Genomic DNA, 54,170 nt, shown 5'->3' on the forward strand with positions numbered 1-54,170 from the left:
ACTCTTCGTTGATCGCCATGTTCAGTGGCCTTCCTTGTGTAGTGCGCGTTGGTAGGCGGCCGTTTCGACCAGGAACCCCGCAACCCGCAAACGCCGGTCACGACGCAACATCAACAAACGACGAACGACCGAGAACATCGCTCAGCCCGCCAAAGGCCAGTCGGTGACGTACGAACCAGAGCTCGTGAGCCGCATCGTGAACCGGTAAGAGGTATGGGTGGTGCGCTGACGCAACGCCTCCCAACCCGAACGGTGGACCAGCGTCACATCACCGTCCTTCGAGTGAGCAGCCACCACGGCCAGGCACTTCTTGCAGCCAGGCCAATCGACCTGAGCCGCCTTGTCGATATCGGCCGCAGTGAGCGTCTTCCGCCTGCCGCAGTTGGCGCGGACCTCCACGCCCTGCTCGACCGACCGCCTCACGTCATCCGACAGATAGATGTGCAGACGCTTACCCATGTCGTGCTCCTTATGTCTCCTGTGCCATATTTCGGCGAGGGTTCGGGTAACCCCATGCACCCGAACCCCCACCCACGCACGCAGCCCCACACCACGCGCAACCCCACAACCACCCCAACGGTGCAGGGAAAACCAAGTGCCCCACCCGTGCACGACCACGGCGCCGGCCAAACCGACCATGAGGCTCCCCGGGCCGTTCCTAACGAATCGCAGACACACCTCTATGCGCCTCATCGCCGTGTGCCGACTCGGGATTTCATGCATGCTCGACAACGCCGCCAACCGTTCCACCAATAGGTATTGGCCGCGGAGTACTCATGGCCTCTAGGGCAGTGCGTCTTCCGCTTGTTCACCGCAGTGCGGCCTTCGCCACGGAGCACGTTCACGGCGTTCGTCACTGCCTCTAGGTGGTCCGGGTTGACGCACGCACGATTGCGGCACGTGTGGTCTACGAAGCGACCATCTAGAGGTTCTTTGAAGTGCTCGTACGATAGCCGATGACCGTAGTGCGTCCGCCCCGCGACGGACATCGTGCCGTACCCGTCGGGCGTCTTGCCCGCGGTCCATGCCCAACAACCGCTCGCCAAAGGGATGTACTTGCTTTTGAATCGGTCCAGCACAGAGTCGTCCATGTGAACTCCTTTCCGTGGGCGCCGGGGACTCGAACCCCGGTGTATGCCGTCCACCCGCCAGGCGCTCCATCTCCCCGCATATGCACCAGCCGAAGCGCACGAGAAGTTCTAGACCGGTAACCGCCGCCCCGAACGGGGAAGCCTGGACTCGTTAGATCACCGGCCCGTGAGAGCCTTGAATTACTCCACACCCCGCCCTCACGAGACGGAGCCGCCACCCCAACCAAGGAATGGACCTCACACCATCCGCGGAACCACCCCTTGGTGGCCGGCCATCGGCTTGACGCTTACCTCTATGTAGTTCGCCCGATCTCCCCTTAGCCGGTCGGTGTAACGCGGGATGGGGGCGGGATTTAGTTGTGCGTGCCCCTGTTTTCGGGTGCACTCGTCCGCCCCTCCCCGCGACAGGGAGGTGCGGGAACCAGTTCTCGGTGGTCAGCCGGCGCCTCAGTGGGGCGCTTTGTTGGGCCTTTCGCGAAGCCACCGCTCAAGCTCGTCGTGAAGAATCACGGGCTTGGAGTCGATGAACGATGGGACAAGCTCGCCCCGTGTGATGTGTTCCCGCAGCTTCGTAACCCCGATCCGGGCAACGCCAGCCGCCTCCGGGATGGTGTACGCAACCTGCTTCTGCTGCATCAATAGATCGCGAATCTCGCGCAGGAGCTTCACAACGCTCTTCATGACACTCCCTCGAACAGGGCCTCCGGCCGAACGCCAAAAAGGCCGCTCAGGTTGCACACGTCCACGAACGTCAGTTCTTCAGAACCTTCGATCTTGGACCGAGCAACCCGAGCGGCCTCGGATACAGCTTCAACGGCGAAACCAGAGTCGGCAGCCATCGCGCGCACGTTGGCGGCGATGGTCTGGGCGGGGCTTCTTCTTTCCATATGGACAAGGTAACACCCGTATGGAGAGAGTGCAAGCGAAAAGTGTCCATACGGGCTGAAAAGTTCTCGCACGGCGCATATGCTGGACGGATGGATACCAAAGACTCGATCTTGAACCGTGCCATGGGCGCTCAGATCGCCGCAGAGAAGGCCGCTTTGCGGCCCAAGAAGTCGGTGCGAGAGCTGATCGTTGAGACGGGCCTCAGCGAGTCGACGATCAATCGAATTCTCAGCGAGGCCCCTAGGGATATCCATGTCACCGCGATCGCCAGGTTCGCGAGGGTCTTCGGAATAACTCCGCAGGAGCTTGTCCGGCGAGCCGTTGAGCGGGCGGAGGGCTTCGGAGGGTGGTGGTCCGACGGGCCGACTCTCAACCCCGAAGCGCCCGTGTCCCCGGCCCCGGCTAGCATCGCCGATCAACGACAGAAGAAGAACCCGGCTGAGATGACCGACGACGAACTGGAAGCGATCCAGAAGAAGGCAGCGATCAATGACGAGCACATGGACCAGGACGAGTCAGACCTTCCCTAGGGGCCGTGCGTACGACCCATGGGAGCACGCCGCCTCGCTAGGTCTCGAAGTCGTGACGAGACCGCTGCGGACCGGGCATGAGCTGTGGCTGCCTGAGTACAACACGCTTATCGTGAACTCGCGAATTCGTGCGGTCCATCAACGTTCTGCCCTTGCGCATGGCGTGGGACACGCAGCCCATGGCCATGAAGACGATCGTCCAAAGCACGAAAAACAAGCCGACAAGTTCGCCGCGCAGAATCTGATCGATCCCGACGAACTTGCCGACTTGTACAAGTGGTGCCCGGATGAACAACGGGTTATCCACGAGCTTGGTGTTACGACCCGCCTGTTTCGAGCGTACGTGCTGGCCCATCCGCCGGCGGCGTGACGAGCTCGCCGAAGCTGCTCATAGCGATGCGCAGGCGGTCGATGTTGCCGCGAGTCTTGTATGCGCGGGTCATCGTGCGCGTCGAGTGCCCGACGATCTCAATCATCAGGTCCTCGGGGACGCCTGCCTCGTAGAGCATGTCCACGGCGGTATGGCGCAAATCGTGCAACCGGACGTTGCGCCCGGGAAAGATGTCTTCCACGAATCGGTTCCAGGCTTTGGTGTCGCGGTCTGGGTCCCTGGGCCGTCCGTCTTCGGTGAACACGAGGCCCCAAGGATTCTCGGGTTCTGATTCGAGGTGTTCTAGGAGATAGGTTCGCAGTGGTTCGACGAGGGGGATGATGCGCCATCCTGCCTTTGACTTCGGACGGGTCCAGTACAAGCCGCCGCGAATGTGGCGGTACTCGAAGTCTGCCGGGGCCACTAGGTTGCCGTCCCTGGCGCCGGGAAGGCGTTGCAACTGCCATGACAGGTCGAGCACGTCGCCAACGCGATCACGCTCAAGACCAATAACTTCGCCCCGTCGAGCGCCCGTGAGCACGCTGACAATCCAGCGAGTTCCCCCTGGGGTCGCCCTGGCGCGGGCGATGAACTCGCGGACCTCTTCCTTCGTCAGCACGTCCAGCGACGTAACCGCTCGACGTGGCGCCTCAACCAGCTTGGCCGGGTTGCGGAACAAGCGACCCTCGCGGACAGCAACCTCAAACGAGGCCGACATGATCCGATGGGCATTGAGGGCATATGTGGAGGAACCGTTCGCGTTGAGTGCAGACGCGTGAACCCTCCGGATGGTCGCGGCGGTGATTTTGTCCAGCTTGGTTCCTGGGCGCAGACCCGGGATGATGTGCGCTTTGACCACCGACTTGTACCCGTTCAGCGTTGCCGGACGCACCCTCTTGGCGGCGACCTGTTCAAGCCAGTAGGTAAACCACTGCTCGACAGTCAACACGTTCGTATCTAGGTCGCCTCGATCCTCGAGCTCTCGACGCGCCTTGGCGAACTTCACCATGAGGTCCGGCTTCGACTTCGCGCGGATGTACTTGCGGCGGCGAGTCTTGCCGTCCTGAGAGGGCAGTTCCAGCACTGCGGTCCAAAGGCCCCGGCTGTCCTGGAAGACTGCCCCCTCACCTTTCCCGCGGCTAGGCGCACGTTGCGTGCGCTTCGAGTCTTCTGCCATGCGCGCTCCAAAATTCGAGGTTGATTACTCCGACATGCATCGGTCTTCTACGGATGTTCCGCTGGCGGATCATCGCTGCTCCCTTCCGGCCAAGGTGCAACCACAGGTGCATCCTTCCTGGCGATTCCAGGCGATGCCGTGTGATTCCGTACGGCTAGATTAGCCAGATGTACGGAATGAAAGCAAGTCCATACGGACCAAATTTTGAGACTGAAAATCGAAAGGTCACCGGATCGATGCCGGTCGGAGCCACTGGAACCCTCGCGTAGCTTCTACATCGCGGGGGTTCTTTTATGCGCTTATCAGGGTTTTTCCGCGTCAGCGACTGCCTCCCTCCGGGCAGGCTCTGGGGTTTTCAGTCGTGGACTCCGCACAAACTCCGCACTATCAGGCTCAGGCAGCAGCGTCGCCCGAACGCAACTAGCGCCCAATCCTGACCCCAAAGTCTCGATGCATCCCCAGAGATAGAAGCCCCGTGTAGTTGCTAGCGAAGGGCACGGCACGAAGGTGGTCAATCAACGCTCGCTGACGAATCGTCACTGAGCCCTGTTCACCAGTCAAGCGCGCCTTCGCCACCGCGTGGATCGCGTCGATCTCGTCGGCGAAAGCGGATGCAACTGCGAGGTTGATGGAAGGGAACGCGAACTGGATCGTCTCTCGCCACTGTTGCACCCCCTCTTCGGCGCTAGGACCCTTGCTGAGGAACCGGATGGACGGTCCGTGGTGGTCGATGATCACGCCATTCGGGTCCTCCTCGCTACCGAGGCGCAGCCCGGATTTCCGAGGTTGCACTGCAAGCCCGTGCTTCGTCGAGTTGTACACGTTAGCCTCGCGGGCGAGCAGCGCGGCTGCCCGAGTCAAGAGAAATCGAAGGACGTCAGCGTCCTCTGTCCATGCCTCCGCGGATACCTCAGCAGGCGCATCGAGCCTGCCGCGGAATACCTCGCGCAATAGCTCATTGCGCGGAGGGCTGGTCAACAAGTCGCCCGCCATCTGCTTGAACTTCGCGAAGCTCGTCAACGACGAGAGCTTCAGCGGCGGACAAGGCTCCGGTTCCACGTGCGCGAAGTACAACCGCAGGAGTGCCTCCGCCGCGAGGTACATGATCGAGATCGACTCGACCACAGCGAATCCGTCGATCTCTTCGTCGTCTAGTGGCACCTCTAGCTCGACGCCCATACCCCACGCACGGACACCTCCAACGAGCGCGGGATGCAAGGCGGCATCGGCGTCGCCGAGGGCGACGAGCAACGCGATTCGAGTTCGCAGGTACTGCGATGGTGAATGCGAATAGAAGTCACGGTTCAGCTCGTCCGCAAGATTCAGCCCGCTCGCAGGATCAGGCGCCGGCGGCTGCTCATCAGTCATCGATGGATCGTATCCGCAGCCACGGACACTACGATCGGGTAGAGCGGAAGCCCTCTCCTCACTCCGCCCCGGGCTGCTTCTCGCACCGGATTAGATCAGCCCGTCCAGCTTCTGGCCCATGATGCCTGCAGCTTTGGTGGAGCCCTTGATGGTGTTCATGTACACGTCCTGGGTCATGCTCGGGTTCTCGTGTCCGAGGTAGTCGGCGATCTCTGTCGCGGACAGTCCAGCCTTGTCAAGAATCGTGGCTACCGACTTTCGGAACGCGTGCGTTGACAATCCCGGGTACCCCAGGCCGTCGCGACGGTCTCGAAGCTCCCGCTGCGTGTTCGAGGGATCGCGAGGGCGCATCAGCGGAGTCGGGAAGATGAGGTTGGTATCGGCGCGCAGCCTCTCGTGCCGCTTGTGAAGGAGGAGCATGGTCGCTTCCGGCAAGTGGGTGGTACGCGCGGACTTGTCGGTCTTCGCGAACTCCTGCCGCACAATTCCCCGCCCCTTCACACGCACATTCTGCGCGACAACGGAAGCTGTGCCGGCGGCGAAGTCGATAGCGCTCGCTTCGAGCGCGCACACCTCGGCCACTCGCCACCCTGACGCGAGCATGAACGTGATCAGATCCACCGTGTCCCACTCGTTGAGCTTCTCGTCCTCACGGACGCGCTGGAGAAACATCGGCAGTTCGTCCAACGGGATTGCGGTGCTGCCCTTCTTCTTCCTTTGGGTGACGCGCTCGAGCTCACGCACGGGGTTGTGCGACAAAGCCCCGTTCCGCACCGCTAGGCCGAGCATGCCACTCAGCGCCGATCGGCAGTTCTTTGCTGCCCCCGGGCCGGCTTCCTTCTCAACGGCGTTAAGAAACTTCTGCAGCCGTTCAGGTGTGGCCTCGGCGACTGAGAGGTCGCCGATCCGGGGCGCGATATGAGCGGTGACTGCATAGCCGTAGGTCTCCAGCGTGCCTTCTGAGCGCCCCAACTCACGCCGGGACTCCAAGAACCTCTGGCCGAGGGCGCGGAGGTGCGTTGCCGGTTTCAGCTCGCCACCGCGGTCGGCCTCGATCGTGGTCAGCGCATGCCTCAGCGCGGCCGTCGCCTTGGCCTTGCTCGGCGCGTGCTTCTCGATCTGGCGGGATTTGCCGTCCGCGAAACGATACCGCGTGCGGGCACGCCACTTCCCCGGCTGAACCTCGGCCACGTGGATGGTGCCGTAGGTTCCGATCGCCATTCGAGGTCTGGCCATCAGACTTCACCGTCGGTGGATGCGCGGAGTTCGTCAATGAGCACACGCGTGACGCGCCCACGCGCCTGCGGCGTGCTGTCCTCGCCGGCACGGAGCAGGGCCTCGACTTCAAGGGAATGGCCCCAGAGTCGCGCCGCGTACTGCTGAAGCAGAGGTGGGCGTATCCCAAGCTTCTTTGCCGCCCGAGACTCTGCAAGGCTCACACTAGGCCGACGAGCGCTCTGACGCGTGTCACGGTCGGGCACCTCCGTCATGGCCCCCCACTGTGCATCCACCTGGTCATACGACTCGGACTTCCTGCCGTGCACCCTCATATGCTCAAGGGCCGCCATCTCGAGTTCCTCGTCCCACTCGTGATCCCCACCTATCGGCGCGGCGCCCACGTGCGCATAGTCGCCATCCTCGAGCGCGATCGGTGCGCCCGACAGTACGCGGTTGACCCACTCCCGCCGCACGGGCTGATCCTCACGGAGCTCGTACGGCCGTTCCAGCAACTCCGCAGCCCCAAGAAGGTCGGCGAGTCGAAGCGGCTCACCAGAGAGCTTTCCAAGTGCGAGTGCGAGCGTGAGAAGCGTCGGAACCGTCGGCGCAGCCTTGCCCCGCTCAATCGCCTGGACGCTAGACAGGCTCCACGTTGCTCCGTAATCGCGTCCAACGGTCGCGATCGCCTCAAGGGTAATCCCGTGCCGCCGCCGGTAGGCGGCAAGAAATCCGCCCACCGCTTCCGCGTATGCCATTGATTCCATGCTTACAAGTTACCAGAATCATGTAGCTTGTGTTACGGTACCTCACAAGTTACAAATTTCTGGTACTCGCTATCAAAGGACTCCGCATGACACAGACGACGAACACCCTCCTCGACGTTCACGATCTCTCCGCCCAGACCGGCATGTCTGTGTCGACTATCTACCGCAAGCGGTCGCTCGGTGAGCCGCTCCCCCGGGCCGTGAAGATCGGCGCCGCTGTTCGCTGGCGTCAGGCCGATGTCGACCGTTGGATCGAGGAGCAGCTCGAGCCGGCGATGTGATGCGTCCTCGCCGGACCCATTGCGCGCGGAAACCGTGCGGAACTTCGAGGCAACTGTCGGGACCGACACGTTCCGCGTGGTGTTCCGCACGTGGCGCGCCCCGCCGTCGCCTAGATAACCCGCGCACGGGAGCGGAGATGCGGACGGAACCCCATCACTTCTCTATTGGCACCTCGGAGGCGAAATAGGTGCAGTCCGCGCAGGAGAAGTGCGGGGGTGACTTCCGCACTACCGATCTTCCTCGGCTCCCGGGAGCGTGCCTGCTCTTGCCTCGCCCCCGAAGCGGCCTGCTGGTGCTCAACACGCGCACGGCAGGGTGCAGGCGCGGATACGAAGGGACCGCAACCACAAGATCGACATCACGCTCGAACCCTGAGCGAGCACTACCCATACGGAAGAAACAAAAAGGGCCACCGAGCTGCAACTCGGCGACCCCATGGCGGATCTGAAAGGAGATCCTGCATTTGACTACCACCAGCGTACCTGAAGACCGCGATATCCCCGAGGCGCTCGGGAAGCGGTCCACCGCGCAGCAGCTCGTTGAGTTGGCCCTCGATCACTACGACCTTCACGTCGATACCGATGGCAAGCCTTTCGGTGTTCGCAAGGGCGGTCACGTAGCGATTCCTCTCCTCGGCAGCAGACGCTCCGTCCGCAAGGAACTCGGCGGCATGTACCGGCGTCGGACCGCTCGCACAGCCTCGCAGAACGCGTTGACTGAGGCGATGAGCGCGCTTGAGTACGAGGCGGAGGAGAGTTTCGAGCCCATCAAGCTGCACCTGCGCACGGCGCGCCCCAGCGACGACGAGATCTTCATCGACATCGGCGATCGCAGTGAGCAGGTCATCCGCGTGACGGCAGCCGGCTGGGAGATCCTCGACGGCGACGATGACCTTCCCGTGCTGTTTCGCCGCACCGCCGTGACCGCCCCTTTGCCCGTCCCTGCGCGCGGCGGAAACCTCGACGCATTGTGGGAGTTCGTCAATCTGCCGGCCTCGGACCGCGGCTTGATCATCGGCTGGCTCGTCGCTGCGACGATCCTTGTCGGTCTTCCGTGCCCGGCCTTGGCTCTGCTCGGTGAACAGGGAACCGCCAAGACCAGTAGTGCACGACGGCTCTTCTCCCTGTTCGATCCGACCACCGCGCCGGTGAGGCGCCCACCGAACGATGCGGACCGGCTGCTTCACGCCGGGGCTCACTCGCGCGGCGTGGTCTTCGACAATATGTCGTCGATGCCGCGTTGGTTGTCGGACGGCTTGTGCCGATTCGTGACCGGTGAAGCTGATGTCGACCGCGCGCTGTACACCGACGACGACGTGCGCATCATGCAGGTGCAGGGCGTCCTGGGATTCACCAGTATCGATATCGGCGTTCTCAACGGCGACCTCGCCGAGCGATGCGTCTGGGGAGATCTTGAGGTGATCCCCGCAGACAGGCGTCGCTCAGAACGCGAGTTGAACTCCGCTTGGAACGCGAGCTACGCCTCGATGGTGGGTGCATTGTTGGACCTTGTTGTTCTGACCTTGCAGCAGCTGCCCGTCGTGAAACTCGGCAACAAGCCTCGGATGGCGGACTTCGCCGAGATCTTGGCCGCTCTTGATCATGCAACGGGGTCAGACACTCTGAGCCGTTACCGGCGGGCGCAAGATTCTGTCGCCGAGGACATCGTGAGCACCGACCAGTTCCTGGTGGCGATCACCGAGACGATCAAACGTCGCTGGACGGGTACCGGCAAGGCCCTTCACGAGCTCTTGCGCAGACCCTCGGACGATCGCTATTGGCCCGAGCCTCGTGGCATGAGTGGCAAGCTCCGGCGAGTGGCTCCGGATCTTCGAAAGGCAGGGTGGCAGATCGACGAGATCAAGCCGGACCCGACCACCAAGCGTTCCAAGACTTGGGTTCTGGTGCCTCCGGATTCCGCCATCTCCGATGCGGATCTTGCGAGCGTGAAACTGACCCGCGAGTTCGTCGCTGAAGACGTTCGAGCGTGGATCGCTAGGTTCATGGCGAACGGGGCCACCGCCTCATGCGCCACCGACCACGGATCCGCTGCGAGCTCGGGCTTCCCTATCACTTGCCGGACGCCCGGCTGCACTGCCGGCTGGCGCTCCGAGTGGGACACGCCGTTGCAGCGGTCCCGAGCGCTGACCTCACGACTCGCGGACGAACTCACGGCTCTCGGTATCAGCGTTGCTGACCTGGACCAGTACGTCGGCAGCGATCCCTTTGCACCTCCGGGTAGGGGCGAGGAGACCGTAGCCCCACCTAAGACCGAGCCCCGTTGATCGGGGCTGACCACTACACCGCACCGTTAGGAGAACACCATGCGAAGGACCCGTAGTCAGCTCCGAGCTGCGCAGATCGCCGCGCTGCAGGCCGAGCAGGACGCCTACGACAAGAACGTGAACGACGCGATCAAGGTCGCGGCGTTCGCACGCTGTGACGCCGTCGAGCAGCTGTACGAGCTTCTCGACGTCCAGCCTGAACCACCCATCATTCGTGATGGCAAGCACGGCCGCTACGAGGTCACGTCCGATAAGGACGAGGCCAAGCGCGCTGCTCGCCTCATCGAGGCTGTCACCGTCCTGCTATCAATTGAGGAGCAGCCTACGACGCAACCAGTCGGCAGTGATCGTCAGGTTCCTGCTCAGGCAGCTGAGAGACCGCCGCAGGCGGCTTCTCCGGCCCTGGTCGCGACGACTTCAAGCACGCCGACGGCGGTCAAGCAGCCAGCCGCCTGAGCGTTGCGTCGCCCGCGGCCCCGTGCGGTCGCGGCGAGTAGAGAAACCCCATCTGCCCTCGAAGAGGCGCTGATGGGGTTTCTCCGTTTCGGAAGGTGGCGCCACGACCTGTGCGTGGAGGCGGGAGCCTTCATCCGGGTGTCGGGCCGGAGGCCTGACCAAGGAGTATCCAAGGACAGGAGCGCAGCGATATGTCTGACGGATAAACTGCTTGCCGTTATTTGTGTAGTCTGGGACCACCCTCGCGGAGCGGGGAAGCAAAGGCCCAGACTGCACAAAGAACCGAGCGAAGGGGACGACCTGATGACGAGGACCGGCAAGGCGAGCGAAGCGACGCCGCGTCGTCCGAGGAAGAGGGTCGTCAACTTTGCGAAGCGCCGCACACTGAGGTTCAGCGACGACGAGGAACGAGCCGTCGACGACGTGCGGCGAGCTTTGGCCAAGTCCTCCGGACGCGACCTCGAAGAGGTCTCCTTCTCCGAAGCTCTGCGCCTGCTCATTACTGACCGTGAGGGTGCCGCCGAGGTGGAAGCGAGGGCGCTGGCTATCGAGCGCCAGGGCCCGAACGTGACCGACTGGGGCCTGGCCGACATCTCCGATCGGCTCGGGTACGAGCTCGGTCCGATTCGCAATCACATCGCGCATATCGGCGGCAACCTCAATCAGATCGCGAAGCGGCTGAATATCGGCGACCCGGTGACCGCTGGGGAGGTCTCGGAGGCTCTCCTTACGGTGGCTGAGCTACGCGATGTTCCCGACGATATCGAGAAGCGCATCGCACGCCTCGTGGACCATGGCCTGCCGCCGCGCGGGACGGTGTAGTTATGCCTGTTGTGGTGGCGAGCTCGACGCGGTCGGCCGATGCGCTGATCAACTATGCGCTCGATGACAAGCCCGAGCAAGATGGCGAGCGGTACGTCATGGCGTCCGGCGTGGGCGGCATGCTGGTATCGGTCGCGAAGCAGCAGATGCGCGACGTCCGCAAGAAGTGGGGTAAGGACAAGCCTGGCGCGTTCGTCCAGGCGTATCACGTCATCCAGTCTTTCGCGAAGGACGAGTTGGACCCCGAAGAGCCAGACGACTGGCTGACGGCTCAGAAGCTCGGGACAGCACTCGCAGAAGAGAGGTTCCCCGGCCGACAGGTGCTCGTTGTAACACAACGAGACGGGCGAACAGGCTGTGTGCACAACCACCTCGTCGCGAACTCCATCGAGACCAAAACCGGCCGCAGTCTCAACAGTTCAGTCGTCACGCACGCACGCCTTGTCGAGGCACATGAGCGTGTTCTTGAACAGCGCGGCTTCGAGCAGCGAGCGGACCTCAAGCAGGCCTTCAGCGACGCGAACGAGCGCTTCGAGCGGGGCGAGCCGAGCGGTCTTCGCCGCGCCGGGTCGACCGCGGACAGTGAGCTTCGCGAATGGCAGCGGCACATCATCTGGGAAACAGAATGCGACCTCGCGGATGAGTTCGGTGCGCCCCGCAACAAGCAACCTTTTAGTCTCACCGTGCTGAGGGCGAGCATCGAGAACACGCTCGCCGATCCAGCCGTTGTCGACTGGGACAGCTTCGTCGAAGTCGGTAGAACCCGAGGCGTTCAGATCGAACAGCGCGGCAAGAAGGGCCGTGGCATTTCGTACGGCATGCTTCGCGAGAATCCGGACCGAACCCCAGCCGATCCAACGCCGAGTGATCGACGCCGCTGCACCACACTCGGCACGGCCTTCGAGAGGGACGCTGTTGAGACCGCTTTCGCTCGCAACAGCGCGGTGACATTGTCCGTGCCACAACACACGACTGTTGAACGCCGACTGTCGCCCAAGAAACGCATGATGATCGCTCTGGACGAGGCGACACAGGAGGCAAATCGCGCCGCGCAACGCCTGGTGGCTACAGCCCTGTCAAACGCCGACGCGATGACAAGCGAACACGAGAATTCCGGTGCGCACGCTCCCACCGAGCTACCCGCAGTCCCGGGCACAATGGGACTGTCGGAACTCCGAGAAACTCAGCCACGGATCGCGGACCCAGAGGAACCAGAAACGGAGGTCACGGTTCCCGACTACCGTCCGCACGACGTCGAGCAACCGCGATCGGCGCGGCCGCAGGCTAACACCGGTGAGAATCAGGAGACCTCCCCCAAGCCTCGCCCGCTGCGACTGCGGTTCCCCGCACTCTTCGAAGAGGCGGAGCTTTCCGCGCCCGATCACCAAGAACGGAGCATCGGCGACTAGCACTGTGCAGTGGGTGGCCGGTGACCGCCTCGTGTCCATATAGTGGTCCGACGGTGCCCACACTACATAGTCGCTAGTGGCAGTCCGAAAAACGGGCTTCAGCTGGTCCTTTACAGGCCGGTTCGTGGTCACTAACGGGACACCGGCATTTCGCTGGGCAGCAGGGGTGGCCAGAACATGACCACAATATGGTCGCTCGGCGCCCACTGATCTCGGCCGTTTCGCATTCTCCACGTTGAGTTGTCGACGCCATGTCCGAGTCGGCACTCACGGGCATGATGGATGGATGCAGATCCATGAGACAGCCGACAGCTTCGACCTGCCGGATGAGCGCGTGTGGGTCGTGGGCGACCTCCACGGCAATGCTGGATGGATTCAAACGCTGCTGCCCGCGATGCGTCGGCATGACCCATCGCTGCGCACCATCCTTCAACTCGGAGATTACGGTTTCGAGCATGCTCAGCCCGGGACTGGCCCGGTCGATTATTGGGCGAAGCGCACAGGCATCGAGCGCGTGCTGGTCACGCCTGGCAACCACGAAGAGTGGAACCACATCACCCCGGCGCAGGAAAGCGCCTCCGGTATGGCGATCAGGGTCAGTGACGTCGTGTGGCTCATCCCCCGGCCGTTCCGTTTTCAGATCGCGGGACGCGAGGTGCTATCGCTCGGCGGCGCGTCCAGCGTCGACAAGGCGTTTCGAACTGCGGGCAAGGACTGGTTCGAGGATGAACTCATCACGGAACCGATGGAAGCCGCCGCGATTGCCGGCGGCCCGGCCGACCTTATGCTCACGCACGAGTCTCCAGCGATCGCGGTACCGGAGGTGCAGCGGCTGCTCACGAACAATCCGCATGATTTTCCTCCCGAGGCGTTGGCCGTATCTGCTGCACAGAGAGAGCGTGTGCAACGTGTATCTGATGCTGCGCTCCCCCGCTTGCACATGCACGGCCATATGCACGTTTACGGTAAGTTTGAGCGCGAGGACGGCAGGACCGTGGTCAGTCTCGATCGGGACACGTTTGCCTGCAACGCAGGAGTGCTCGACCTCGCGGGCCTCGCGTTCAGCCCACTTCCACTCAACGAGATCCGCGGCGGAAGACGACGGTACAAGCACCGCGCTGATCAAGGCGATGGCGCCGTCGTTCGCAGCTGATGGACCGGCGGATCGTCACCCTCCGCGGGATGATGCGAGCAGCCCGGAAGCGACTGGCCTCATGCGCTCTCCACTTCGAGGCGCAGATCGCGCTGCCCCGAACCGGTTGCTGGGGGCTTAGCGAGCGCCCCAGCTCCGTAGGAGCATTCCGCTGAGCCCTGTGCTCATCCGCCCAGAACTCGTCTCCGGGCGTGGCACAAATCTGACCTCTCTGCCCTTCTAATCACGGGAATGAGACCTCAGCGGACGCCGATGGAGCTAAGTGTGTCATTGGACCGCCAGCGGCCTGGATGATGATGAACCCGGCTCGATGCTGAACTCGATGAGCCGAATCGTATTTACTTTGTTTATTTCGCGGGGCAGCTCACGTTGCGCGCACGCCGGCCCACGCAGCTACGTGGTCACGTCGCTCTGAACACATCGACGCGGGACGTCGATAGCTAGGTCACGGGCGCCTGCCCCGGCCGCGCCGACTACGACGATGTCGACCTGATCGCTGAGGTTCTGCATCAACAGTGACCCCCCGCCGCTTACGCAAGCTATACTCGCTAATGACCGTTAGGATCCGATGATGTCGAACGCAACCGCACACCCCCTCCGCAGCGATCGACGCGCATACCTCACGGCGACTCGGTCGGACGAAGGTCGCGAGATCACCATCAAGATCGTCGGTCCTGTGGAATTCACGGACCACGAGGCCGAGGAGCTCGCGCACGAGCTGAACGTGCTGGGCTCCAGCGGTCGGCGCGCTCACCTCATCAGCATCCTGCAGGGCGTGAACAAGGCGCTCCGGCTCGAGGAAGAGCCTGGGCACTCGTCGCTGACGGAGGCTGAGCTGGACGCACTGCGCGCAGCCGGCTCGCTCGTTGAGCCGGAGAACGCGCTGCCTGTCGAAGAGCGCCCCAGCGTGCTCACGGCCCTCCGCCAGCAGGACATCCTCGCTGAGGCGCTGCCGACTAAGCGCGTCGCAGAACTGCTCGACGTGACCGAAGGCCGAGTGCGCCAGCGCCACGGCGAGGGGACTCTCTTCGCGATCCCGGGCCCCGGCCGCGGCCTGCGGTTCCCGACGTTCCAGTTCACCGACCACGGTGAGCTCCCGGGCTGGGGAACGGTGAGCCGAGCGCTGCCCGAAGGGGCGAACCCCGTGGCCGTGGAGTACTTCCTCACTCACGCTCACCCCGACCTGGGAGACGGCGAGCTGACTCCTGCCCAGTGGCTCGCAGCCGGCAAGCCCGCAGAACCTGTCGCGGCGCTGGCCGAGCAGGCGTTCTCGATCCGATGAGCGCGCTTCCTGCCCCCGACGCATCGAAGTTCCCGCATCCTCTCCCCCCGAGCGCTGTCCGTACGCTGCCGGCCGGCACGATCTTCGGACGCATCTACGACGCCGGCGGCGCTCACCCTGCCCGGTGGCACGAGCTCCGCCACTTCGGGCCCACGGGGAGCCGATTCGATCACCACCCCGATCCCGTGGGTCACCATCCGAACCACGCCGTGACCTACGTCACGCCCCAGATCACGGTTCCACCGGAGACGGCAGTTCAGAGCCTCCTGCTCGTTTGCCTATCAGAGTGCTTCAGCGACCGAGGCGTCATCGAACGCGGTGGCGTCGGAGCGGGAGGGACCGGGGGCACGCAGCCTCGGTTCGTGCTGTTCGCGACCACCCGCGAGATCACACTCCTCGACCTTATCGACAGCACCTGGGTCACGGACGTCGGCGGGAACGATCAGATCAACACTGGCGATCGGTCGCTGTCCCGGCCGTGGGCCCGCGCCATCCACCAGGCATATCCCGACGTCGACGGCGTCTTCTACCGCCCCCGCACCATCGCGCAGCGTCCGCAGCTCCCCGAGGCTCGCGCCGCGGCGCTGTGGGAGCGCGCCGAAGACGCCCTGCCGGTGAGCCCGACCGCGGACATCGAACTCAGCTCGCCTGGACTCACCGTGACGCTCGAGTCGTTCGCGAAGACCCTAGGCCTCGGCTTGGCGTAGAGACCCGAAAGGAGGGTGTCATGACCGCCCGTACCTGGTCTCAAGACCTCGAATACCTTCGCACTACGCTCACGCGTGCTCAGCAGACGCGCTATCGGCGCCAGGAATTTGTCCAGCTCGAGGACGGCAACACGGAGCTCGGATGGGTTCTCTATGAACGCGAGCAGATGCTCGCAGCAGTGAACGCTCTCCACGCCGCTGCAGGCAAAGCGCCCGTCTCGAGCGACCAGCTCCAGGCTGCAGAAAGCAGTGCCTGTGGCCATGTCGACTATACGTCGAAGTTCGCCATCGGGTGCGCGGACCTGGTGGCCGCGGAATGAGTCCGTCATCCGCCACCCCGCACGCCTCCGACTCGGCCGAGCAGCGCATGGCGGAGCAGCGCATGGCGGAGCGCGCGATCGTCGCGGCCGTCGCCGAGCAGCTGGGCGTCGCGCTCACTCCCGCTCGGATCGCGATCGATGACGCCCACATGGAGATCGACGGGCGACCCCAGACCGCATGGTCCTCGTGGAGGCCTACGCCCGTATCGGCGCACTCAAGGGTGCGCAGCCCCGCAAGCTCGCCACCGACGCGTTCAAACTCGCCTGGGCCGGTCAGAAGCTCGGTGCGACCCGGCTCATCCTCGCCGTGGCTGACGAGGCGGCGGCCAGCTACCTGCATCGCCCGGGCGCGTGGCTGACGGCTTCCATCCGCGACGCCGGCATCGAGATCATCGTCGCCGAACTCGGCGACGTGATGCGCGAAGCGATTCTCGCGGCGCAGGCTCGTCAGTACCGCTGAGATTCAGCTACTGTAGCTCGCGGCGGCCGCGACGGAACTTCTTCTTCTTGAGCGGCGCCGTCGGCCGTGGATCAGCTGCCTGCGAGAGCGGATCGACGTACCCTCGCCGGTTCGCCGGCACCCACCCCTTTGGTGTGTGATCGCGCTCAGCATGGCGTGCGTCGAGCCCGGCCTCACGCCGTTGCCCACGTGCGCGCCCCGCGCGCGCCTGGCGCTCTTTCGCGATGCGTTCACGCTCCTGCTCACGCAGGACGTCCGCTCGCCGCTGCTCCTCAGACGTAAGCCGCGGGGCGCCATCAGAGGAACGAACCGGGTGCTTCTTTCCGTCGCCGACGCGCAGACGGATACTCGCGGCGTTCTTCGCCTTCCAGTTCGTCCCCTGCTCGAACCCGCGCGCCTCTCCCACGGCGGCCTCAGTGCGCGGCGTCGTACGCCTGCTGCACCGCGTCGGGGACGCGGCCGCGGTCGGAGACCTGGTGACCGTTCTCCTTCGCCCACGCGCGGATTGCCGAGAGGTCGCGCTTGGCGGCGCCCTGCGAGTTCCGGCGCCCACGGCCTCCGCGAGTACCGCCGGCGGACACCCGGCGGGCTGCCGCGATCCACGGCTCAAAGGCCTCTCGCAACGCTGCTGCGTTCTTCTCGGACAGATCGATCTCGTACGCGGTGCCGTTCAGGGAGAAGGTCACCGCCTCGCCGGATCCGACTTCCAGGACTTCTCCGTCGATGTCGTCGACGAGCTGATGCACGATTTTGCGGGCCATGCCGCCGAACATATCAGCCAGCATCTAAGCCGAATCGCAATGGTGGCCGATATCCCGCGAACTGCGTGCGGGATTCGAGACCACTCTTGTCGATGTCGACCTCTCGACGTACCATTACTAATGCATTACTAACACGCTTGGAGGCCTCGAATGGCTGCACGACCGATCAGTTTCGCCGTCGAAGAGACGGACGTCCCTTTGCTCCAGGAGCTCGCCGATGCGTTCGGCGGCGGCAACCGCAGCGAATTCCTGCGCGTCGCCATGAAGGAGTTCAAGAAGAAGCTCCGCGTCCAGCAGATGAACGATCTGCACGCCGAGATGCTCGAAGAGCGCGGCGGCAAGGTCTACACGACCGAGGAAACGCTCAAGCTCATCGAGGACTTGGGAACCTCATGAACAGCCAGCGGGAGCGCCCTCGGATCGCGGTCGTCTACGACATCAACGTCTACCTCGACCACATCCGTAGCGGCACCGGAATGCTGCTCCCCGACAAGCTCCCCTCCCCTTCGGCGGCATCCGACGCTCTCTCGCTCGCGTTCGATCAGCAGGTGCGTTTGTTCACCTCGCCGCACATCCTGCGGAACGTCCACCGCCTGATGATCGCCTCCGGGCAGTCTGAACGAACCACGGCCAAGTACATCGAGTTCGTCGCCGAGGCCTGCGACGACTCCGGAGGCGCGATCGTGGACCCGGTCGTCCGCGACTATGCCATCGGGAATCACGAGGACAATAACATCCTCGCCCTCGCGAAGGACCCCGCCGTCGACGCGGACGTGATCGTCTCCTCCGACCATCACCTCATCGATCTCGGTCCCGCATGGAACGGCCGGCTGATGATGCGGCCGCGACAGTTCACCTCGCACATGGTTCGGTCCAGCTTGCAGAGTGCGGCTCAGCACACCCCCGCCCCGAAGGTGCCGCGGACTCCCGCGCCACCGAAGCGCGTCTCCGATGCCTTCCCCGAGCTTCGCGGTGTGCACCTCGATCGGTATGGTCTTGCTGGCTCCTCCGCACCTCAGCGAGAAGATGGCCTGCAGCACTGAGAACAACCCGGGACACTGCCGACCTTCGAGGACAATCCGTGGGAATGCGGTCAACGAGGGCATCGTGCATGATGACCTCATGAGCGCATCGCACGACGTCATCACCCCCGCCGAGCTCGGCCGCGAACTCGGTCACAACGACGGTGATCGGCCCGGCATCACTGTGCGCCGCTATCTGCGCGAGCGCTACCCCGACCACTTGAAGAACCAGCGCTGGGAGCTGACCCCCGAGCAGGCCGACGAGGTTCGTGCGCACTTCGGCAGGACCTCGGCGTGAGCGCTGACTCCCTGCACGACCTCACCAATCCTGCCGTCGCCGCGCTCACCGGAGAGCGCTGGGCGATCATGGAGGCCGCGCAACTCGTCCCCGCCCGTCCCGGACTGTACGCCATCTACGGCGACGAGCAGGCCTGGCGGGATCTCCAGCTTGAGCCGGCTCCGGATCATCCCCTGTACGTCGGCAAGGCCGAGGAGAGCCTGGTCTCGCGCGACCTGAACGGTCACTTCGCCACGAACCCGAAGTCCAAGCCCCGCACCGGCGGGTCCACGGTCCGGCGGTCGTTCGCCGCCCTCCTGCGCGACTTCCTCGATCTGCATGCGGTCCCGCGCAACCTCGCGAAGCCGGAGCGCTTCGCGAACTACGCCCTTGCCGACGGCGGCGACGCACGCCTCAACGAGTGGATGCACGCGCGCCTCCAGCTCTCTGTCTGGCCGGCGCCAGCGGACATGCGGGTCCCGCTCGGCGACGTCGAGACCAGCGTCATCGTGCGCCTCACACCACCGATCAACTTGGACAAGAACCCCGGCAGGCTCCCCCGGCTCTCGGCTGCTCGAGCCGCGATGGCCGCCGAGGCCGCCGCGTGGCGCCCCGAGGGCTGAACGCCATCGTGGAACTCGAGATCACCGCTACTCCGCGCGAGACACTCGTCTGGGCGCCGTCGACCGAGCACGCTGCACAGCTGCGACGAGAGCTGACTGACTCCGGCTACCTAGTGCTCGATGCTGATCCGTGGGAGCTGAACCAGCAGAGCATCATCCCCGAGGGCGAGCATCTCGAGTTCGACCCTGCGCGGATCTTCAACGTCGACATCGGCGCCGACGCGAACGCGTCCCTGCAGATGCTCGTCGACTCCGGTCACGTGCTCTTCTGGCACCGGTGGCATCCGCGACCAGCCCGGAAGATCTGGGGGGTCGCCGTCTCGTCGCAGCGTGGTCGCCGAGCAGGCACCAGTCCGGTCGAAAGCGCCGTGCACTTCGGACTCAAGGTCCGCGGCAGCCGCGAGCTCGGCCTCCGCATGTCGCGCGAGACCTACGCCCGGATCAACAAGCGCTCCTCCCTGCAACGCTGGTACCGCGAGGAGGACCCGTATCTCTGGGACGCGATCGACGACAGATACGAGGACCCCGACCACCGCATCTACACAGACGCATGGTGCTCGTTCCTCCAGGAGCTGGCACTGGCGAACTACGACCTCAACATGGCGCACTTCGCCTCCCTCGACACTGCCGAGTTCGATGCCGCGCTGCAGGCGGCAATCACCAGCCAACCGGGCATGACCGAGGTCACCGATCTCACGAAGTGGGATGGGGTGCCCGGCCTCTACGTCATGGTGCTCGACGAGTACCGCCAGGCGTATGTCGGCGCGACGAACGCCTCGGTCGGAGTGATGAAGCGCATCAAGCAGCACTGGACCGGTGCGAAGCCTCTGGACCGGTTGATCTGGCCCGATCCCCGAACGTCCATCCTCTCGATCGACAGCTTCAGAGCTCTCGACACCACGCGCATCTTCGCCGCCAGGACCTCGCGGTCGTTCGACGGTGAGAACCCGCTGCTGGACCTCTTCCCGCCGCAGTTCATGTTGAACCGCATCATGGGCGGCCGCGATGTAGTGAAGCTCGCCGGCCTCGTCGGCGTCGACCAGGTCATCAGAACGCGCGTCTTCGACGCCGCCGCGCCTGACCAGCAGACTGAAGCCGCGAGCAATCTCAGTCAGGCCTGAGACACCTTCAACAGGCGAGCCGCTTGCGCTTCACCCGTGCTGTCAGCTCAGCGCGTAGGTCAACAGGTAGCGGTGTTCCCGTCGATGATCTCGAGGTCGAGCGTTCCGGTGATTCCTGCCAGGTCCGCGGTTCCCGAGCCGGGCACGATCTCGTAGCGCAGCTGTTGGTCGGGTGCCGTCATCGTTCCGAACTGCTGGAACGCGAAGCCTCCGCGCAACCCGTCGAGCTCGCCGTCAACGGTTTCCACGGCGACATAGCCCGCCATTCCGGTTGCCGGATCGCCAGCTGCGAGCATCGTCCCGGCCCCCTGCCCGGCAAGGTCACCCCGCCATGTCTTGGTGATGACCATTCGGCGGATGCCCGCCTGATCGTGCTCCGCGGGCTCGAGCGACACCTCGAACGTTCCTCTTGCCGTCCTCATGTCGCCACTGACCTCCGCGGTCCTGATCTCTTCGCCCATCAACGCGCTCAACGGTGTCCTCTTCCTGTCATGGCTTCGACGTTACGGGGCGCGAGAACCAGCGTGCTTGAAGATTCGCGACACCATGTGTCCGTCGGGACTCGCCTGGAACGAGCCACCAACTGCGACAGAACAGCCCCCATTCGCTCCGAGAGCGTGGGGGCTGTGCCGACTAGTGAGCGAAGTGCTTACTCGCGGCTGAGGCGCACGGTCATCGTGGTGCCCATCGCGGTGACCTCGTAGCTGAGCTCGTCGTTCTCGTACGTGAACGTCTTGGTCGCGTCGCTCGATGCCATGATCGAGGACTCGGTCTTGGACGTGTCGTTCGCCGAATCGAAGGTGAACGAGTCGCCCTCTGCCGGGACCTCGACGGTGCCGGCCCAGTACAGCGACTTCGTGTCACCGCCGTCGGCGACCCAGTGGACCTCGATCGTGTCACCGGTGATCGTGGCCTCCTGCCACGCGTCCTCGGAGTTGGAGTTGTTCTGCTTCCAGGAGCCCTCCAGACTCACCGGCTCCGGAGCTTCCTCCTCCTGGACCTGCTCGGTCTCGGACGAGGAGGACTCGCCGCCAGACGACGAGCTGGACGGTTCGGGAGATGCGCACCCCACGGCGCTGATGCCGAGGAGTGCCAGAAGTGCGATGGTCGCGCCGAGCTTGGGTGCTGTGATGTTCAAGGGATGCCTCTCCGAGCAGGTTGATGTCGACGCTGACCGTATCAGCGCCTACTGACACCTTCGGTTCTCAGTGCGAGACGCGAAAGGCGCTGATGACCATCGTTACCGGACGGTCATCAGCGCTCGCGTGGCGAGCTCCCCGTGCCCGTCATGGCGTCGATCGCACGGGCTCGAGCAGACCTGCCACCTCGACGAACGCGTCGGCTCGTCGCTTTACGCGTGCAGCTCTCTCCTCGAGATCCCGCACGAAGAGAGCCTGCGGCGAAGGGTGAAACGTCCGAACGACGGTGAGACCCCGCTCACGCTCGATCTCAGGGGACTGCCTAAGCAACCGGCGCCAGGCGTGATCCGCATCACCACCCTGGAGTAGCACGACCTTCAGCCTCGGCGCGAGTTCCAGCAGGTGCAGGATCGTCTGGACGCCGGCATCCAGCTCAGCCGCCTTCGGGGCGCGGTTGATGTACCAGGGGTACGCATTCCACGGCAGCAGCTCGTACGGAGATAGCGCTGCTTGCTCGAGCAGGACCGCCTGAAGCTCGGCGCTGCCGTCGTTGTTCTCGACGCAGATGAAGCCCGAACCCTTGCCGTCCTGCGTCGCGGGCCCTGGATCGCGAAGAATGCTCAGCACCCGCGCTTCGACTCCACCATGAAGGGGCGCGACGTACGGCGCCCACCCGCGGCCGACCTCACGCAGTTCGTCGACGTACTCGTTGACCGGCGCGATGTGCAGCGCATAGCGATCGTCCCACTGCTGCTGTCGAAACTCAGGGTCCGCCATACGTCGGGGCATGCGCCGACGGTATCAGCCAGCGTCCGTCCGGGTGTGCGGGATGCCGCACGTGCGACCGAGGGAGTCGCCACCCATGAGGCATCCCGCGTGAGGCCTCCCCAGCCTCGTCCCCAGAACCGGACACCCGCGGGGGCCCGCGGTGATCCGATACCTCAGGATGCCGCGTGACAGCGGCCGGCACAAGGTTCAGACGAAAGGTGGTTGTCACCGTCTTTCGTGACCGCAAGACTCGTCGTGAACTGTTCTTCGGAGACGGGAGCACCATCATGGGTCAGCGCGACGCATCAGAGACCATCCGGCAACAGCAGGCAGAGCTGCAGGCACGGCTCCCGTTCGACGATGAGCGGGATCTCGCGGCGGCCGAGCGAGGATTCATCGGCACGCTAGACGAGCCTGCGATCCGCAACGCCGCCGGCGATATCATCTGGGACGCGTCCACCTATGACTTCTTGCAGGGTGATGCTCCGGAGACGGTGAACCCGAGCCTGTGGCGCCAGAGCACGCTGGTCGCCAAGCACGGCCTGTTCGAGGTCGTGCCCGGCCTGTACCAGATCCGCGGGCTCGACCTGTCGGTGATGTCATTCGTCGAGGGCGACACCGGCGTGATCGTGATCGACCCGCTGATCTCGAAGGAGACCGCAGCCGCGGCGATGGCGCTCTACCGGCGTCACCGCGGTGACCGCAAGATCACCGCTGTCATCCACACCCACTCTCACATCGACCACTTCGGCGGCGTGCAGGGCATCGTCTCACAGGCCGACGTCGACGCGGGGGTCGAGATCATCGTCCCCGCGGGCATGGTCGAGCACGCGGTGGCAGAGAACGTCTACGCGGGCACCGCGATGGGCCGGCGCGCCGGGTACATGTACGGCGCGGCACTCGCACGCGGCCCGCAGGGGGCAGTCGGCGCCGGTCTCGGACAGACGACGTCGACCGGGGAGGCGACCCTGCTCGCGCCGACGCTGGAGATCACCGAGACGGGGCAGACCCACACCGTCGACGGGCTGGAGATCGAATTCCAGATGGCGCCGGGCACCGAGGCGCCCAGCGAGATGCACTTCTACTTCCCGAAGTACCGGGCGCTGTGCATGGCGGAGAACGCCACGCACACGCTGCACAACCTGCTCACCCTGCGGGGCGCGGTCGTGCGGGATCCGCACGTGTGGTCGCAGTACCTCACCGAGGCCATCGAGCGTTACGGCGACGACGCCGAAGTCGTGTTCACCTCGCACCACTGGCCGACCTGGGGCAACGCGGAGATCCGTGAGTTCCTCGGTCTGCAGCGGGACCTGTACGGGTACCTGCACGACCAGACGCTGCGGATGCTGAACCAGGGCATGCAGGGCGCCGAGATCGCCGAGGCGATCCAGCTGCCGCCCGCGCTCGAGAACGCCTGGCACGCCCGCGGCTACTACGGCTCGGTCAGCCACAACGTAAAGGCCATCTACCAGCGGTACATGGGCTGGTTCGACGGGAACCCGGCTCGGCTCTGGCCGCACGCGCCGAAGGAGCAGGCGAAGCGCTACGTCGACGCGATCGGAGGCATCGACCGGGTCCTCGAGCTCGCCCGCGCCGCCTTCGACTCGGGAGACTTCCGCTGGGCGGCCACACTGCTCGACCACGCGGTCTTCACCGAGGAGAACAATGCGGAAGCGAAGGCGCTCTACGCCGACACCCTCGAGCAGCTCGGCTACGGCGCTGAGAACGGCACCTGGCGCAACTTCTTCCTCTCCGGGGCGACCGAACTGCGCGAGGGAAACTTCGGTACCCCGACCGTGACCAACGCCCCAGCCATCCGAGCGCAGCTCACCCCGGAACAGCTGTTCGATGCCGTCGCGATCACCGTCGACGGCCCGCGCGCCTGGGACCTCGACCTCGGATTCGACATCACACTCAGTGATCTCGACCGCTCGTTCCACGTCACGCTCCGCAACGGCGTGCTCGTCTACGTCGAGCGCGAACCCGCCACAGATGCCGCACTGCATCTCACCCTCACCAAGGAGCGGCTCATCCGCCTCGCCGGCGGAGACCTCGACGCCGAGGGCCTGGACGTGCGCGGCGACCTCGGCGTCCTGAAGCAGTTGCTCGGCGTACTGACCCCCGGAGACCCGGCATTCGAGATCGTGCTGCCCTAAAAGACGGCGCGCATGGACGCCACCGAGAAAGTCACTCATCCCGGCCGGTGGTTGGAGGTGGCCACGGTGGTGCTGCTGTCCATAACCGCGGTCATCACCGCATGGTGCGGATTCGAGGCGTCGAAATGGGGCGGTGAGATGTCTATCGCCTTCAGCCAAGCGTCCAGCGCACGTGTCCAGGCCGCCTCCGCCGAAAGCAGGGCCCAAGCGGCGCGCCAATACGATCTGACCATCTACACCGAATGGGTGCTCGCCACCGCAGACGACGACCAGGAACTCGTCACCTTCATCGAGGAACGCTTCACGGACGAGTTCCGGATCGCGTTCGACGCCTGGACGGCGGAGGGGCGCGTATCCCAGGGGCCCCTCGCCAGGGAGGAGTACATTCCGCCGGGGACCGAGGAAGCGGAAGACCTGCACGCGCGCGCGGACGCCAAGTTCGACGAAGCACTCGTGAACAACCAGCGCGGAGACAACTACGCTCTGCTCACCGTGCTCTTCGCGCTCGTGCTGTTCTTCGCGGCGCTGTCCCAGAACCAGCGCGCCGAATGGCGCCGGCGCACCTTCTTCATTCTGGGCCTGACTCTCGCTGTCATCGGTGTGGTCATCTTGGCGACGTTCCCCGTGAAAGTGTGACTGGCGTCGAAGCCCTGACCTCTCGGCCATAGCCCAGCGAATAGTCTGGTGAAGCCGGTAACCGAAAACCGGCCCGGCACGAGCTATCGCACGAAGAGGGAACTGCACAGTGACGTCACCGACCACGAACCGACGCTCGGGAGTGCGCTGGTCCTTCCTCGCCGGGCTGGCCATCGCAGCGGTCGTCGTCGCCGTCGACCAATGGACCAAGATCTGGGCCGCCTCTGCGCTCTCGGGCGGAGAATCGAAGGACGTCCTGCCACCGGTTCTCGAGTTCCAACTCACCGTCAACCGTGGCGCCGCGTTCTCCCTCGGCACCGACTTCACCTGGCTGCTCGGACTCCTCGCCGCTGCCGCCGCGGTCGCCATCACGGTCTACCTGTGGCGGGTGGGATCGCTCTGGTGGGCAATCGGGCTGGGCCTGGTCCTCGGCGGTGCGATCAGTCATGCCGCTGACCGCCTGGCACGCGGTGGCGTCATCGACTTCATCGGCTACTTCGATCTGTTCATCGGCAACGTCGCCGACATCGCGATCGTCGTCGGCGGCATCTACCTTGTCGCGCTCGTCCTCCTGCGTGTGCCGACCCGCCGCATCAAACCGACCCCGGCGCCCTCGCCGGCGTCGTAGCTATCGCCAGGGCATGTGCTGCAGGCACCAGGTGTTGCCGTCGGGGTCGGCGAAGAAGGCGTAGAACACTCCGCCGAGGTCCTCGACCTCGCTGATCTCGACGCCGCGCTCGACCAGTTCGGCACGAGATGCCTCGATGTCGGCGACCACCAGGTGCAGCCCTCGCAGGGTCCCCGGAGGCATGTCGAGCGTGGGCAGGCCCTCGGCCAGGGTGATCGAGCATGCCGAACCCGGTGGCGTGAGCTGGACGATGCGGACGCCGGGCTCTGGGTTGATGTCGACGTCGAGCCGAAAGCCGAGCTGGTCTCGGTAGAAGGTCTTTGCTCGTTCGATGTCGGTGACCGGAACCGGCACGAGCTCCAGCAACAAGGCTCCCGGCGGCACGGGTGGGTTGGTCAGATCGTTGACGGTGTCGCTTGGGGGAGTGGATGCGTCGGTCATGGATACCGCCCTTCTTGAGCTGGATGCCCCGCAATCGAGGGGCCGATGATCTGCGGTCCGAGTCTGCCCTCGGCCTCGATCTCCGCCAGTCTCGCTGACGGCTACCGAATCGTCGACCCTCGGGCAAGGGCTTCGAACAAGCCCATCTCTTGCCACCTGAACGTGCGCTCTCGATCGGCGATCTCGATTGCCCGCCGGAGCTCGCTGAGTACGCCGGGGATGATTCGATATTCGTGCCGATAACGCAGAACGCCGATGACTACGGCGTGGAGCTCGACACGGTGACCTGACACCACGCGTGGCGATGAGCCAACTGCTACACGATCAGTGGCTCCGTTCCGGCGTGCGCTAGCGGCGACCGTCCAGGCTCAACGCCAGACCCTCGCCGCAACACGAGACCGAGATCCCTCCCCTGAAGCAGTTCCCGGCGAAGCTCGCTCGGAACCGCGTCATGGGTGGACGCGACGTTGCCCGCTTCGCCGGCCTCGTCGAGATCGACAAGGTCATGAGACGTTGGGATGTCCCTGTCTCTTGACGCCGCGATTCGGCCAGTCATTCACGCCGTTCATCGGAGGCCGGCGGCGATCGCCAGACCAGTGCTACCCCGATGATCGTGGTGATGATGGCGACGTCGTAGCTCGCCACCGTGTACGTCCACCAAGTGCCATTGTGGCTTCCGTATTGTGTATCGGTGCTCAGATGGATCAGGACGAGCGCGGGTCCGGCTGCCAGGAGCACAATCCCTAACCGCACAAGTCGGCGGTGCAGTCGGTACGCACGCGACGGGCGAGGTGGCGGCCTGCTCGGTGCGGAACGATGGCTGAGCGCGGACAGGCGGAGCGGATCGAATCGTGCGTCCGGCGACATCAGAGGATCGCTCCAATCGCGAGGTAGGTGGCGAAGGCGAGGAGGACGACGGCGATCGTTGCCGCGGTGATGAAGAAGACGAAGTTCCGGAACGGATTCTTGTGTTCGTTCATGGTGGATTCGTGAGTGGGCTGCGGTTACCGGGCCGGGCTGAGGACGGTGAAGCCGTCGACAGTGACACCAACGATGCCTCGGTCATCGACGAGGATGATGCGGTCATCGATGGTGCTGAGGGCTTGAACGGCTCCGTCGAGTGGCCCCAGCTGCTGCCACGTCCCGTTCTGATCTTGGGCCCAGAGGACCCCGTCGGTGCCGGCGCCGACGAGTGTGCCGTCTGTGCGTGCTACGAGGGCGTAGAGCAGGGGTGATTCGGGGACGGGGGTGAAGGTGTCGCCACCGTCGGTGCTGACGAGCAGTCCTTCTTCGGTGGCGGCATAGAGCCCGGACTCTGTGGCGGCGAGGTCGGCTGCCGCTAGAGGGGCATGGGTGGTCCAGTTCGTTCCGTTGTCGGTGCTGGAGAGCAGGTCGATTTGGCTGGAAGCGATGCCGTACAGGGTTCCGTCGGGGCTGGCGGTGAGGACGTGGAAGTCGGTTGTTCCGTTCAGGGCGATGGGCGACCAGTTGAGGCCATAGTCATCGCTACGGATGATGCCGAGGTTCGGGGATCCCAGCTCGGCCGGGGTTTGCTCTCCGGGGTGTCCGGAGGCGAACAGGGTGTCGCCGGTGACAGTGAATCCCATGGCATCGAAGTCATGGCCGCCGACGGGTCCGGAGACGTTCCCGTCCGGTGTGACGGTGAAGATGCCGTTGTGCGTGGCGACGAGCAGATCGTCACCGCGGGGGTCTTCGGCGATGCCGTGGATGTGGTCGATGCGGGGTGTCGCATCGGGCTCGTCGGACTGCGCGGCAGTACAGCCCGTAATGACGAGCGTCAGCACGGGGATGGTTGCGGCGGCGAGAAGAAATGATCGTTTCATGATGGTTTCCGGGTAGCGGCCAGGAGGGTGGCCAGGCTTGTGACGCGGGCAGCAGGGAGCGCGCCGCGGGGTCGGTCTTCGCGCGGGGCGATCGCGCGGGAAACGCAGGGCGGGTCGTTCGGGAATCGGCCCGCCCCGCGTGGTTCTACAGTTCTCCGAGGAGGTCCTTCATCGTGGCGATCTCCGCCGTCTGGTCATCGATCACCTGTTGCGCGAGCTCGAGGACGTCCGGGTTCTGCGCGTCGTCAAGCGCCGTCTGTGCCATGTCGACGGCGCCTTCGTGGTGCACGATCATCTGCTCGAGGAACAAACGGCTGGCCTCGGTCGCGTCGGCGTCTTCCAACATGGTCATGTCCTCTTCGGACATCATGCTGTCGTCGCCGCCCATGGAGCCGTGGTCCATGCCGCCCATCGAATCGGGGTCGTACTCCACACCCCAGTCCTCGAGCCACCCGAGCATCTTGTCGATCTCCGGGCCCTGCGCCGCCTTGATCTGTTCGGCGAGCTCGACCACCCGCGGGTCCGCGCCGTCCTTGGCCAGCAGAATGTCCGACATCTCGATGGCCTGCTCATGATGAGGGATCATCATCGTGACGAACATCTCGTCAGCCTCGGTTGAGGCCGACGAGGACGTCGACGCGGACGGTGAGCTGCTGGTACCGGACGGCGCGGTGCCGGTGTCGGCGCAGCCGGTCAGTACCAGGGCGAGGGTGAGAGCGCCGGTGCTGAGTGCGAGGGGGATCTTCTTGTTCATGGTCGTTCCTTCGTAAGTCGTATGAGAGTTCGCTGAAGCGGCGGCGCCAACGGGCGCCGCAGGGCCGCCCACAGTTGGGTCGGCGTGCGAATACTCAAGTTCGACTGATCGAAAGAACCGTCAACGAGGGGCCACGAGGGAGGGCATCGGTCGCTTCCCACCGCAACCAGCTGGTCACCTCGCGAAGGGAGATGCCGGAGCGTCGGGCAAACGTCGGTGGGACGAGGAGCAGAAGGCCGGCCAGCAACGCGAGTACGCAGGCGGTGACCATGTCGTCGTGACCCTGCCCTTGTCCGGTGGTCACGTGGCACGGCCCGTCGCAGGCAGCGGCACCACCGTCGTCGAGGCTCGCCGTGGCGTCCGGAACGTGAGCGACTGTCGATGCGGAATGGGCGACGCCCGAGGAGCCGTGCCCGGCAGGTTCCGCGGTGAAGGTGTGCATGCCCAGGAGGCCGACGATGATCAGGACGGCCGCGGTGCCGAGCATCAGCAGGGTGCGCAGCGACAACTGCGGGCTTGTGGCGCGAACCGTCACCTGCATCCTCGATCCTTCCTGTTCCTCACGACGCTAGCACCGCCGCCTGTGTGCCCGACATCGATCCTGTGCACACTCAGAAGCCGCCTGCCAGCTCGTGCTTGACCGCCAGGATTTCCCTTGCCGCTGACCACCCGACAGCACCCGCCCTCTTGCCGTCGGCGGTCCTGAAGGTCGAGACGAGGCCGCCGCCGGCCGATGACGTCGTTTCCGCGGTCGCCTGCGGCAAGACGACGCCCGCTCCACTCAGCGTGACGCCGTGCACATTCACCGTGAACCCGGAAACGTGCCGGTACGGGCCAGGATCGTCCCCGCCGTGCAGATCATGAAGCAGCGCTCGGGCGGCGTGAGCCCCTTGTGCCACCGCATCATCCCAATGATCCATACGATAGAGCGAACCGTCGGGACCGACATGAGCGGCGACCCCACCGGCCGCATACACTGCCGGGATCGTCCTGGCACGGAGCCGGTCATCGACCTCGATCGCGGCACCGTCTGAGCGGATCCATGAGACAGCCGGAACTGTTCCCTGGGCGAGGACGATCACGTCTGACGATACAGATGTCCCATCATCGAGGAGTACGTCACCCCCGCTTCCGGAAGCCGAGATGGAGCGCACTGTCCGGCCTGGATGGAACTCCGTGTGCGCAGCGTGCAGATCGCGGAGCCGGGTGGCGATCGGCAACCCGAGGCTGTGCGCCAAGGGGATTTCGGAGCGCGCGACGAGATGCACTCTGGCACCAGCGCTCACAAGGTAGCTTGCTGCTTCTGCTCCGACCAGCCCGGCACCGAGGACAGTGACAACCCGCCTTTCGAACGTCGGACCCGCATGCCCTCGGATGCGTAGCGCGTCGGACGCGCTGTGCAGCGTGAAGACCCCCTCGCTGACGCCTGTCGCCTGCAGGGGACGCGGGGCGGCGCCGGTCGCCACGACAGCCGTTGCGAATATCAGCCGTCTGCCATCGTGCAGCAAGATGCCCCGCTCTTCCATCCCGACAGCGCTGCCGGGGATCGTCTCGACATCGATCGAGTCCAAGGCAGGCAGCGCGGATTGCTCCGGGGTGAGCAGGCCACGAAGGATGCCCTTGGTCACCAGCGTGCGGTTGTACGGGGCGAACGGCTCCGCATGCACGATCCGGATCGACCCGTCGAAACCGCTGCGCCGCAACGTGACCGCCGCAGAATGACCCGCGGCGCCCGCGCCGACGATGAGCACATCCGAGCTGGTCTTATCCATGAGAAGCTCCCTTCACCCCCTTGACCGGAATACCCTGGGTGGGTATATGGTTAGGCATACCAGTACCCTACCGGGGTATTCCGAATCGAGGGAAGGAAGCCATCATGAGCACGAGCGAGTACCAGGTGAGCGGGATGAGCTGCGGCCACTGCGAGGTCGCTGTTCGCGGCGAGGTCAGCCAGGTCCCCGGCGTCGAGAACATCGAAGTGAGTGCGCAGACCGGCCGGCTTCTCGTCACGACGAGTTCCGCAGTGGATGACGCGGCCGTGCTCGCGGCCGTCGATGAGGCCGGGTACGAGGCGGTCCGACTCTCATGAACGCCCCGGGCCGCCTCGGCCTCTACGGCGCGGGCCTTGTCGTTGTCTTCGGCGCCGCCTTCGCCGCCGCGGGCGCACTCGTGCCCGACAGCACGGTGACCGCATGGGCGGACGCCGGGCATTCCTCGCATGACGCGCAAGCGCCCGAGGATGCTGCTGGCACGAAAGACGATCAGGAGATGGGGGTGAGTGGAGTGATGAGCGCGGCATCGGGATTCACAATGAGCCCCGTACAGGCGCCGGCGAACGTCGAGACGGACGGTGAACTCTCCTTCGACATCCGCGATCCCTCAGGTGTCCCGATCACCGATTTCGACGAGGCCCACGATAAGCAGTTGCACCTGATCGTGGTCCGCAACGACGGGCGTGAATACCGTCACGTGCACCCCGAACTCGACCCGAGGACCGGGGTCTGGTCGCTGCCATGGTCCTGGGATACCGCGGGAACGTACCGGCTGTATGCGGACTTCACCTCTGAGGGGGTGAGCGCCACGCTCTCCCGCACCGTCGATGTGGCGGGGCAGCTGACACCGGAGCCCGAGGTCGCCGTCAAGACAAGCGACACGGTCGACGGCTTCGACGTGACCGTCAGCGGCGACCTGGTCGCCGGAACTGGAAGCGAACTGACTGTCAAGGTCTCTCGGGACGGGGAACCCGTCACGGTGCTGGAGCCGTACCTCGGTGCGTTCGGCCACCTCGTTGCCCTGCGCGATGGCGACCTGGCGTATCTGCATGTGCACGCGCGCGGCGAGGAACCACAGCCGGGCGATCTGGCCGGCCCCGAGGTGGAATTCACCGCCGAGACACCCACCACCGGCCGCTACCTGCTGTACCTGGACTTCCAGGTCGACGGACAGGTCCACACCGCACAGTTCGTACTCGAGGCGACCCCCGCCACCGGCGACCAGGCGGACACCGAAGACGACGCCGAGCACGACGGGCACTGACCCGCTCAGTGCGCATCGAGTTGCAAGAAGGATCGAGGAGACATCATGACGGATACGCAGTCAGCAGCCGCGTCCAGCGTGGAGCTGGAGATCGGCGGGATGACCTGCGCGTCGTGCGCGATGCGCATCGAGAAGAAGCTCAACAAGCTGGACGGTGTCACCGCCACCGTGAACTATGCGACGGAGAAGGCGAAGGTCACCGCACCGAACGGGTTCGACCCGGCGCTGCTGATCGCCGAGGTGGAGAAGACCGGCTACACGGCCGCCCTTCCCTCACCGGAGCCGTCCGCGGTAGTCGACGGTGAGGACGCTCCGGATAGGGAGCTGGTGAGCCTGCGGAACCGTTTGATCGCTTCCATCGTGCTGACCCTTCCTGTGATTGCGATGTCGATGATCCCCGCATTGCAGTTCACTTACTGGCAGTGGCTCTCACTCGCCCTGGCCGGCCCCGTCATCGTTTGGGCGGCCTGGCCTTTCCACAAGGCAGCGTGGACGAATCTCCGGCACGGTGCGGCGACCATGGACACGCTCATCTCGATGGGGACGATAGCCGCCTTACTGTGGTCGCTCTACGCGCTGTTCTTCGGCACGGCCGGCGTCCCCGGGATGACCCACCCGTTCGAGCTCACCGTGGCACCGTCGGACGGGGCGGCGAACATCTACCTCGAAGTGGGTGCCGCGGTGACGATGTTCATCCTCGCCGGACGCTACTTCGAGAAGAAGGCGAAACGGCAGGCGGGCGCCGCCCTGCGCGCGCTGTTGGAGCTGGGAGCGAAGGATGTTGCTGTGCTTCGCGCCGGCGCCGAGACCCGCATTCCCATCGCGGACCTGCGAGAGGGCGACGAGTTCGTCGTACGGCCCGGCGAGAAGATCGCCACCGATGGTGTGATCGTCTCCGGCACCTCCGCGGTCGACGCGTCCATGCTCACCGGTGAATCCGTGCCGGTCGAGGTCGGCGAAGGAGACTCCGTCACGGGGGCGACGGTCAATGCCGGTGGCCGGCTCGTCATCCGGGCGACGAGGGTCGGGTCGGACACCCAGTTGGCGCAGATGGCGAAGCTCGTCGAGGACGCCCAATCGGGCAAGGCCGAGGTGCAGCGCCTCGCCGACCGGGTGTCGGGTATCTTCGTGCCCATTGTCATCGCGATCGCCATCGCCACGCTGGGCGCTTGGCTCGGCGCGGGATTCCCTGCCGCGGCGGCGTTCACCGCCGCGGTCGCGGTGCTGATCATCGCCTGCCCGTGCGCCCTGGGCCTTGCCACGCCCACCGCACTGCTGGTGGGCACGGGCCGCGGCGCGCAGATGGGCATCCTCATCAAGGGTCCGGAAGTTCTCGAGTCGACGCGACGGGTGGACACCGTCGTTCTGGATAAGACCGGGACGGTGACCACAGGGCGGATGACGCTCACCGGCGTGTTCACCGCTGACGGCGTCGACCGCGGCGAGCTGCTGCGCCTGGCGGGTGCGGTGGAGGACGCCTCCGAGCATCCCATCGCGCAGGCCATCGCCAAAGCCGCAGTCCAAGAGGTCGGCACGCTTCCGACACCCGAGGGTTTCGCGAACATCGAGGGCAAGGGAGTGCAGGGCATCGTCGACGGGCACGCCGTCCTTGTCGGCCGCGAGTCGCTTCTCGAGGACTGGTCCCAGCGCCTTCCCGAGAATCTCGCCGCCGCGAAGAGCGAAGCAGAGCGTCAGGGCAAGACCGCGGTCGCCGTGGGGTGGGACGGGGAAGCACGCGGTGTGCTCATCGTCGCGGACACCATCAAGCCGACCAGCACCGAAGCCATCAGGCAGCTGAAGGCGCTGGGACTGACACCGGTGCTCCTCACCGGAGATAACCGTGCCGTGGCCGAGCAGATCGCGTCTGAGGTCGGCATCGATGAGGTCATCGCCGAAGTGCTCCCGAAAGACAAGGTCGACGTGGTCACCAGGCTGCAGCGCGAGGGCAAGGTCGTGGCGATGGTCGGAGACGGCGTCAACGATGCGGCCGCGCTCGCCCAGGCAGACCTGGGGTTGGCCATGGGCACGGGCACCGATGTGGCGATCGAGGCCAGCGACATCACGCTCGTCCGCGGCGATCTGCGCAGCGCGGCCGACGCGATCCGTCTGTCTCGGAAGACGCTCGGCACGATCAAGGGCAACCTGTTCTGGGCCTTCGCCTACAACGTCGCCGCCATCCCGCTGGCAGCCCTCGGTCTGCTCAATCCCATGCTCGCCGGCGCCGCGATGGCGTTCTCCAGCGTCTTCGTCGTCGGCAACAGCCTCCGCCTGCGCACGTTCCGCAGCCAGGCGGCGGACCCATCCCCGACCGCCGCGCCCGCACCGCGTGATCATGCGACGCGGAACGCAACCGTCGGAACCCACTGAAATCACGAAAGAGGAACACACATGTCTGATTCCGGATCCTGCTGCAGCCACAACAGCCACGGCTCTGTCCCAGCCGACGGACGCAAGGACCTCCTCGCGCCGTCCGCCGAACAGCTCGCCGAATGCCCCGTGATGGTCGGCAGCACCGTCGTGAAAGCGGACGCTGAAGCCGCTGGCCTCTACCGCGACTACGAGGGCACCCGCTATTACTTCTGCTGCGCCGCCTGCGGCCCCCTGTTCGACGCTGACCCCGCCAAGTACGTGACCGCAGCCTGACATCGCTTCACCTGTGCGGGGCGGCACACGGATCGCCCCGCACAGCTTCATCGTTTCCGAGGAGGATAGCCTCATGAGCCAGCCACACAGCGACGACGCTGATCACACCCACGAACACGCAGCGCACGGGCACACCCCATCGGTCCCCGCCGCGGCCACAGAAGACCCCCCCGTCCACACCCCTCACCACGACACCGCCGTGCACCACGACGGTCCCGATACTGCACCGCACGGAAGCGGCGCGCCGATGGGCCACCAGGGTCACGGCGAGCATGCCGGCCATGACGCACATGGTGGACACGACGCTCACGGTGGACACGGGGGTCATGCGGGGCATGGCGACCACGTCGGACAGTTCCGTCGCCTGTTCTGGATCATGCTGATCCTCGCCGTCCCCACCGTCGCGCTGTCGGGCATGTTCGCGATGATCCTCGGCTACACCCTCCCCGACATTCCCGGCCTGGCCTGGGTGTCCCCGGTACTGGGAACAGTGATGTACATCTGGGGTGGAAAGCCGTTCCTCGTCGGTGCTGTCAGCGAAATCCGCGACCGCAAGCCCGGGATGATGCTCCTCATCGGACTCGCCATCACCGTTGCGTTCATCGCCTCTTGGGGTGCGAGCCTCGGCCTGCTGCACCACGAGCTCGACTTCTGGTGGGAGCTCGCGCTCCTCATCGTGATCATGCTGCTCGGGCACTGGATCGAGATGCGGTCCCTCGCGCAGACCACGTCCGCTCTCGACTCCCTGGCCGCGCTCCTGCCCGACGAAGCAGAACGCGTCGAAGGTGACCAGGTCGTGACGGTCTCGCCTGCCGAACTCGTCGTCGGTGATGTCGTCATCGTTCGCCCCGGGGGCAGCGTCCCCGCCGACGGTCGCATCGTCGACGGTCGCGCGTCGATGGACGAGTCAATGGTCACCGGCGAGTCCCGCACCGTGACGCGCGGTATCGATGACCAGGTCACGGCCGGAACTGTGGCGACCGACTCCGGGCTGCGCGTGGAGATTACCGCCACCGGTGACGACACCACTCTCGCCGGCATCCAACGCCTGGTCACCGAAGCACAGAGCTCGTCCTCGCGCGCGCAGCGCCTTGCCGACACGGCGGCAGGCTGGCTGTTCTGGTTCGCTCTCGGCGCTGGCGTGATCACGGCGATCGTGTGGACGCTCGTTGGGCTTCCCGATGATGCCGTCATCCGCACCATCACGGTGCTCGTCATCGCTTGCCCCCACGCACTCGGTCTCGCAATCCCCTTGGTCGTCTCCATCGCCACCGAACGCGCCGCACGCGGTGGCGTACTCGTGAAGGACAGGCTCGCGCTGGAGAGCATGCGCACCGTCGACACCGTGCTGTTCGACAAGACAGGCACCCTCACCAAGGGCGAACCGACCGTCTCCGAGGTCTCAGTCGTCGAAGGCAACGACACCGACCGGGTGCTCGCCCTGGCCGCCGCCGCGGAGGCCGACAGTGAACACCCGCTCGCCAAGGCCATCGTCCGCGCCGCCGCCGACCGTCACCTCGACGTGCCCCGCAGCTCGGACTTCACCTCCTCTCCCGCAGTCGGCGTCACCGCGACCGTCGACGGGACCGTTGTACGGGTGGGGGGACCGCACCTGCTCACCGAGGAAGATGCGCAGGAGCTGCCCGTTGCCGAGCGGTGGCGCAATGACGGTGCGATCATCCTCCACGTGGTTCAGGACGGCCGTGTGATCGGCGCTCTCAAGCTCGCCGATGAGGTGCGGTCGGAATCGCGCGAAGCCGTCGATGCACTGCACGCGCTGGGTGTGCAGGTCGTGATGATCACCGGCGATGCCGAAGCCGTCGCGCACACCGTGGCCGAGGACCTCGGCATCGACCGTGTCTTCGCCGGCGTCCGACCGGAGGACAAGGCCGCGAAGGTGCAGGAGCTCCAGAACGAGGGACGCAAGGTCGCGATGGTCGGTGACGGCGTCAATGACGCCCCCGCCCTCGCCCAGGCCGATGTCGGGCTCGCGATCGGCGCCGGCACGGACGTTGCCATCGCCTCTGCCGGAGTCATCCTCGCCAGCGACGACCCCCGCTCGGTGCTCTCCGTCATCGAACTGTCCCGCGCCGCATACCGGAAGATGAAGCAGAACCTCTGGTGGGCCGCCGGCTACAACCTGATCTCCGTACCCCTCGCCGCCGGCGTCCTCGCCCCCATCGGGTTCGTGCTGCCGATGTCGGTCGGGGCGATCCTGATGTCCCTGTCCACCATCGTGGTTGCCCTCAACGCGCAGCTCCTGCGGCGACTCGACCTTCGCCCGGAAACCACGGCCCGCGCGATCCTCAACCGATAACCAATCCAGAACCGGAGACCACGATGACCGACACCATCGAGACCGACCAGGTCGAGTCCGACACCGCCTGCGAACACGGCGAACACGGCGAACACGGCTACATCACCGACAAAGCCCGCTATCTCGCCCGTCTCAAACGGATCGAAGGACAAGCCCGCGGCATCCACCGCATGGTCGACGAGGAGAAGTACTGCATCGACATCCTCACCCAGATCTCAGCGCTGACGAGCTCACTCCAGGGCGTTGCTGTCGGTCTTCTCGAAGACCATCTCCGCCACTGCGTCACCGACGCCGCACGTGCAGGCGGAGACATTGCCGAGGCCAAGATCACTGAAGCATCCCAGGCCATCGCACGCCTCGTCCGCTAAGCCAGCGAGGCGGCCCCGCGGATGCCTTCGATGCTCCTCGGATAGCTCTGGGCGAGTGGACGCTCAGGACTTTGCGCGCCTGTAGTCAAAGGCGCCGTCCTGACGCTGAGAATCGAGCAACTGATCGAGGATGCCATCGTGATCGATGACGGGCTTGGGCTGGCCATCCGGCTGCAGCCGCCCATCTAACCGAACGTGGCGTCGATGACGTGGTCGTCGAGCGTGGCTCCTCCGCTGGTGCTGCCGTGTCCGAGTGGGGTCATGCACGCCTCTTCTCAGGCTGGCCGGAGCTCACCGACACTGCAGCGCGTCGCCTGCTCGAGCCGACCGGGACGGCGCCGGCAAACGGCTACCCGACGGGGGCGGAGTGGGTGAGTGAGTACCTCACCCCACTCGTCGATGTGCTGGGTGACCGCGTCCTCTACGGCACAACGGTGACGGGAATCGCGCGGCAGGGGCGCGACAAAGACGTAGACAGCGGCCGCAAGGGCCAGCCATTCGTTGTGCACACGGTCGACCAGGACGGCTGCGATGGCCGTATCCTCGCCAGTGCTCGACGCCGTGGCCAGCATCGCCTCGGAGATCGACCCGAACATCCACTCCTGCGGCTCCGTCGGAGCCACCGGCGCACGCCAGCTCGCGCAGCCCGAGAAGGACCTGTTCATCGTCGGTGCGAAGTCTTATGGCCGCGCCCCCACCTTCCTGGCGCTCACGGGCTAGGAGCAGGTCCGCAGCGTCGCAGCTCACCTTGCCGGAGATCACGAGGCTGCGGAGCGCAACGAGCTCGTCCTTCCCGACACCGGGGTCTGCGGCGGTGCCGGCGGCTTCGACGCCGAGGGTGCCAGCTGCTGCGGCACGCCATCCGTACTGCGCAGATCGGCGCAAGGCCCGTCGGCGCAGTCTGACCGACCCACGAGAGGGCGACTTCCCGATTGGGAGGTCGCTTCTTGGCATCCAGGTGCAGTGTCCGTGAACTGTCTCGCCGCCGATTGCGCCTTACTTTGAAGAATGTCAATATAGATTCATGTCGAATCAACAGATTGAGCTGGTCATCATCGGATCGGGCCCCGCAGGCTTCACCGCCGCGATCTACGCGGCCCGGGCAAACCTCGCCCCGGTCGTTATCGCCGGTTCGGTGACCACCGGTGGTGCGCTGATGACGACGACCGAGGTGGAGAACTTCCCTGGGTTCGTCGACGCCGTCAACGGACCGGAGTTGATGGAGTCGATGCGTCAGCAGGCCGAGCGGTTCGGCGCCCGCATCCTCCTCGACGACGCAGTCAGCGTCGACCTCGACGGACCGATCAAGGCCATCGTGACTGGCGCGGGTGAGACGTTCCGTGCGCGTGCGGTGATCCTCACCATGGGCTCCGCCTATCGCAAGCTCGGGTTGCCGGATGAGGAGCGACTCACCGGCCGAGGCGTGTCCTGGTGCGCCACCTGCGATGGGTTCTTCTTCCGCGAGCAGGAGATCGTCGTCGTCGGCGGCGGGGACTCCGCGATGGAGGAGGCCCTGTTTCTCACCCGTTTCGCATGCAAGGTGACCGTCGTGCACCGTCGCGGCGAGGTCCGCGCTTCGAAGATCATGGCGCAGCGCGTGCTTGACCACCCGAAGATCGAGGTGGCATGGAACAGCGAGATCGCCCGGCTGAACGGCGACGAGAAGCTCGAATCCGTCACCCTCCGTGACACCGTCACCGGCACCGAGCGCGAGCTGGCGGCGACCGGTGTCTTCGTCGCGATCGGCCACGACCCCCGCTCGGAGTTGGTCACAGGACAGGTCGTCACCGACGCAGGCGGGTTCGTCCGAGTGGATCATCCTTCCACCCGCACGAACATCCCCGGGGTGTTCGCGGCCGGCGATCTGGTCGATCACACCTACCGGCAGGCGATCACCGCCGCCGGCACCGGCTGCGCCGCCGCTCAGGACGCCCAGCACTACCTCTCGAACCTCGAGAACGACCCGGCCGCTCCGATCGAGGCCGAGGAGGTCTTCGCATGAGCACGCTCACCGCCGTCACCGACGCCACGTTCGAGGACGAAGTTCTCGACTCCGACATCCCTGTCGTCGTCGACATCTGGGCCACCTGGTGCGGTCCGTGCCGCCAGGTCGCTCCGCTTCTTGAGCAGCTCGCCGCCGAGTACGACGGACGAGTGAAGATCGTCAAGGTCGATGCGGATCGGAATCCCGAGACCGTGACCGCCGCTGGCGTCACGTCGATCCCCACCCTCGGCTTCTTCCGCGACGGCACCGGCACGGACATCCTCATCGGCGCGCACCCGAAGCCCGTCATCGCCGAGAAGATCGAGGCGCTGCTCGCATGACCACCGCAACCGCAGCTTCCGCTCCCGCCGCCGTCCGGCGTCTGTCCACCCTCGACAAGTGGCTGCCACTGTGGATCGGGCTCGCCATGGTCGCAGGACTTCTCCTCGGCCGATTCGTCCCCGCTCTGTCGGACCTGCTCGGCCACCTCGAGGTCGGCGGCATCTCGGTGCCCATCGGGCTCGGGCTGCTGGTGATGATGTACCCGGTGCTCGCGAAGGTCCGCTACGACAAGATCGCGGCCGTCACCGGCGACAAGAAGCTCCTCGTGTCTTCGCTGGTGCTGAACTGGCTCGTCGGCCCTGCGGTCATGTTCGCCCTCGCCTGGATCTTCCTGCCAGATCTGCCCGAGTACCGCACGGGGCTGATCATCGTCGGTCTCGCCCGCTGCATCGCGATGGTCGTCATCTGGAACGACCTCGCCTGCGGCGATCGGGAAGCGACCGCCGTACTCGTCGCGATCAACTCTGTCTTCCAGGTGGTCGCCTTCTCACTGCTGGGCTGGTTCTACCTCACCGTCCTGCCCGGCTGGCTGGGTCTGGACACTCAGGGGTTGGAGATCTCGGTCTGGCAGATCGCCCTGAACGTGCTGGTCTTCCTCGGCGTGCCACTCGTCGCCGGCTTCGCTTCCCGCTGGATCGGCGAGAAGCGTCGCGGCCGCGCCTGGTACGAGGAGAAGTTCCTCCCCGTGATCGGCCCCTGGGCGCTGTACGGGCTGCTGTTCACCATCGTGCTGCTGTTCGCGCTGCAGGGCGATGCGGTCCTGGCCAACCCGCTGGACGTCGCGCGGATCGCGCTGCCACTGCTGGTCTACTTCGGGCTGATGTGGTTCGCAGGGCTCCTGCTCGGCAAGAGCCTGGGCCTGAACTACGCCCGCTCCACCACGCTGGCCTTCACCGCGGCCGGGAACAACTTCGAACTCGCCATCGCCGTCGCCATCGGCACCTTCGGCGCCGCCTCCGGGCAGGCTCTGGCGGGCGTCGTCGGCCCTCTCATCGAGGTGCCCGTCCTCGTTGGACTCGTCTACGTCTCCCTCTGGGCGGCGCGCGCTTGGTTCCACACCGATCCCTACACCGGCGAAAGGATCACCTCATGAACGTCACGCTCACCGACGCCGTCGACAGCTGCAGCCCGGTCGCTACCCACGCCATCGGCCACGAGGCGGCGTCCACCGTCGCCGCGACCTTAAAGGCTCTGTCGGATCCGCTGCGCCTGCGCATGCTCTCCGCGATCGCTTCCGATCCGCGAGGCGAGTCCTGCGTGTGCGATCTCGCCGAGCTCGCACACGTCTCACAGCCCACCGTGTCGCACCATCTGAAGGTCCTCAAGGGCGTCGACGTGCTCACCTCCGAACGGCGCGGCACCTGGGTCTGGTACCGCATCAACCCCAGCCGCCGGGGCGCCGTCACCGCTCTGCTGGACTCCTTCGCGCCTGCGACCATGACGGCGCCCGGCGAAGACGGCGACGCCGAAGGCCGCGCCGGCCACCCCGAGTTCGATGCGCGGATCACCCACCTCGCCGATGAGCTCGCCGCCGAGGTCCCCGAGCTCGCCCCGGAGACCGTGCTGGGCATCGTTCGTGAGTCGTACACGTCACTCGCCCGCACGGCAATAGTCACGGGAGCGCTTGTCCCGCTCACCGAACGCTTCGCACGTCAGCGACTCGCCGACCTCACGCGCGACCGCGACTCCGCTGTACCCCAGGTGTTGTTCGTCTGCGTGGCCAATGCGGGGCGTTCGCAGCTCGCTGCCGCGCTTGTCAACAAGCTCGCCGCCGGCAGGGTTGTCGCCCGCTCGGCAGGATCTGCTCCCGCGGACGTCATCCATCCGCACGTCCGCTCGATCCTCGCCGAGATCGAAGGCGACCTGGCCGCCGAACGCTTCCCCAAGCCCCTCACCGACGATGCCGTCCGTGCCGCCGACGTGGTGATCACGATGGGCTGCGGCGACGTCTGCCCGATCATCCCCGGCGTCCGCTACGACGACTGGGCCGTCGGCGACCCTGCCCTCGCATCCCGCGAGGGCGTCGAAGCCATCCGCGACGACATCGAGGACCGCGTCCGCGCCCTCGTCGATGAGCTCACGCACTGACCACCACCCACAGGAGCCCTCATGACCGACACCACCAAGCCCTCCGTCCTCTTCGTCTGCGTGCACAACGCCGGCCGCTCCCAGATGGCTGCCGGGTTCCTCCGCGACATCGCCGGCGACCGCATCGAGGTCCGCTCCGCCGGCTCCATGCCGGCCGACCAGATCAACCCCATCGCCGTGGAAGCGATGAAGGAACTGGGCATCGACATCACCGCCGAGCAGCCCAAGATCCTCACCACCGAAGCCGTGCAGGCCTCCGACGTCGTGATCACCATGGGATGCGGCGACGCCTGCCCGTTCTTCCCTGGCAAGCGCTACGAGGATTGGAAGCTCGACGATCCTGCCGGTCAGGGCATCGAGGCTGTTCGCCCGATCCGAGACGAGATCCGGGCACGCATCGAGAGGTTGGTCGACGAAATCCTCTGATTCAAAGTCTGTCCGCTGAGGCGGGCCTCGCGCACGCTCGATAGTGTCAGCGAGCGACGGCCTCGTCGAGGGCATCCGTGAGGTCCCTGAGCTGGGTGAGCTCGAGCTTCTCGCCGTCGAGGAAGAAGGTCGGCGTGCCACTGACGTTGAGATACTGGCCGTCGTTGCGGTCTGCTTCGACTCTTTCCTTGGTGGCGGGGTCGGCGATTGCTTCGTCGTACGAGTCCATGTCGAGGCCTAGGTCTTCGGCGAACGTCCGGAACAACTGGGTGTGAGAGGTCTGCTGCTCGCCCCTCTGAGCCTGGGTCTCGAACAGGCGAGCGTACATCTCCTCGAACTTGCCCTGTTGAGCTGCCGCTTCGGCGGCGAGGGCGGCGTTCATGGAGTTGAAGTGTCCGGGCAATGGGAAGTACCGCACGACGTAGTTGATCTCGCCCTCATAGTCGGCGCGGATCTGTTCGACCACCGGGTAGAACGCTCCGCAGGCTTCGCACTCGAAGTCGAGAAACTCCACCAGCGTCGGCGCATCCGGGCCGGCGTCGTCCAGGACGTGCGAGTCAGTCCGGGCGCCGGGCAGTGCGCCCGCCGAGCCGGAAGGGTCGGGAGCAGCGGGCCGGGTCAGCATGACCACGACCAGAGCTGCGATCACGAGGACGATAACGACGGCACCGGTGATGAGGCTGACTTTGACGGGGGTCTTCACGAAGGATGGCTCCAGCTCGGACGGCGATATCACCGCAGGGTTGGTCAGGCGCGTGCGGGCTCGGGTGCCGGCGCTAGCTCTCGGAGAGCAGCGGGGCGTCGGGCTGCACGGACGCCGTTGAGGATGACGACGACCTCGGCGATCTCGTGTACCAGGACGACACCGGCCAGACCGAGAACGCCGAACAGCGCCAGCGGGAAGAGCACGATGATGATGGCGAGGGCCAGGGCGATGTTCGCGGTCATGATGCGTCGCCCGCGGCGCGCGTGCGCGAGCGCGCCGGGGATGAGGCGGAGGTCGTGGCCGGTGAACGCGACATCGGCGGACTCAATGGCGGCCGCCGAACCTTTCAGTCCCATGGCGATGCCGACCGTGGCGGTCGCTAGTGCTGGGGCGTCGTTGATGCCGTCCCCGACCATGGCCGTCGGGCGGACGGTGGTCAGGGATTCGATCGCGTGGGCCTTGTCGGCGGGCAGCTGCTCGGCCCGCACATCGTCGATGCCTGCCTGGGCGGCGATGGCGCGGGCGGTGCGTTCGTTGTCGCCGGTGAGCATGACGGTCTCGATGCCCTGACTGTGGAGCATCCGCACGGTCTCGGCCGACTCCGGGCGCAGTTCGTCACGGATGCCGATGAGCCCGGCGACAGCGCCGTCGGCTTCGACGACGACCACGGTCATGCCCTCCGCAGCCATCCCTTCGGCGGCGGTGCTGAGCACGGCCGGGTCAAGCCAGCGCGCGTTCCCGACGCGGATGAGTGTGCCGTCGACGCGGCCGGCGATGCCGTGGCCGGCTTCTTCCACGACATCGATGGCGGACAGCGCCTTCGGGGATGCCGCGGTGATCGCGGCGGCCAAGGGGTGCGTGCTGGTCGCCTCGATGGCGGCAGCCCAGGCGAGCAGGTCGTCGCGATTGGTCCCGTCGGCGGGTCGGACGTCGACCACCGCGGGTTCGTTGCGGGTGAGCGTCCCGGTCTTGTCCAGCGCGACGGCGCGGATCGTGCCGAGCTGCTCGAACGCCTCCCCGGACTTGATCACCACGCCGAACTTCGACGCGGAGCCGATGGCGCTGATCACGGTGACCGGCACCGCGATCGCCAGCGCGCACGGGGACGCCGCGACCAGGACCACCAGTGCCCGCTCGATCCAGGTCCAGGGGTCACCGACGACGAAGCCGAACAGCGCGACGAGCGCCGCGGCGATCAGGACGACGGGAACCAGCGGGCGCGCGATCCGATCCGCTAGTCGTGCCCGATCGCCCTTGCGGGCGTGGGCCTGCTCCACCAGCGAGACGATCTGCGTGAGGGAGTTGTCGCGGCCATCCGCGGTCGCCTCGATCCGCAACGTCGCCGACCCGTTCACCGAACCTGCCGCGACCACGTCGCCGGGCCCGACCTCGACCGGGATGGACTCCCCGGTGATCGCCGATGTGTCCAGGCTGGAGCGTCCCTCGACGACGACACCGTCGGTCGCCACACGCTCGCCCGCTCCGACGACGAGGATGTCGAGCTCGCGCACATCGGCAGCAGGGACCGTGATGTCGCCACTGAGCCGTGAGACGCGCACCGTCTCCGGGATCAGTGACAGCAGTGCGCGCAGGCCCTCCTTAGCGCGGTCCATCGCTCGGTCCTCCAGCGCCTCAGCGAGGGAGAACAGGAACGCCAGGGTCGCTGCTTCACCGACGTGCCCGAGCAGGACGGCGCCGACAGCAGCGATCGTCATCAGCAGACCGACACCGAGCCGGCCACGGATCACGCGCCGGATCGCACCGGGAACGAACGTGTACGCGCCAGCGAGCAGAGCTGCCCACTGCAGCACCAGTGCGGCAATCTCCAGGCCCGTCCACTCGAACGCGTACCCGGCGAGTAGGAACACACCGGACAGCGCCGACGGCAGTAGAGCGATGTCCCGCCACCACGGTGGACGCACCTCGAACTCGTGATCGGCGCCGGCGGCTGGTGGCAGGGCGGGGCCGCAGCACGCATCGCCGTCATCATGAGCAGATACGCCCGCCGCCGCCTGCACGACCTCTGGGCCGCAGCAGCCGTCTCCCCCCTGCGGTAGCGACAACTCGACGCGGTGGATGGTGCCTGTCTTCCGCGGCTCGTCGTCGCCGCAGCACTCCGCGCTCATGCGCAGCACTCGCACTTCTCGTCAACGCACGGCACGCCTTCATCGACCGCCACAACCGCGTCGAGAAGATGCCGCAGGCCCACCGTCAGGTGCGGATCTGCGATCTCGTACCGCGTGCGACGACCCTCCGGCGTCGCGATCACCAGTCCACAGCCCCGAAGACAGGTGAGATGGTTCGACACCTTCGTGCGGCTCAGTTCAAGATCACGGGCGAGCTCGGCCGGATAACCCGGGGCATCCAGCAGCGACAGCAGGATCCTCGAACGCGTCGGGTCGGCCATCGCCCGACCCAGCCGGTTCATCACATCAAGACGAGAAGCAATAGTCAGCACACGATGACTATACACGGGACACTGAACTATAGCGATGGCGACTCCACTGGACACTGCATCGAGGCGTGGCGCCTTGTCCACCACCTCCTGGAACGTGCCGAGCTTCACTCAGGATCGCGCCTACCGGAAGTTCTTCGACGAGTCCGTGTCGTTCGGATGCGACGGGGATGCCTCGATGAGTATCACCCGTCCCGGCTTCTTGCCCTTCGGCTGGGGAGCGTCGACCGCGTAGCGAAGCCTCGCGCCGTCCGTGACCTTGTACTGCCAGACGGGCAGGGTCCTCCCGCCCACCACCGCTGTAGATAGGTTGCCCTTCAGCTGGTAGCAGCGCGAGCTGTCGAACCGCGTCGGGTGAGCGGTCAGGTAGTCCCAGGCATCCGCGAGGGCGTTCTTCGCGGTCGCGCGAAGGTCGCGCCACCCGCGCTCCGCCGCGACGTCGCCGAAGACGATCTCGTACTCGCTGACCCTTGTCGGTCGCGGAACCGACGATCCCCGCCTTCCCGCCATTACGGGCGCTCGACCCGCGCAGACGTCTCCGTCAGATCGATCGGCTTAGCCGGCCGCGCACCCATGGCGTAAGCCGCAGCAGTCTCCCGCCACTCGTGCTGAGCACGCAGCAGGCGTTCAAACGTGCCCAACTCGCTGGCGGAGTAAACCAGCCGCTCAATTTCGCTCGCGTAAGTGGCCAGCTCGCCCTCATCGAACTCACTCGTCCACGCGAAGAGCTCCCGCAGCGCAGCGCCGACATCGCCCCTGTTCCGCCCGATAGCGCGGAGCAGTTCACTGGAGAGCTTCACGCCAAGCTCGAGCGTGTCGAGGTCGTGGCCACGAAGGATCACCAGGTCATCGCCATCCCGACGAGTGATACGCACCTGGCCCTCGTCGATGTGGGCAAGGACATCCTTCGGCTTACGGAGGAGATCGGTGAAAGTCGCGGTGCTCATGAGACCAGAGTACATCAGATAAACATCAGAGGTTCTGCGTCTTGTGCGCTGGAGCCCCCCGCTGCACCCGTCCGGATGTCCGTTCAGTCGGACACCCCACTGAGAACGAGTGCATCGGCCGCGATAATGTCGGAAGCGCGGTGAGATGACGCTAGATGTCACTCGGACGGGGACGGCGTCGGATTCTCTACGCGCTTTGCGGTGACACATTCCTGACGATGCACCACCGGATTGCCATCCCGCCCACGAGATCAGGTGAGTTCACTCTCGAGTTGTTCGATGCGTGCGCGGATGTCGTCGCAGTTCGAACGGACGGCGTCGATACCCTGGCGCGCTGGGTCGTCCAGCTTCCAGTCCTCGTAGCGCTTGCCAAGAAAGAACGGACAGGCCTCGCCGCATCCCATACTGATGACGACGTCAGACGCCTGCACGGCTTCGGTTGTCAGCACTTTTGGGCTGCTCGGCTGTGCTGTCGATTCCGAGCACGCCCATCGCCTCGTCAGCAGTCGGGTTGGACCGCTCGGCGGGCATGGATCCCGCCGAGCGGACCTCGACGCGGTCGCCTGCGATGTCGCGGAGACATCCGGCCGCCATCTGCGAGCGTCCGGCGTTGTGGACACCGACGAAGAGGACGGAGCGCTTGGTGGTGGTGTCAGTCATGGAGGGCCCTAGTAGGTACTAGTCCAGGAGGCCTCGTCCACGAGGGTGCGTACCCGTACGGTTTGATTGTCGAGGCTGGTAACATCCTCGTGAAATGATCACGTCTGGCCGGTCTCGTAACCAGGCGGCGTCTGTTGACAAGCTCCTGATAACGAAGATCATTACAGGCCTTGGGTTGGCCCTGCTCTTGATTGTCGGAGCATGGTCCGGTGGTCATCGCGACGCGGACGCCTCTCCATATCTCACTGCTACCTCGACTGCATCGATGGAAACCGAGCTTACGAGCTATGGTGCGGTTGGCTCGTCGACGCATGGTTCTGGTGGCGCCTCATCGGAACGGCTCCTGATAGACGGCGCCTCCGCGAACGCACTGATCGGCCTTACAGGGTGCGTGTTTGGCCTCGTCTGCTCCTTCCTGATCCTCATCGTCGCTCGAGCCTTCGTAAATCGCGTGCCGAACGGAAATCGCGAGCGACTTCCGCGCATGCCCGAGATGAGGGCCGCACCCGACCGCCCGTTTGCACGAACTCTTTCCCTCACGCAACTCTCTCTGTCGCGCACCTGACATCGATCAGCCATCTCACGATGGCGCTTCACATTCGGTGGGGTTCACGTTCGTTGTGCTGTGTTGTGGTTGGAGAGAAATGAAAGCGTCTCAAAAGGCGATCCTCGTCACGGTGGGTCTCGTCGTTGTCCTCCTTGTCGTCGCGCTGGTGTACGTCCTTCTCAGTGAGAATCGGGCCTCCGCGCCCGAGACAGAAGGCAACGACGGCCCTCAGGTGGTGCGAGAGAATTCACATGTGCTCGACGATGGCGGCGACGCAGCGGTCACCGTGGTCGAGTTCCTCGATTTTGAGTGCGAGGCGTGTGGCGCCTTCTACCCGCTGGTCGAGGACCTTCGTGAGAAGTTTGATGGGGAGATCACCTACGTCATCCGGTATTTCCCGTTGCCTGGCCACTTCAACTCGAAGAACGCTGCGATCGCGGCAGAAGCGGCGGCCCAGCAGGGACGGCTGGAAGACATGTACCACCGCTTGTTCCAAACACAGGCCCAGTGGGGTGAGGCTCAGGAGTCGCGTGCGAACCTGTTCCGGGGTTTCGCTGTGGAGCTCGGGTTGGATATGGCTGCTTTCGATGAAGCGGTCGCGGATCCGGCGACCGCACAACGAGTGGAGTTCGACGTTGATGAGGGCGAGCGACTCGGCGTCAGCAGCACTCCGACGTTCTTCATCGACGGGGAGCAGGTCGTATTGGAGAAGTGGACGGACCTCGAGGACGGCATCGAAGCTGCGGTGAACGGGACGCAGTGATGGTGCGTTCGTTATCGCATCGCCGAGCGATTATCGTCGGGGCCGGCCAATCTGGATTGGCGATGGCGTCCGCGCTGTCGTCCTATGGGCTGGAGGCACAGAAAGACTTCGTCATCATCGATTCCGCGCCGACCGGTCAACGAAGCTGGGCAACCCGTTGGCACTCGATGAGGCTTCTCAGCGATGCTCGCAACAGCACTCTCCCCGGGTTCCCCTTTCCCGGGGACAATCGCCGTCATCCAGGCGGTCGCGAGATGAGCGACTACCTGGCTTCTGTAGAGAAGACGCTCGGCGTGAAACCTCTCTGGGGCGTTCGCGCTCTCGAGGTGGAACGCCGCGGAGACGGATCCACGTTGCACCTTTCGACGTCCATCGGGGACGTGCAAACGCGAAACGTTGTCTGTGCCACAGGATCTGCGGCAGTGCCCCGAGTCCCTACCTGGCGCCAGAATCTGTCGGCACCCGGAACGGTTCTACATTCCAGTCAGTACCTACACCCGGGCCAGATCCCTTCGGGGACCGTGTTGGTGGTCGGCGGAGGGTTCAGCGGCGTACAGATCGCCGAAGAACTCGCTCACTCGCGAGATGTCACTCTATCCACCCGAACAGAACGACCGCGGCCGTCAGCGCGATGGTCCATCTGGCCGAGGCTGCGCCGCAACCACTCGATTCGTTCCGGCCCCGCGCCCACCGCTCTGGCCGGCGTGAGCCACGCGCCCCCCGTCGTGGAGGCCGACGGAGCCGTCGTGACATTTGCCGATGAGTCGACGATGCAGCCGCACTCCATGATCCTCGCTACCGGCTACGAACCCGGCGACAAGTGGCTACCCGCCCCGGAACCCACCGGTGCTCGGACACAAGCCAACACGCATATTCCCGGACTGTTCACGGTCGGCATCCCGAAGTACTCCCGAACCGGCGCAGACACGATTCCGGGGGCATGGAGTGATGCTGCCATCGTCGCCCCCAACATCATCGACCGCCCCTGAAAGGATCACCATGACAGAAGCAGGGCACTCGCACGGAGTGGGTGACGCCACTCCCCGCAATCGTCTGATCATCGCTTTCGCGATCACCTCCTCGGTCTTCGTCATCGAGGTGATCGGGGCGATCATCACCGGCAGCCTCGCACTACTCGTCGATGCGGCGCACATGCTCACCGATGTCACCGGGTTGGCTATGGCCGTCACCGCGGCGCATCTCATGAATCGCCCTCCCACCCCCAAGTACACCTTTGGCCTGCAAAGGACCGAGGTTCTCGGAGCACTCGCCCAAGCAGCGCTGCTCCTCGGGGTCGGCATCTTCGCGCTCGTCGAAGGTATACGGCGGCTCTTCGAACCCCCAGAGATCGCGTCAGGAAGCCTGCTGTTCTTCGGTATCGTCGGCCTGGTCGCCAACATCGCATCCATGCTCGTCCTGTTCAGCGGCCGCGGACGCAATCTCAACATGCGCGCCGCATTCCTCGAGGTCGTCAACGACGCCCTCGGCTCCGTAGGCGTGATCGCCAGCGCGATCCTCATCGCCGCTTTCGGCTGGTATCAGGCCGATGCCGTCGCCGGTATCTTGATCGCCCTGCTCATCATCCCTCGCACGCTCATCCTGTTGCGAGCATCCGGACGTGTGCTGTTGGAATCGACACCCCCGGGTCTCGATCTGGACGATGTCCGCCGCCACATCCTTGCCCTTCCGCACGTGGTCGCGGTGCATGATCTGCACGCGACTCAGGTCTCAACGGACCTCCCCACCCTCAGTGCCCACGTCGTGGTCGACGACACCGTCACCATGGAGACCTCCGCGGCGTTGCTGACAACTCTTCAGGAGTGCGTCAGCGAGCACTTCGCCGTCAGCATCGAGCACTCCACTTTCCAGATCGAACCCGAATCGCATCCCGGAGAGCACGACACCCATGCATAAGAACCTCCCCAGACGCACCGCCATTGTCTTATCCGCCGTGCTGTTGTCAGGAGCAGTCGTCGTCGCCACCCCGACGGTCGCTGTCGCTGACGACAACTTCGACTCGTCGTACCCCGTTGCCGACTCGACCATCAGCGGCTCGCCTGATGAGATCTCACTGATGTTCACGGGAACCCTCAACAACGAGGCCGGCACGACGATCATCGAGGTCCTTGATGAAGGCGGAGAAGACGTTGCTGTCGATTCGCCGACGGTGAGCGGTCAATCGATCACTCAGCATCTCTCCCCGGAAGCCGCCGATGGTCTGTTCACAGTGCGCTGGAAGACAGTCTCTGGGGACGGGCATCCGATCAGCGGGCAGTTCTCGTACACCGTCGGACAGCCCGGACCGAGTACGAAAACCGCGCCACCCGCAACGCCGAGCCCCAATCCCAGTCCCAGCCCGGAAGAATCCGACAACACTACGGAGGAGCCAGAGCCCGCTCCTGCCAGGCAGACATACGGTGGCACACCATCAGGCGGAGCAGAGTCCGAGATGCTGCCCGTGTTCTTCGTCGGCGGCCTGGCAGTGATTCTCGGGTTCGGCGTCGTCGGAGTGATTCTGGCCGGACGCCGGCGCCACCAGCAAGACCGTGCCCAGGCTTCTAGAGATACGGCGGCTGGGGAGGGGGGTCACGATGCGTGACCGGGCACGAAGGTTCGCCGTGGTGTTGATCATCGCCGCGATCGTCACTTTGGTCGATCAGGGAACCAAGGCCCTCGCTCTGAGCTCATTGAGCCAGGATCAGCGCATACCCCTGGTCGGCGATTGGCTCGGTCTTCAATTGGCGTTCAACCCGGGGGCGATCTTCTCGTTGGGCGAAGATGCGACCTGGGTCATCACTGTCGTCGGCGTCATCGCGACCACTCTGCTCGTGGGAGCCGCTACGCGAACCCAAAACGCATGGTCAGCAGTCGGCTTCGGTTTCATCGTGGGAGGCGCGATCGGCAACCTCATCGATCGCCTCTTCTCTCCCCCGTCGTTCGGAATCGGACACGTCACCGACTTCCTCGCCTACGGAAACCTCTTCATCGGAAATCTGGCCGATGTCGCCCTGGGTATCGGCGCCGTGTTCCTTGTGATCGCGGGTCTGCGCGCCAGTCGCCGACACTCCTCGCCTTCTCGCCCCGAATCCACAGATCCCGCACCAGCCGAAGAGATGGCCCGCCCATGAGCCCCAAACAACGTGTTCCCTCCACCTATCAGCGCAATGCTCTCGCCCCCAGCCTCGTCGCTGCCGCCATCCTGTTTCTCGCGCCTTTGCTCGTCCAGGCGGGCTGGGCGCCACTCGTCCTGTTTGTTGCGTCGATTTTCGGGCTGATCATCGCATGGTTCGCCGTGCAGGCCCGTCATTGGTGGTGGGTACCGATCTTCGTCGCGGTGGCTGTGCTCTGGAATCCGGTGATGCCCTTCCCCTTCTCCGGTGTCGTGTGGGAGATAGCTCAGCCCGTCGCCGCTGTGGTCTTCCTGGCGGCGGGGGCGACGATCAAGGTGATCCGGAAATGATCTGCGGGAACCTCGCGTCAACACCATGCTTGTGAGCGGCGCGATCCCCGACACTCCGCCAACGCTGCAGTCCTTGCTCGCGCCGGCGGATCTGACCATTCCTGTGTTGCCCGTCATCGCCGGAGTCCTTGCGGCCCTCTATCTCGTCGGAGCGGTCCGCCTATGGATGCATGGTCGGCGCTGGTCCGTCTGGCGGACCGTCAGCTTTCTTCTCGGATGTGTTCTCCTGGCGGCAGTCACTGGCCTTGGGGTAGAGGCGTACGGAGAAGTCCTTGTCTCTGTGTTCATGTTCCAGCAGCTGACCCTGATGATGACGGTGCCGCCGTTGCTGGTTCTGGGCTCGCCGGGCACTCTTCTCCTCCGAGCGACACCGCACCGTGGAGCCGGCCGGATGATCCTCACGGCAGCGCATACCGGTCTTCGGAGTCGCGCCGCCAGGTGGTTGCTCAGCCCGTGGTGCACGGTTCCCCTCTACCTGTTCGCCTTCTACGGCCTCTACCTCGCGGGCTCGGCGGACGTCATCCTCGCCCTGCCTGCCGGCCACGTCATGCTCGAGTTGGCGTTCCTCCTCGCCGGCGTGCTGTTCACCATTCCGATCCTGTCTTCGGATCCACTCCCGGTGAGGTTGGGTCACGGAGCGCGGGCACTCGATGTGTTCGCCGAAGCCGCACTCCACGCGTTTTTCGGAGTGTTTCTCATGATGGCCAGCACGATCCTGGTCGGTTCGTTCGTCGCACCCACGGAGGCCCTGGGCGTCGACCCCCTCGAAGATCAACAGCTTGCCGGCGCGCTGGCTTGGTCGTATGGCGAAGCGCCCACGGTGCTGATGCTGGTGTACGTGATGCACCGCTGGTTCCGCAGCGACACGGCCGCTGCTGCTGCTGCAGACCGGTACGTCGATCTGCATGGGAACTCAGAGCTCGACGCGTATAACTCCTACCTCAGCAAACTGAACTCTGATGACCCTCAACGTTGATGCAGTCGTGAGGCGCCCAATCGCCTCCCGCAGGAGGTGTAGTCGTCACATCGGGTTCGATCCACGCACCATGTCGACGGCAGTACCGTTGCCCGTTGCGATAGTCGCGTCCGCTATCGCCGGCGCCGCGCTGGATCTTGCGTACCCGGAGCTCGGCTGGTGGCCCGTGGCCTTTGCGAGTGTGACGATCGGCCTGTGGACACTGCGCGGGCGTTCGCTACCCGCGGCGTTCTTGGTTGCCCTCGTCTACGGGGCCGCGTTCTATTTCACCCACCTCGTCTGGGTCTCACGATTTCTCGGCCCCATCCCCTGGGTGGCGTTGGCCGGACTGGAATCGCTGCTCTTTGGTGCCGGTGGGATGCTGATTGCGCTCGCATATAGGGTGATGACCAGCCGCTCGCGGTGCGGATATTCCATGATCACGCCTGCGCTCATCGCAGGCGTGTGGGTGCTGCGCGAAACCGTGATGGGAACTTTCCCTTACACGGGGTTCCCCTGGGCGCGGATCGGATTCACCCTTACTCAAAGCCCGTTCGCGGAAGCCGCCTCCTGGGTGGGAACTACCGGGCTCTCCTTCCTGACGGTCCTCATCTGCGCGAGCAGCTTGGACGCACTCGCTCATCGACGACGGCGACCGGGAGCAGTCGCAGTTCTCGCTCTCACTGCCACCGCGCTCGCCCCCCTGTTCCCCACTACGCAGGCAGGTGCCATACGTGTCGGATGGGTGCAAGGAAACGGACCAAGCGGCTACTTCGACACCAAAGCACCCGGCGACATCATGCGGGCTCAGGAAGGGGCGACAGCTCCTCTCCTCGGTCGGGGGATGGATCTTCTCGTCTGGCCAGAAGGCGCAGTCGACGCGGATCCTTTCCAGGATGCAGACGTCACCGACCGGCTTGACCGACTCGTAGCAGACGCCGGCGCTCCGGTGTTGGTGAATGCGGCGACCGTGCGCGGCGACGATACTTTCAATACGTCGATCCTGTGGACGAGCGCCGGACCGCAGCAGATCCACGACAAAGCCAACCCCGTGCCTTTCGGCGAATACGTCCCGGACCGTTGGTTCTACGAGGCCATCGCTCCTGACCTCATCGGACTCATTCAGCGCGAGTACACGCCTGGCTCAAACACGCCCCTCGTGAACGTCGGCGGTGTTCCCGTCGGTCTGGCGATCTGTTTCGACGTCATCTACGACAACGTCATTGAGGACAGCGCGGCGAAGGGCGCACAACTGTACGTGTTCCAGACGAACAACGCCGACTTCAGAGGCACAGATGAGAACCTCCAGCAGCTCGCTATTGCGCGTATGCGCGCCATCGAAACCGGAAGAAGCATCGTGAACGTGTCGACGACCGGCACGAGCCAGGTCATCCGCCCTGATGGGACCCCACTTGCAGAGCTCGCGGTGAACACGCAAGGCGCAAACGTCACCGAAGTGCCCCTCTATACCGGGACCACGCCAGCGGTGGTTCTTATGCCGTGGATCGGGTGGGCGTTGAGCATGGGAACCGTATTGATGCTGCTCGTCACCACCGCTACTCGTCAGCAGCGAGCGGGCGAGGATTTCCGTTTTCACGAAGGGAACACGCTGTGAAGACAAAATCGCTCTCGCTTGGTGCGGCGTTCGGCGCGCTGCTTCTGCTCAGCGGGTGCGCTCCCACCGTGCATCTCGAGGCGGCTCCGAAAGCGAACGATCCGTTG

The 54,170-nt window shown here is 65.1% G+C and carries 65 protein-coding genes and 2 pseudogenes (1 of these 67 running past the window's edge); 42 read left to right on the forward strand and 25 right to left on the reverse strand.

The window, feature by feature from the left end; all coding sequences use genetic code 11:
* Window positions 1–141 precede the first annotated feature (141 nt).
* From AB0300_RS12705 to AB0300_RS12720, 4 genes are all read right to left on the reverse strand, one after another.
* Window positions 142–459, reverse strand: a complete 318-nt coding sequence (locus AB0300_RS12705) for a hypothetical protein (protein WP_366216130.1) — start codon at window positions 457–459, stop codon at window positions 142–144.
* Between the two features lie 230 nt (window positions 460–689).
* Window positions 690–1,091: an HNH endonuclease gene (locus tag AB0300_RS12710; RefSeq protein ID WP_366216131.1), complete on the reverse strand. Its 402-nt coding sequence runs from the start codon at window positions 1,089–1,091 to the stop codon at window positions 690–692.
* A 447-nt stretch (window positions 1,092–1,538) separates the two neighbouring features.
* Entirely contained in the window at window positions 1,539–1,772 is a 234-nt protein-coding gene (locus AB0300_RS12715) for a helix-turn-helix domain-containing protein (protein WP_366216132.1), read from the reverse strand.
* On the reverse strand, window positions 1,769–1,978 hold the full coding sequence (locus AB0300_RS12720; RefSeq protein WP_366216133.1) for a hypothetical protein: 210 nt from the start codon (window positions 1,976–1,978) through the stop codon (window positions 1,769–1,771). The genes AB0300_RS12715 and AB0300_RS12720 overlap by 4 nt, the downstream gene beginning before the upstream one ends.
* A gap of 90 nt (window positions 1,979–2,068) precedes the next feature.
* Here AB0300_RS12720 and AB0300_RS12725 point away from each other — a divergent pair, with 90 nt between their 5' ends.
* Together AB0300_RS12725 and AB0300_RS12730 are read left to right on the forward strand one after the other, a co-directional pair.
* Window positions 2,069–2,509: a helix-turn-helix transcriptional regulator gene (locus AB0300_RS12725; protein WP_366216134.1), complete on the forward strand. Its 441-nt coding sequence runs from the start codon at window positions 2,069–2,071 to the stop codon at window positions 2,507–2,509.
* Between the two features lie 52 nt (window positions 2,510–2,561).
* Window positions 2,562–2,879: an ImmA/IrrE family metallo-endopeptidase gene (locus AB0300_RS12730; protein WP_366216135.1), complete on the forward strand. Its 318-nt coding sequence runs from the start codon at window positions 2,562–2,564 to the stop codon at window positions 2,877–2,879.
* Here the strand turns inward: AB0300_RS12730 and AB0300_RS12735 are convergent.
* The 4 genes from AB0300_RS12735 to AB0300_RS12750 all read right to left on the reverse strand — a co-directional run bounded on the left by AB0300_RS12735 (window position 2,827) and on the right by AB0300_RS12750 (window position 7,397).
* The gene (locus tag AB0300_RS12735) at window positions 2,827–4,056 is read right to left on the reverse strand and encodes a site-specific integrase (RefSeq protein WP_366216136.1); all 1,230 of its coding nucleotides are present in this window, start codon (window positions 4,054–4,056) and stop codon (window positions 2,827–2,829) included. The genes AB0300_RS12730 and AB0300_RS12735 overlap by 53 nt on opposite strands.
* Window positions 4,057–4,476: 420 nt before the next feature.
* The gene (locus AB0300_RS12740; RefSeq protein ID WP_029266130.1) at window positions 4,477–5,424 is read right to left on the reverse strand and encodes a hypothetical protein; all 948 of its coding nucleotides are present in this window, start codon (window positions 5,422–5,424) and stop codon (window positions 4,477–4,479) included.
* Between the two features lie 90 nt (window positions 5,425–5,514).
* Complete coding sequence (locus AB0300_RS12745) at window positions 5,515–6,645, reverse strand: tyrosine-type recombinase/integrase (protein WP_062635495.1); 1,131 nt, start codon at window positions 6,643–6,645, stop codon at window positions 5,515–5,517.
* A gap of 14 nt (window positions 6,646–6,659) precedes the next feature.
* On the reverse strand, window positions 6,660–7,397 hold the full coding sequence (locus AB0300_RS12750) for a helix-turn-helix domain-containing protein (protein ID WP_062635493.1): 738 nt from the start codon (window positions 7,395–7,397) through the stop codon (window positions 6,660–6,662).
* Between the two features lie 95 nt (window positions 7,398–7,492).
* Here AB0300_RS12750 and AB0300_RS12755 point away from each other — a divergent pair, with 95 nt between their 5' ends.
* The 9 genes from AB0300_RS12755 to AB0300_RS12795 all read left to right on the forward strand — a co-directional run bounded on the left by AB0300_RS12755 (window position 7,493) and on the right by AB0300_RS12795 (window position 16,121).
* On the forward strand, window positions 7,493–7,687 hold the full coding sequence (locus tag AB0300_RS12755) for a helix-turn-helix domain-containing protein (protein WP_062635491.1): 195 nt from the start codon (window positions 7,493–7,495) through the stop codon (window positions 7,685–7,687).
* A 464-nt stretch (window positions 7,688–8,151) separates the two neighbouring features.
* Entirely contained in the window at window positions 8,152–9,972 is a 1,821-nt protein-coding gene (locus AB0300_RS12760) for a hypothetical protein (protein WP_051667911.1), read from the forward strand.
* Between the two features lie 39 nt (window positions 9,973–10,011).
* Entirely contained in the window at window positions 10,012–10,428 is a 417-nt protein-coding gene (locus tag AB0300_RS12765) for a hypothetical protein (protein ID WP_029266140.1), read from the forward strand.
* 303 nt (window positions 10,429–10,731) lie between these two features.
* Window positions 10,732–11,250, forward strand: a complete 519-nt coding sequence (gene mobC, locus AB0300_RS12770; RefSeq protein ID WP_029266142.1) for a plasmid mobilization relaxosome protein MobC — start codon at window positions 10,732–10,734, stop codon at window positions 11,248–11,250.
* Between the two features lie 2 nt (window positions 11,251–11,252).
* A complete protein-coding gene (locus tag AB0300_RS12775) occupies window positions 11,253–12,659 on the forward strand; it encodes a relaxase/mobilization nuclease domain-containing protein (protein ID WP_029266145.1) in 1,407 nt (468 codons plus the stop codon).
* A gap of 286 nt (window positions 12,660–12,945) precedes the next feature.
* Window positions 12,946–13,812 (forward strand): metallophosphoesterase, encoded by an 867-nt coding sequence (locus AB0300_RS12780; RefSeq protein ID WP_051667912.1) that lies wholly within the window; start codon window positions 12,946–12,948, stop codon window positions 13,810–13,812.
* Window positions 13,813–14,383: 571 nt separating this feature from the next.
* The gene (locus tag AB0300_RS12785) at window positions 14,384–15,094 is read left to right on the forward strand and encodes a hypothetical protein (protein WP_102207978.1); all 711 of its coding nucleotides are present in this window, start codon (window positions 14,384–14,386) and stop codon (window positions 15,092–15,094) included.
* 362 nt (window positions 15,095–15,456) lie between these two features.
* Window positions 15,457–15,801 carry a hypothetical protein gene (locus tag AB0300_RS12790; protein ID WP_143049226.1) on the forward strand — a complete coding sequence of 115 codons (345 nt, stop codon included), beginning with the start codon at window positions 15,457–15,459 and terminating at the stop codon, window positions 15,799–15,801.
* A gap of 20 nt (window positions 15,802–15,821) precedes the next feature.
* A complete protein-coding gene (locus AB0300_RS12795) occupies window positions 15,822–16,121 on the forward strand; it encodes a hypothetical protein (protein ID WP_029266153.1) in 300 nt (99 codons plus the stop codon).
* 5 nt (window positions 16,122–16,126) lie between these two features.
* Here AB0300_RS12795 and AB0300_RS12800 read toward each other — a convergent pair whose 3' ends face one another.
* Window positions 16,127–16,270, reverse strand: a complete 144-nt coding sequence (locus AB0300_RS12800; protein ID WP_156040315.1) for a hypothetical protein — start codon at window positions 16,268–16,270, stop codon at window positions 16,127–16,129.
* Window positions 16,271–16,299: 29 nt separating this feature from the next.
* Here AB0300_RS12800 and AB0300_RS12805 point away from each other — a divergent pair, with 29 nt between their 5' ends.
* Window positions 16,300–16,581: a hypothetical protein gene (locus tag AB0300_RS12805; RefSeq protein ID WP_029266155.1), complete on the forward strand. Its 282-nt coding sequence runs from the start codon at window positions 16,300–16,302 to the stop codon at window positions 16,579–16,581.
* Window positions 16,582–16,588: 7 nt separating this feature from the next.
* Here AB0300_RS12805 and AB0300_RS12810 read toward each other — a convergent pair whose 3' ends face one another.
* Both AB0300_RS12810 and AB0300_RS12815 read right to left on the reverse strand, forming a co-directional pair.
* The gene (locus AB0300_RS12810) at window positions 16,589–16,987 is read right to left on the reverse strand and encodes a hypothetical protein (RefSeq protein WP_029266157.1); all 399 of its coding nucleotides are present in this window, start codon (window positions 16,985–16,987) and stop codon (window positions 16,589–16,591) included.
* Window positions 16,988–16,994: 7 nt separating this feature from the next.
* Window positions 16,995–17,342, reverse strand: coding sequence for an Lsr2 family protein (locus tag AB0300_RS12815; RefSeq protein ID WP_029266159.1), 348 nt, complete (start codon window positions 17,340–17,342; stop codon window positions 16,995–16,997).
* Between the two features lie 150 nt (window positions 17,343–17,492).
* Here AB0300_RS12815 and AB0300_RS12820 point away from each other — a divergent pair, with 150 nt between their 5' ends.
* The 5 genes from AB0300_RS12820 (at window position 17,493) to AB0300_RS12840 (ending at window position 20,385) form a co-directional block, all read left to right on the forward strand.
* Window positions 17,493–17,738, forward strand: a complete 246-nt coding sequence (locus AB0300_RS12820) for a hypothetical protein (RefSeq protein WP_029266161.1) — start codon at window positions 17,493–17,495, stop codon at window positions 17,736–17,738.
* Window positions 17,735–18,385, forward strand: a complete 651-nt coding sequence (locus AB0300_RS12825; RefSeq protein WP_029266162.1) for a hypothetical protein — start codon at window positions 17,735–17,737, stop codon at window positions 18,383–18,385. The genes AB0300_RS12820 and AB0300_RS12825 overlap by 4 nt, the downstream gene beginning before the upstream one ends.
* A 79-nt stretch (window positions 18,386–18,464) precedes the next feature.
* On the forward strand, window positions 18,465–18,662 hold the full coding sequence (locus AB0300_RS12830) for a hypothetical protein (protein ID WP_071327683.1): 198 nt from the start codon (window positions 18,465–18,467) through the stop codon (window positions 18,660–18,662).
* Window positions 18,659–19,264 carry a GIY-YIG nuclease family protein gene (locus AB0300_RS12835; RefSeq protein WP_029266166.1) on the forward strand — a complete coding sequence of 202 codons (606 nt, stop codon included), beginning with the start codon at window positions 18,659–18,661 and terminating at the stop codon, window positions 19,262–19,264. The genes AB0300_RS12830 and AB0300_RS12835 overlap by 4 nt, the downstream gene beginning before the upstream one ends.
* Entirely contained in the window at window positions 19,246–20,385 is a 1,140-nt protein-coding gene (locus AB0300_RS12840) for a hypothetical protein (RefSeq protein ID WP_062635485.1), read from the forward strand. The genes AB0300_RS12835 and AB0300_RS12840 overlap by 19 nt, the downstream gene beginning before the upstream one ends.
* A gap of 59 nt (window positions 20,386–20,444) precedes the next feature.
* On the opposite strand, the gene AB0300_RS12845 is transcribed toward AB0300_RS12840, so the two are convergent.
* The 3 genes from AB0300_RS12845 to AB0300_RS12855 all read right to left on the reverse strand — a co-directional run bounded on the left by AB0300_RS12845 (window position 20,445) and on the right by AB0300_RS12855 (window position 22,313).
* Window positions 20,445–20,846, reverse strand: a complete 402-nt coding sequence (locus AB0300_RS12845) for a DUF3224 domain-containing protein (RefSeq protein WP_366216137.1) — start codon at window positions 20,844–20,846, stop codon at window positions 20,445–20,447.
* 188 nt (window positions 20,847–21,034) lie between these two features.
* A complete protein-coding gene (locus tag AB0300_RS12850; protein ID WP_029266170.1) occupies window positions 21,035–21,523 on the reverse strand; it encodes a hypothetical protein in 489 nt (162 codons plus the stop codon).
* Window positions 21,524–21,671: 148 nt separating this feature from the next.
* Window positions 21,672–22,313 (reverse strand): uracil-DNA glycosylase, encoded by a 642-nt coding sequence (locus AB0300_RS12855; RefSeq protein ID WP_029266173.1) that lies wholly within the window; start codon window positions 22,311–22,313, stop codon window positions 21,672–21,674.
* A 266-nt stretch (window positions 22,314–22,579) separates the two neighbouring features.
* Here AB0300_RS12855 and AB0300_RS12860 point away from each other — a divergent pair, with 266 nt between their 5' ends.
* The 3 genes from AB0300_RS12860 to lspA all read left to right on the forward strand — a co-directional run bounded on the left by AB0300_RS12860 (window position 22,580) and on the right by lspA (window position 25,712).
* The gene (locus AB0300_RS12860; protein ID WP_036331343.1) at window positions 22,580–24,448 is read left to right on the forward strand and encodes an alkyl sulfatase dimerization domain-containing protein; all 1,869 of its coding nucleotides are present in this window, start codon (window positions 22,580–22,582) and stop codon (window positions 24,446–24,448) included.
* Window positions 24,449–24,460: 12 nt separating this feature from the next.
* A complete protein-coding gene (locus AB0300_RS12865; RefSeq protein ID WP_051667916.1) occupies window positions 24,461–25,084 on the forward strand; it encodes a hypothetical protein in 624 nt (207 codons plus the stop codon).
* Window positions 25,085–25,193: 109 nt separating this feature from the next.
* On the forward strand, window positions 25,194–25,712 hold the full coding sequence (gene lspA / locus AB0300_RS12870) for a signal peptidase II (RefSeq protein ID WP_081859717.1): 519 nt from the start codon (window positions 25,194–25,196) through the stop codon (window positions 25,710–25,712).
* Here the strand turns inward: lspA and AB0300_RS12875 are convergent, their stop codons facing one another.
* The 5 genes from AB0300_RS12875 to AB0300_RS12895 form a co-directional block, all read right to left on the reverse strand.
* Complete coding sequence (locus tag AB0300_RS12875) at window positions 25,713–26,153, reverse strand: VOC family protein (RefSeq protein WP_036331298.1); 441 nt, start codon at window positions 26,151–26,153, stop codon at window positions 25,713–25,715.
* A gap of 1,004 nt (window positions 26,154–27,157) precedes the next feature.
* Complete coding sequence (locus tag AB0300_RS12880) at window positions 27,158–27,997, reverse strand: F510_1955 family glycosylhydrolase (RefSeq protein ID WP_029266184.1); 840 nt, start codon at window positions 27,995–27,997, stop codon at window positions 27,158–27,160.
* Between the two features lie 145 nt (window positions 27,998–28,142).
* Complete coding sequence (locus AB0300_RS12885) at window positions 28,143–28,751, reverse strand: DUF305 domain-containing protein (protein ID WP_029266186.1); 609 nt, start codon at window positions 28,749–28,751, stop codon at window positions 28,143–28,145.
* 94 nt (window positions 28,752–28,845) lie between these two features.
* Window positions 28,846–29,292, reverse strand: coding sequence for a DUF6153 family protein (locus tag AB0300_RS12890; RefSeq protein WP_029266188.1), 447 nt, complete (start codon window positions 29,290–29,292; stop codon window positions 28,846–28,848).
* Window positions 29,293–29,362: 70 nt separating this feature from the next.
* Window positions 29,363–30,523, reverse strand: coding sequence for an FAD-dependent oxidoreductase (locus AB0300_RS12895; RefSeq protein ID WP_366216138.1), 1,161 nt, complete (start codon window positions 30,521–30,523; stop codon window positions 29,363–29,365).
* A gap of 104 nt (window positions 30,524–30,627) precedes the next feature.
* Here AB0300_RS12895 and AB0300_RS12900 point away from each other — a divergent pair, with 104 nt between their 5' ends.
* The 12 genes and pseudogenes from AB0300_RS12900 (at window position 30,628) to AB0300_RS12955 (ending at window position 41,955) form a co-directional block, all read left to right on the forward strand.
* The gene (locus AB0300_RS12900; protein WP_029266192.1) at window positions 30,628–30,840 is read left to right on the forward strand and encodes a heavy metal-associated domain-containing protein; all 213 of its coding nucleotides are present in this window, start codon (window positions 30,628–30,630) and stop codon (window positions 30,838–30,840) included.
* Window positions 30,837–31,787 carry a hypothetical protein gene (locus tag AB0300_RS12905; RefSeq protein WP_029266194.1) on the forward strand — a complete coding sequence of 317 codons (951 nt, stop codon included), beginning with the start codon at window positions 30,837–30,839 and terminating at the stop codon, window positions 31,785–31,787. The genes AB0300_RS12900 and AB0300_RS12905 overlap by 4 nt, the downstream gene beginning before the upstream one ends.
* 45 nt (window positions 31,788–31,832) lie before the next feature.
* On the forward strand, window positions 31,833–34,154 hold the full coding sequence (locus tag AB0300_RS12910; RefSeq protein ID WP_029266196.1) for a heavy metal translocating P-type ATPase: 2,322 nt from the start codon (window positions 31,833–31,835) through the stop codon (window positions 34,152–34,154).
* Between the two features lie 21 nt (window positions 34,155–34,175).
* A complete protein-coding gene (locus AB0300_RS12915) occupies window positions 34,176–34,430 on the forward strand; it encodes a YHS domain-containing protein (RefSeq protein ID WP_029266198.1) in 255 nt (84 codons plus the stop codon).
* Window positions 34,431–34,677: 247 nt separating this feature from the next.
* The gene (locus tag AB0300_RS12920; protein WP_231479864.1) at window positions 34,678–36,747 is read left to right on the forward strand and encodes a heavy metal translocating P-type ATPase; all 2,070 of its coding nucleotides are present in this window, start codon (window positions 34,678–34,680) and stop codon (window positions 36,745–36,747) included.
* Window positions 36,748–36,770: 23 nt separating this feature from the next.
* Window positions 36,771–37,115 (forward strand): metal-sensitive transcriptional regulator, encoded by a 345-nt coding sequence (locus tag AB0300_RS12925; protein ID WP_029266204.1) that lies wholly within the window; start codon window positions 36,771–36,773, stop codon window positions 37,113–37,115.
* A gap of 209 nt (window positions 37,116–37,324) precedes the next feature.
* A pseudogene (locus AB0300_RS12930) lies at window positions 37,325–38,020 on the forward strand (hypothetical protein).
* A gap of 119 nt (window positions 38,021–38,139) precedes the next feature.
* On the forward strand, window positions 38,140–39,117 hold the full coding sequence (trxB, locus tag AB0300_RS12935) for a thioredoxin-disulfide reductase (protein ID WP_029266208.1): 978 nt from the start codon (window positions 38,140–38,142) through the stop codon (window positions 39,115–39,117).
* On the forward strand, window positions 39,114–39,440 hold the full coding sequence (gene trxA / locus AB0300_RS12940; RefSeq protein ID WP_029266209.1) for a thioredoxin: 327 nt from the start codon (window positions 39,114–39,116) through the stop codon (window positions 39,438–39,440). The genes trxB and trxA overlap by 4 nt, the downstream gene beginning before the upstream one ends.
* A complete protein-coding gene (arsB, locus tag AB0300_RS12945) occupies window positions 39,437–40,534 on the forward strand; it encodes an ACR3 family arsenite efflux transporter (protein ID WP_029266210.1) in 1,098 nt (365 codons plus the stop codon). Before trxA ends, arsB begins: the two co-directional genes overlap by 4 nt.
* Window positions 40,531–41,529: a metalloregulator ArsR/SmtB family transcription factor gene (locus AB0300_RS12950; protein WP_029266212.1), complete on the forward strand. Its 999-nt coding sequence runs from the start codon at window positions 40,531–40,533 to the stop codon at window positions 41,527–41,529. Before arsB ends, AB0300_RS12950 begins: the two co-directional genes overlap by 4 nt.
* A gap of 21 nt (window positions 41,530–41,550) precedes the next feature.
* Complete coding sequence (locus AB0300_RS12955; RefSeq protein WP_029266214.1) at window positions 41,551–41,955, forward strand: arsenate reductase ArsC; 405 nt, start codon at window positions 41,551–41,553, stop codon at window positions 41,953–41,955.
* Window positions 41,956–42,001: 46 nt separating this feature from the next.
* Here AB0300_RS12955 and AB0300_RS12960 read toward each other — a convergent pair whose 3' ends face one another.
* The 6 genes and pseudogenes from AB0300_RS12960 to AB0300_RS12985 form a co-directional block, all read right to left on the reverse strand.
* Window positions 42,002–42,658: a thioredoxin domain-containing protein gene (locus AB0300_RS12960; RefSeq protein WP_029266216.1), complete on the reverse strand. Its 657-nt coding sequence runs from the start codon at window positions 42,656–42,658 to the stop codon at window positions 42,002–42,004.
* 44 nt (window positions 42,659–42,702) lie between these two features.
* Window positions 42,703–44,787, reverse strand: coding sequence for a cation-translocating P-type ATPase (locus AB0300_RS12965; RefSeq protein WP_231479865.1), 2,085 nt, complete (start codon window positions 44,785–44,787; stop codon window positions 42,703–42,705).
* Window positions 44,784–45,119: a metalloregulator ArsR/SmtB family transcription factor gene (locus AB0300_RS12970; RefSeq protein ID WP_366216139.1), complete on the reverse strand. Its 336-nt coding sequence runs from the start codon at window positions 45,117–45,119 to the stop codon at window positions 44,784–44,786. The genes AB0300_RS12965 and AB0300_RS12970 overlap by 4 nt, the downstream gene beginning before the upstream one ends.
* 120 nt (window positions 45,120–45,239) lie before the next feature.
* Window positions 45,240–45,626 (reverse strand): hypothetical protein, encoded by a 387-nt coding sequence (locus AB0300_RS12975; RefSeq protein ID WP_029266222.1) that lies wholly within the window; start codon window positions 45,624–45,626, stop codon window positions 45,240–45,242.
* Window positions 45,626–46,063: a hypothetical protein gene (locus tag AB0300_RS12980; RefSeq protein ID WP_136025417.1), complete on the reverse strand. Its 438-nt coding sequence runs from the start codon at window positions 46,061–46,063 to the stop codon at window positions 45,626–45,628. The genes AB0300_RS12975 and AB0300_RS12980 overlap by 1 nt, the downstream gene beginning before the upstream one ends.
* Window positions 46,064–46,314: 251 nt before the next feature.
* Window positions 46,315–46,723 (reverse strand): annotated as a pseudogene (locus AB0300_RS12985) (heat-shock protein HtpX).
* Window positions 46,724–46,817: 94 nt separating this feature from the next.
* Between AB0300_RS12985 and AB0300_RS12990 the strand changes: the two are divergent.
* From AB0300_RS12990 to AB0300_RS13035, 10 genes are all read left to right on the forward strand, one after another.
* Window positions 46,818–47,288 (forward strand): hypothetical protein, encoded by a 471-nt coding sequence (locus tag AB0300_RS12990; protein ID WP_136025418.1) that lies wholly within the window; start codon window positions 46,818–46,820, stop codon window positions 47,286–47,288.
* 79 nt (window positions 47,289–47,367) lie between these two features.
* Complete coding sequence (locus AB0300_RS12995; protein WP_029266226.1) at window positions 47,368–48,033, forward strand: thioredoxin domain-containing protein; 666 nt, start codon at window positions 47,368–47,370, stop codon at window positions 48,031–48,033.
* Window positions 48,033–49,022, forward strand: coding sequence for an NAD(P)/FAD-dependent oxidoreductase (locus AB0300_RS13000; RefSeq protein WP_029266228.1), 990 nt, complete (start codon window positions 48,033–48,035; stop codon window positions 49,020–49,022). Before AB0300_RS12995 ends, AB0300_RS13000 begins: the two co-directional genes overlap by 1 nt.
* Window positions 49,023–49,032: 10 nt before the next feature.
* Complete coding sequence (locus AB0300_RS13005; protein WP_029266230.1) at window positions 49,033–49,947, forward strand: cation diffusion facilitator family transporter; 915 nt, start codon at window positions 49,033–49,035, stop codon at window positions 49,945–49,947.
* Window positions 49,940–50,632, forward strand: coding sequence for a copper resistance CopC family protein (locus tag AB0300_RS13010; protein ID WP_029266231.1), 693 nt, complete (start codon window positions 49,940–49,942; stop codon window positions 50,630–50,632). The genes AB0300_RS13005 and AB0300_RS13010 overlap by 8 nt, the downstream gene beginning before the upstream one ends.
* Before the next feature lie 19 nt (window positions 50,633–50,651).
* Window positions 50,652–51,161, forward strand: a complete 510-nt coding sequence (locus AB0300_RS13015; protein ID WP_231868231.1) for a signal peptidase II — start codon at window positions 50,652–50,654, stop codon at window positions 51,159–51,161.
* Window positions 51,158–51,493, forward strand: a complete 336-nt coding sequence (locus tag AB0300_RS13020) for a DUF6804 family protein (protein ID WP_029266233.1) — start codon at window positions 51,158–51,160, stop codon at window positions 51,491–51,493. The genes AB0300_RS13015 and AB0300_RS13020 overlap by 4 nt, the downstream gene beginning before the upstream one ends.
* 25 nt (window positions 51,494–51,518) lie before the next feature.
* A complete protein-coding gene (locus AB0300_RS13025) occupies window positions 51,519–52,469 on the forward strand; it encodes a cytochrome c oxidase assembly protein (protein WP_029266234.1) in 951 nt (316 codons plus the stop codon).
* A 70-nt stretch (window positions 52,470–52,539) separates the two neighbouring features.
* Complete coding sequence (gene lnt / locus AB0300_RS13030) at window positions 52,540–54,063, forward strand: apolipoprotein N-acyltransferase (protein ID WP_051667918.1); 1,524 nt, start codon at window positions 52,540–52,542, stop codon at window positions 54,061–54,063.
* Window positions 54,060–54,170: the start of a DUF3515 family protein gene (locus AB0300_RS13035; protein ID WP_036331304.1), read on the forward strand. Its footprint extends 393 nt past the window's final position; the window shows 111 of its 504 coding nt (coding positions 1–111); it begins with the start codon at window positions 54,060–54,062; its stop codon lies off the right edge, out of view. Before lnt ends, AB0300_RS13035 begins: the two co-directional genes overlap by 4 nt.

Origin of the sequence: Microbacterium sp. NPDC078814 (genome assembly GCF_040702645.1) — a bacterium.
In the GTDB taxonomy this organism is placed as follows: domain Bacteria; phylum Actinomycetota; class Actinomycetes; order Actinomycetales; family Microbacteriaceae; genus Microbacterium.

Bases quoted from the DNA above. Each gene is read 5' to 3' on its own strand.
- AB0300_RS12705 (WP_366216130.1), bottom strand. From the start codon at position 459: ATGGGTAAGCGTCTGCACATCTATCTGTCGGATGACGTGAGGCGGTCG.
- AB0300_RS12710 (WP_366216131.1), bottom strand. From the start codon at position 1,091: ATGGACGACTCTGTGCTGGACCGATTCAAAAGCAAGTACATCCCTTTG.
- AB0300_RS12715 (WP_366216132.1), bottom strand. From the start codon at position 1,772: ATGAAGAGCGTTGTGAAGCTCCTGCGCGAGATTCGCGATCTATTGATG.
- AB0300_RS12720 (WP_366216133.1), bottom strand. From the start codon at position 1,978: ATGGAAAGAAGAAGCCCCGCCCAGACCATCGCCGCCAACGTGCGCGCG.
- AB0300_RS12725 (WP_366216134.1), top strand. From the start codon at position 2,069: ATGGATACCAAAGACTCGATCTTGAACCGTGCCATGGGCGCTCAGATC.
- AB0300_RS12735 (WP_366216136.1), bottom strand. From the start codon at position 4,056: ATGGCAGAAGACTCGAAGCGCACGCAACGTGCGCCTAGCCGCGGGAAA.
- AB0300_RS12740 (WP_029266130.1), bottom strand. From the start codon at position 5,424: ATGACTGATGAGCAGCCGCCGGCGCCTGATCCTGCGAGCGGGCTGAAT.
- AB0300_RS12745 (WP_062635495.1), bottom strand. From the start codon at position 6,645: ATGGCGATCGGAACCTACGGCACCATCCACGTGGCCGAGGTTCAGCCG.
- AB0300_RS12750 (WP_062635493.1), bottom strand. From the start codon at position 7,397: ATGGCATACGCGGAAGCGGTGGGCGGATTTCTTGCCGCCTACCGGCGG.
- AB0300_RS12755 (WP_062635491.1), top strand. From the start codon at position 7,493: ATGACACAGACGACGAACACCCTCCTCGACGTTCACGATCTCTCCGCC.
- AB0300_RS12765 (WP_029266140.1), top strand. From the start codon at position 10,012: ATGCGAAGGACCCGTAGTCAGCTCCGAGCTGCGCAGATCGCCGCGCTG.
- mobC (WP_029266142.1), top strand. From the start codon at position 10,732: ATGACGAGGACCGGCAAGGCGAGCGAAGCGACGCCGCGTCGTCCGAGG.
- AB0300_RS12775 (WP_029266145.1), top strand. From the start codon at position 11,253: ATGCCTGTTGTGGTGGCGAGCTCGACGCGGTCGGCCGATGCGCTGATC.
- AB0300_RS12780 (WP_051667912.1), top strand. From the start codon at position 12,946: ATGCAGATCCATGAGACAGCCGACAGCTTCGACCTGCCGGATGAGCGC.
- AB0300_RS12785 (WP_102207978.1), top strand. From the start codon at position 14,384: ATGTCGAACGCAACCGCACACCCCCTCCGCAGCGATCGACGCGCATAC.
- AB0300_RS12795 (WP_029266153.1), top strand. From the start codon at position 15,822: ATGACCGCCCGTACCTGGTCTCAAGACCTCGAATACCTTCGCACTACG.
- AB0300_RS12805 (WP_029266155.1), top strand. From the start codon at position 16,300: ATGGTCCTCGTGGAGGCCTACGCCCGTATCGGCGCACTCAAGGGTGCG.
- AB0300_RS12815 (WP_029266159.1), bottom strand. From the start codon at position 17,342: ATGGCCCGCAAAATCGTGCATCAGCTCGTCGACGACATCGACGGAGAA.
- AB0300_RS12820 (WP_029266161.1), top strand. From the start codon at position 17,493: ATGGCTGCACGACCGATCAGTTTCGCCGTCGAAGAGACGGACGTCCCT.
- AB0300_RS12825 (WP_029266162.1), top strand. From the start codon at position 17,735: ATGAACAGCCAGCGGGAGCGCCCTCGGATCGCGGTCGTCTACGACATC.
- AB0300_RS12830 (WP_071327683.1), top strand. From the start codon at position 18,465: ATGAGCGCATCGCACGACGTCATCACCCCCGCCGAGCTCGGCCGCGAA.
- AB0300_RS12845 (WP_366216137.1), bottom strand. From the start codon at position 20,846: ATGGGCGAAGAGATCAGGACCGCGGAGGTCAGTGGCGACATGAGGACG.
- AB0300_RS12855 (WP_029266173.1), bottom strand. From the start codon at position 22,313: ATGCCCCGACGTATGGCGGACCCTGAGTTTCGACAGCAGCAGTGGGAC.
- AB0300_RS12860 (WP_036331343.1), top strand. From the start codon at position 22,580: ATGGGTCAGCGCGACGCATCAGAGACCATCCGGCAACAGCAGGCAGAG.
- AB0300_RS12865 (WP_051667916.1), top strand. From the start codon at position 24,461: ATGGACGCCACCGAGAAAGTCACTCATCCCGGCCGGTGGTTGGAGGTG.
- AB0300_RS12875 (WP_036331298.1), bottom strand. From the start codon at position 26,153: ATGACCGACGCATCCACTCCCCCAAGCGACACCGTCAACGATCTGACC.
- AB0300_RS12880 (WP_029266184.1), bottom strand. From the start codon at position 27,997: ATGAAACGATCATTTCTTCTCGCCGCCGCAACCATCCCCGTGCTGACG.
- AB0300_RS12885 (WP_029266186.1), bottom strand. From the start codon at position 28,751: ATGAACAAGAAGATCCCCCTCGCACTCAGCACCGGCGCTCTCACCCTC.
- AB0300_RS12890 (WP_029266188.1), bottom strand. From the start codon at position 29,292: ATGCAGGTGACGGTTCGCGCCACAAGCCCGCAGTTGTCGCTGCGCACC.
- AB0300_RS12895 (WP_366216138.1), bottom strand. From the start codon at position 30,523: ATGGATAAGACCAGCTCGGATGTGCTCATCGTCGGCGCGGGCGCCGCG.
- AB0300_RS12900 (WP_029266192.1), top strand. From the start codon at position 30,628: ATGAGCACGAGCGAGTACCAGGTGAGCGGGATGAGCTGCGGCCACTGC.
- AB0300_RS12905 (WP_029266194.1), top strand. From the start codon at position 30,837: ATGAACGCCCCGGGCCGCCTCGGCCTCTACGGCGCGGGCCTTGTCGTT.
- AB0300_RS12910 (WP_029266196.1), top strand. From the start codon at position 31,833: ATGACGGATACGCAGTCAGCAGCCGCGTCCAGCGTGGAGCTGGAGATC.
- AB0300_RS12915 (WP_029266198.1), top strand. From the start codon at position 34,176: ATGTCTGATTCCGGATCCTGCTGCAGCCACAACAGCCACGGCTCTGTC.
- AB0300_RS12920 (WP_231479864.1), top strand. From the start codon at position 34,678: ATGGGCCACCAGGGTCACGGCGAGCATGCCGGCCATGACGCACATGGT.
- AB0300_RS12925 (WP_029266204.1), top strand. From the start codon at position 36,771: ATGACCGACACCATCGAGACCGACCAGGTCGAGTCCGACACCGCCTGC.
- trxB (WP_029266208.1), top strand. From the start codon at position 38,140: ATGTCGAATCAACAGATTGAGCTGGTCATCATCGGATCGGGCCCCGCA.
- trxA (WP_029266209.1), top strand. From the start codon at position 39,114: ATGAGCACGCTCACCGCCGTCACCGACGCCACGTTCGAGGACGAAGTT.
- arsB (WP_029266210.1), top strand. From the start codon at position 39,437: ATGACCACCGCAACCGCAGCTTCCGCTCCCGCCGCCGTCCGGCGTCTG.
- AB0300_RS12950 (WP_029266212.1), top strand. From the start codon at position 40,531: ATGAACGTCACGCTCACCGACGCCGTCGACAGCTGCAGCCCGGTCGCT.
- AB0300_RS12955 (WP_029266214.1), top strand. From the start codon at position 41,551: ATGACCGACACCACCAAGCCCTCCGTCCTCTTCGTCTGCGTGCACAAC.
- AB0300_RS12965 (WP_231479865.1), bottom strand. From the start codon at position 44,787: ATGAGCGCGGAGTGCTGCGGCGACGACGAGCCGCGGAAGACAGGCACC.
- AB0300_RS12975 (WP_029266222.1), bottom strand. From the start codon at position 45,626: ATGGCGGGAAGGCGGGGATCGTCGGTTCCGCGACCGACAAGGGTCAGC.
- AB0300_RS12980 (WP_136025417.1), bottom strand. From the start codon at position 46,063: ATGAGCACCGCGACTTTCACCGATCTCCTCCGTAAGCCGAAGGATGTC.
- AB0300_RS12990 (WP_136025418.1), top strand. From the start codon at position 46,818: ATGATCACGTCTGGCCGGTCTCGTAACCAGGCGGCGTCTGTTGACAAG.
- AB0300_RS12995 (WP_029266226.1), top strand. From the start codon at position 47,368: ATGAAAGCGTCTCAAAAGGCGATCCTCGTCACGGTGGGTCTCGTCGTT.
- AB0300_RS13000 (WP_029266228.1), top strand. From the start codon at position 48,033: ATGGTGCGTTCGTTATCGCATCGCCGAGCGATTATCGTCGGGGCCGGC.
- AB0300_RS13005 (WP_029266230.1), top strand. From the start codon at position 49,033: ATGACAGAAGCAGGGCACTCGCACGGAGTGGGTGACGCCACTCCCCGC.
- AB0300_RS13010 (WP_029266231.1), top strand. From the start codon at position 49,940: ATGCATAAGAACCTCCCCAGACGCACCGCCATTGTCTTATCCGCCGTG.
- AB0300_RS13020 (WP_029266233.1), top strand. From the start codon at position 51,158: ATGAGCCCCAAACAACGTGTTCCCTCCACCTATCAGCGCAATGCTCTC.
- AB0300_RS13025 (WP_029266234.1), top strand. From the start codon at position 51,519: ATGCTTGTGAGCGGCGCGATCCCCGACACTCCGCCAACGCTGCAGTCC.
- lnt (WP_051667918.1), top strand. From the start codon at position 52,540: ATGTCGACGGCAGTACCGTTGCCCGTTGCGATAGTCGCGTCCGCTATC.